50 protein-coding genes, 2 pseudogenes and 1 riboswitch (1 of these 53 only partly in view) are annotated in these 57,671 nt (G+C 65.2%); of the genes and pseudogenes, 28 read left to right on the top strand and 24 right to left on the bottom strand.

Features of this window, described 5'->3' with window-relative positions:
- Window positions 1-104, bottom strand: partial view of a sulfite exporter TauE/SafE family protein gene (locus tag CIK75_RS10755; RefSeq protein WP_086997196.1) — the beginning only. Its footprint begins 646 nt before the window's first position; the window shows 104 of its 750 coding nt (coding positions 1-104); it begins with the start codon at window positions 102-104; its stop codon lies off the left edge, out of view.
- A 155-nt stretch (window positions 105-259) separates the two neighbouring features.
- Here CIK75_RS10755 and CIK75_RS16060 point away from each other — a divergent pair, with 155 nt between their 5' ends.
- The 19 genes and pseudogenes from CIK75_RS16060 (at window position 260) to CIK75_RS10660 (ending at window position 19,537) form a co-directional block, all read left to right on the top strand.
- The gene (locus CIK75_RS16060; protein ID WP_143413330.1) at window positions 260-643 is read left to right on the top strand and encodes a hypothetical protein; all 384 of its coding nucleotides are present in this window, start codon (window positions 260-262) and stop codon (window positions 641-643) included.
- A 144-nt stretch (window positions 644-787) separates the two neighbouring features.
- A complete protein-coding gene (locus CIK75_RS10745; protein WP_241895408.1) occupies window positions 788-1,681 on the top strand; it encodes a F510_1955 family glycosylhydrolase in 894 nt (297 codons plus the stop codon).
- Window positions 1,682-1,732: 51 nt separating this feature from the next.
- Window positions 1,733-3,292, top strand: coding sequence for a multicopper oxidase family protein (locus tag CIK75_RS10740; protein ID WP_096224165.1), 1,560 nt, complete (start codon window positions 1,733-1,735; stop codon window positions 3,290-3,292).
- Between the two features lie 198 nt (window positions 3,293-3,490).
- Window positions 3,491-4,189: pseudogene (locus tag CIK75_RS16555) on the top strand (transposase family protein); the annotation flags it as partial.
- A gap of 130 nt (window positions 4,190-4,319) precedes the next feature.
- Window positions 4,320-4,670: an NADH-quinone oxidoreductase subunit A gene (locus CIK75_RS10730; protein WP_096224161.1), complete on the top strand. Its 351-nt coding sequence runs from the start codon at window positions 4,320-4,322 to the stop codon at window positions 4,668-4,670.
- Window positions 4,661-5,917, top strand: coding sequence for a hypothetical protein (locus CIK75_RS10725; protein ID WP_096224159.1), 1,257 nt, complete (start codon window positions 4,661-4,663; stop codon window positions 5,915-5,917). Before CIK75_RS10730 ends, CIK75_RS10725 begins: the two co-directional genes overlap by 10 nt.
- Window positions 5,910-6,851, top strand: a complete 942-nt coding sequence (locus tag CIK75_RS10720; protein WP_096224158.1) for a complex I subunit 1 family protein — start codon at window positions 5,910-5,912, stop codon at window positions 6,849-6,851. The genes CIK75_RS10725 and CIK75_RS10720 overlap by 8 nt, the downstream gene beginning before the upstream one ends.
- Window positions 6,848-7,429, top strand: a complete 582-nt coding sequence (locus tag CIK75_RS10715) for an NADH-quinone oxidoreductase subunit J (RefSeq protein ID WP_096224156.1) — start codon at window positions 6,848-6,850, stop codon at window positions 7,427-7,429. Before CIK75_RS10720 ends, CIK75_RS10715 begins: the two co-directional genes overlap by 4 nt.
- Entirely contained in the window at window positions 7,426-7,728 is a 303-nt protein-coding gene (locus CIK75_RS10710; RefSeq protein ID WP_096224154.1) for an NADH-quinone oxidoreductase subunit K, read from the top strand. Before CIK75_RS10715 ends, CIK75_RS10710 begins: the two co-directional genes overlap by 4 nt.
- Window positions 7,725-9,650, top strand: a complete 1,926-nt coding sequence (locus CIK75_RS10705; protein ID WP_096224152.1) for a proton-conducting transporter membrane subunit — start codon at window positions 7,725-7,727, stop codon at window positions 9,648-9,650. The genes CIK75_RS10710 and CIK75_RS10705 overlap by 4 nt, the downstream gene beginning before the upstream one ends.
- Before the next feature lie 5 nt (window positions 9,651-9,655).
- Window positions 9,656-11,143 (top strand): NADH-quinone oxidoreductase subunit M, encoded by a 1,488-nt coding sequence (locus CIK75_RS10700; RefSeq protein WP_096224150.1) that lies wholly within the window; start codon window positions 9,656-9,658, stop codon window positions 11,141-11,143.
- The gene (locus CIK75_RS10695; protein WP_096224148.1) at window positions 11,140-12,555 is read left to right on the top strand and encodes an NADH-quinone oxidoreductase subunit N; all 1,416 of its coding nucleotides are present in this window, start codon (window positions 11,140-11,142) and stop codon (window positions 12,553-12,555) included. Before CIK75_RS10700 ends, CIK75_RS10695 begins: the two co-directional genes overlap by 4 nt.
- A gap of 178 nt (window positions 12,556-12,733) precedes the next feature.
- A riboswitch (cyclic di-AMP (ydaO/yuaA leader) is annotated at window positions 12,734-12,900 on the top strand.
- A 6-nt stretch (window positions 12,901-12,906) separates the two neighbouring features.
- Window positions 12,907-13,797, top strand: coding sequence for an NlpC/P60 family protein (locus CIK75_RS10690; RefSeq protein ID WP_158225943.1), 891 nt, complete (start codon window positions 12,907-12,909; stop codon window positions 13,795-13,797).
- 178 nt (window positions 13,798-13,975) lie between these two features.
- On the top strand, window positions 13,976-14,455 hold the full coding sequence (locus CIK75_RS10685) for a DUF6153 family protein (protein ID WP_143413328.1): 480 nt from the start codon (window positions 13,976-13,978) through the stop codon (window positions 14,453-14,455).
- Between the two features lie 762 nt (window positions 14,456-15,217).
- Window positions 15,218-15,967, top strand: coding sequence for a cytochrome c biogenesis protein CcdA (locus CIK75_RS10680; RefSeq protein WP_198962434.1), 750 nt, complete (start codon window positions 15,218-15,220; stop codon window positions 15,965-15,967).
- 47 nt (window positions 15,968-16,014) lie between these two features.
- On the top strand, window positions 16,015-16,629 hold the full coding sequence (locus tag CIK75_RS10675; RefSeq protein WP_096224140.1) for a TlpA disulfide reductase family protein: 615 nt from the start codon (window positions 16,015-16,017) through the stop codon (window positions 16,627-16,629).
- Complete coding sequence (locus CIK75_RS10670) at window positions 16,626-18,257, top strand: cytochrome c biogenesis protein ResB (RefSeq protein ID WP_096224138.1); 1,632 nt, start codon at window positions 16,626-16,628, stop codon at window positions 18,255-18,257. The genes CIK75_RS10675 and CIK75_RS10670 overlap by 4 nt, the downstream gene beginning before the upstream one ends.
- Window positions 18,254-19,270, top strand: a complete 1,017-nt coding sequence (gene ccsB / locus CIK75_RS10665) for a c-type cytochrome biogenesis protein CcsB (RefSeq protein ID WP_096224136.1) — start codon at window positions 18,254-18,256, stop codon at window positions 19,268-19,270. Before CIK75_RS10670 ends, ccsB begins: the two co-directional genes overlap by 4 nt.
- A 72-nt stretch (window positions 19,271-19,342) precedes the next feature.
- Complete coding sequence (locus CIK75_RS10660; RefSeq protein WP_096224134.1) at window positions 19,343-19,537, top strand: hypothetical protein; 195 nt, start codon at window positions 19,343-19,345, stop codon at window positions 19,535-19,537.
- A gap of 264 nt (window positions 19,538-19,801) precedes the next feature.
- Here the strand turns inward: CIK75_RS10660 and CIK75_RS10655 are convergent, their stop codons facing one another.
- From CIK75_RS10655 to CIK75_RS10595, 13 genes are all read right to left on the bottom strand, one after another.
- Window positions 19,802-21,151, bottom strand: coding sequence for an APC family permease (locus CIK75_RS10655; RefSeq protein ID WP_256382356.1), 1,350 nt, complete (start codon window positions 21,149-21,151; stop codon window positions 19,802-19,804).
- 413 nt (window positions 21,152-21,564) lie between these two features.
- Window positions 21,565-21,993, bottom strand: coding sequence for a universal stress protein (locus CIK75_RS10650; RefSeq protein WP_096224131.1), 429 nt, complete (start codon window positions 21,991-21,993; stop codon window positions 21,565-21,567).
- Between the two features lie 410 nt (window positions 21,994-22,403).
- Window positions 22,404-22,664: a hypothetical protein gene (locus tag CIK75_RS10645; RefSeq protein WP_096224422.1), complete on the bottom strand. Its 261-nt coding sequence runs from the start codon at window positions 22,662-22,664 to the stop codon at window positions 22,404-22,406.
- Window positions 22,665-22,699: 35 nt separating this feature from the next.
- On the bottom strand, window positions 22,700-23,779 hold the full coding sequence (locus CIK75_RS10640) for a type II glyceraldehyde-3-phosphate dehydrogenase (protein ID WP_096224129.1): 1,080 nt from the start codon (window positions 23,777-23,779) through the stop codon (window positions 22,700-22,702).
- 108 nt (window positions 23,780-23,887) lie between these two features.
- A complete protein-coding gene (locus tag CIK75_RS10635) occupies window positions 23,888-27,169 on the bottom strand; it encodes a beta-phosphoglucomutase family hydrolase (RefSeq protein ID WP_096224128.1) in 3,282 nt (1,093 codons plus the stop codon).
- The gene (locus CIK75_RS10630) at window positions 27,169-29,622 is read right to left on the bottom strand and encodes a phosphoketolase family protein (protein ID WP_096224126.1); all 2,454 of its coding nucleotides are present in this window, start codon (window positions 29,620-29,622) and stop codon (window positions 27,169-27,171) included. The genes CIK75_RS10635 and CIK75_RS10630 overlap by 1 nt, the downstream gene beginning before the upstream one ends.
- A gap of 318 nt (window positions 29,623-29,940) precedes the next feature.
- Complete coding sequence (locus CIK75_RS10625) at window positions 29,941-30,267, bottom strand: metal-sensitive transcriptional regulator (RefSeq protein ID WP_096224124.1); 327 nt, start codon at window positions 30,265-30,267, stop codon at window positions 29,941-29,943.
- Window positions 30,268-30,322: 55 nt separating this feature from the next.
- Window positions 30,323-32,275 (bottom strand): heavy metal translocating P-type ATPase, encoded by a 1,953-nt coding sequence (locus CIK75_RS10620; RefSeq protein WP_096224421.1) that lies wholly within the window; start codon window positions 32,273-32,275, stop codon window positions 30,323-30,325.
- A gap of 332 nt (window positions 32,276-32,607) precedes the next feature.
- Window positions 32,608-32,871 (bottom strand): YHS domain-containing protein, encoded by a 264-nt coding sequence (locus CIK75_RS10615; RefSeq protein WP_096224122.1) that lies wholly within the window; start codon window positions 32,869-32,871, stop codon window positions 32,608-32,610.
- Window positions 32,872-32,911: 40 nt separating this feature from the next.
- A complete protein-coding gene (locus CIK75_RS10610; RefSeq protein ID WP_241895406.1) occupies window positions 32,912-35,233 on the bottom strand; it encodes a heavy metal translocating P-type ATPase in 2,322 nt (773 codons plus the stop codon).
- The gene (locus CIK75_RS10605; protein ID WP_096224121.1) at window positions 35,230-35,703 is read right to left on the bottom strand and encodes a hypothetical protein; all 474 of its coding nucleotides are present in this window, start codon (window positions 35,701-35,703) and stop codon (window positions 35,230-35,232) included. Before CIK75_RS10605 ends, CIK75_RS10610 begins: the two co-directional genes overlap by 4 nt.
- A 1-nt stretch (window position 35,704) precedes the next feature.
- On the bottom strand, window positions 35,705-35,914 hold the full coding sequence (locus tag CIK75_RS10600; RefSeq protein WP_198962432.1) for a heavy-metal-associated domain-containing protein: 210 nt from the start codon (window positions 35,912-35,914) through the stop codon (window positions 35,705-35,707).
- 60 nt (window positions 35,915-35,974) lie between these two features.
- Window positions 35,975-36,901 carry an MFS transporter gene (locus CIK75_RS10595; RefSeq protein ID WP_343251899.1) on the bottom strand — a complete coding sequence of 309 codons (927 nt, stop codon included), beginning with the start codon at window positions 36,899-36,901 and terminating at the stop codon, window positions 35,975-35,977.
- A gap of 11 nt (window positions 36,902-36,912) precedes the next feature.
- Between CIK75_RS10595 and CIK75_RS16550 the strand changes: the two are divergent.
- A pseudogene (locus tag CIK75_RS16550) lies at window positions 36,913-37,072 on the top strand (IS30 family transposase); the annotation flags it as partial.
- A gap of 192 nt (window positions 37,073-37,264) precedes the next feature.
- On the opposite strand, the gene CIK75_RS16615 reads toward CIK75_RS16550, so the two are convergent.
- Entirely contained in the window at window positions 37,265-37,387 is a 123-nt protein-coding gene (locus tag CIK75_RS16615; RefSeq protein WP_256382361.1) for a hypothetical protein, read from the bottom strand.
- Between the two features lie 193 nt (window positions 37,388-37,580).
- On the opposite strand from CIK75_RS16615, the gene CIK75_RS10590 reads away from it, so the two are divergent.
- Together CIK75_RS10590 and CIK75_RS10585 are read left to right on the top strand one after the other, a co-directional pair.
- Complete coding sequence (locus tag CIK75_RS10590) at window positions 37,581-39,428, top strand: thiamine pyrophosphate-requiring protein (protein ID WP_096224119.1); 1,848 nt, start codon at window positions 37,581-37,583, stop codon at window positions 39,426-39,428.
- Window positions 39,429-39,517: 89 nt separating this feature from the next.
- On the top strand, window positions 39,518-39,943 hold the full coding sequence (locus tag CIK75_RS10585; RefSeq protein WP_096224117.1) for a hypothetical protein: 426 nt from the start codon (window positions 39,518-39,520) through the stop codon (window positions 39,941-39,943).
- On the opposite strand, the gene CIK75_RS10580 is transcribed toward CIK75_RS10585, so the two are convergent.
- The 5 genes from CIK75_RS10580 to CIK75_RS10560 form a co-directional block, all read right to left on the bottom strand.
- Window positions 39,940-40,953, bottom strand: a complete 1,014-nt coding sequence (locus CIK75_RS10580) for an NADP-dependent oxidoreductase (protein WP_096224419.1) — start codon at window positions 40,951-40,953, stop codon at window positions 39,940-39,942. The genes CIK75_RS10585 and CIK75_RS10580 overlap by 4 nt on opposite strands.
- A gap of 96 nt (window positions 40,954-41,049) precedes the next feature.
- Entirely contained in the window at window positions 41,050-41,829 is a 780-nt protein-coding gene (locus CIK75_RS10575; RefSeq protein WP_096224115.1) for a class F sortase, read from the bottom strand.
- 35 nt (window positions 41,830-41,864) lie between these two features.
- Entirely contained in the window at window positions 41,865-42,635 is a 771-nt protein-coding gene (locus CIK75_RS10570) for a hypothetical protein (protein ID WP_086997214.1), read from the bottom strand.
- A 140-nt stretch (window positions 42,636-42,775) separates the two neighbouring features.
- Window positions 42,776-45,469, bottom strand: coding sequence for an ATP-dependent helicase HrpB (gene hrpB / locus CIK75_RS10565; protein ID WP_096224113.1), 2,694 nt, complete (start codon window positions 45,467-45,469; stop codon window positions 42,776-42,778).
- 23 nt (window positions 45,470-45,492) lie between these two features.
- Window positions 45,493-46,431 (bottom strand): NADP-dependent oxidoreductase, encoded by a 939-nt coding sequence (locus tag CIK75_RS10560; RefSeq protein ID WP_096224418.1) that lies wholly within the window; start codon window positions 46,429-46,431, stop codon window positions 45,493-45,495.
- Between the two features lie 132 nt (window positions 46,432-46,563).
- On the opposite strand from CIK75_RS10560, the gene lgt reads away from it, so the two are divergent.
- Together lgt and CIK75_RS10550 are read left to right on the top strand one after the other, a co-directional pair.
- Entirely contained in the window at window positions 46,564-47,577 is a 1,014-nt protein-coding gene (gene lgt, locus CIK75_RS10555; RefSeq protein ID WP_096224111.1) for a prolipoprotein diacylglyceryl transferase, read from the top strand.
- 140 nt (window positions 47,578-47,717) lie between these two features.
- Window positions 47,718-49,088, top strand: a complete 1,371-nt coding sequence (locus tag CIK75_RS10550; RefSeq protein WP_096224109.1) for an HNH endonuclease signature motif containing protein — start codon at window positions 47,718-47,720, stop codon at window positions 49,086-49,088.
- A 20-nt stretch (window positions 49,089-49,108) separates the two neighbouring features.
- On the opposite strand, the gene uvrA is transcribed toward CIK75_RS10550, so the two are convergent.
- On the bottom strand, window positions 49,109-51,619 hold the full coding sequence (gene uvrA / locus CIK75_RS10545; RefSeq protein WP_096224417.1) for an excinuclease ABC subunit UvrA: 2,511 nt from the start codon (window positions 51,617-51,619) through the stop codon (window positions 49,109-49,111).
- Between the two features lie 189 nt (window positions 51,620-51,808).
- Between uvrA and CIK75_RS10540 the strand changes: the two genes are divergently transcribed.
- Window positions 51,809-54,127: an FdhF/YdeP family oxidoreductase gene (locus tag CIK75_RS10540; RefSeq protein WP_241895404.1), complete on the top strand. Its 2,319-nt coding sequence runs from the start codon at window positions 51,809-51,811 to the stop codon at window positions 54,125-54,127.
- On the opposite strand, the gene CIK75_RS10535 is transcribed toward CIK75_RS10540, so the two are convergent.
- Together CIK75_RS10535 and CIK75_RS10530 are read right to left on the bottom strand one after the other, a co-directional pair.
- Complete coding sequence (locus tag CIK75_RS10535) at window positions 54,124-55,104, bottom strand: HNH endonuclease family protein (protein WP_241895403.1); 981 nt, start codon at window positions 55,102-55,104, stop codon at window positions 54,124-54,126. The genes CIK75_RS10540 and CIK75_RS10535 overlap by 4 nt on opposite strands.
- Before the next feature lie 9 nt (window positions 55,105-55,113).
- The gene (locus CIK75_RS10530; RefSeq protein ID WP_096224107.1) at window positions 55,114-55,719 is read right to left on the bottom strand and encodes a hypothetical protein; all 606 of its coding nucleotides are present in this window, start codon (window positions 55,717-55,719) and stop codon (window positions 55,114-55,116) included.
- Window positions 55,720-55,925: 206 nt separating this feature from the next.
- Here CIK75_RS10530 and CIK75_RS10525 point away from each other — a divergent pair, with 206 nt between their 5' ends.
- From CIK75_RS10525 to CIK75_RS10515, 3 genes are all read left to right on the top strand, one after another.
- Window positions 55,926-56,255 carry a DUF4190 domain-containing protein gene (locus CIK75_RS10525; protein ID WP_086993713.1) on the top strand — a complete coding sequence of 110 codons (330 nt, stop codon included), beginning with the start codon at window positions 55,926-55,928 and terminating at the stop codon, window positions 56,253-56,255.
- Window positions 56,252-56,569: a hypothetical protein gene (locus CIK75_RS10520; protein ID WP_086993711.1), complete on the top strand. Its 318-nt coding sequence runs from the start codon at window positions 56,252-56,254 to the stop codon at window positions 56,567-56,569. The genes CIK75_RS10525 and CIK75_RS10520 overlap by 4 nt, the downstream gene beginning before the upstream one ends.
- A gap of 93 nt (window positions 56,570-56,662) precedes the next feature.
- Complete coding sequence (locus tag CIK75_RS10515) at window positions 56,663-57,127, top strand: GatB/YqeY domain-containing protein (protein WP_086993708.1); 465 nt, start codon at window positions 56,663-56,665, stop codon at window positions 57,125-57,127.
- Here the strand turns inward: CIK75_RS10515 and CIK75_RS10510 are convergent.
- Window positions 57,124-57,648 (bottom strand): PGPGW domain-containing protein, encoded by a 525-nt coding sequence (locus tag CIK75_RS10510; protein ID WP_086993705.1) that lies wholly within the window; start codon window positions 57,646-57,648, stop codon window positions 57,124-57,126. The genes CIK75_RS10515 and CIK75_RS10510 overlap by 4 nt on opposite strands.
- Between the last annotated feature and the right edge of the window lie 23 nt (window positions 57,649-57,671).

The following is a 57,671-nucleotide window of genomic DNA, read 5'->3' as shown; positions in this document are numbered from 1 at the left end:
AGGAACGGCGAGGCCAGCATGGCGAATCCCAGCCCGGCGACCCGTTGCGCGACGGCACCGACGAACACGAGGGAGGCGGCCACGGCCAGGAGTTGAAGATCCACTGCTACAGCCTAAGCGGCAACCCCGCGGGCCGACGGGTCGGCTCGTGGGAAAGCCTGGAGGAGCCATCTCCGGGGTGGTTTGAGTCCTCTACCCCCTAGGGGTATATTCGGGGCGGGCGCATGATGCGTCCACGGCCGACCTCCGGAAGGGAACCATGTACGCACACACAGTACGTCGTGTCGCGCCCGCGGTTCCGCGTCTGGGGATCCTCCTCACCCTGTTGGCCGTCCTGATGTGCATGACGGGCGTAGCCCATGCCCATGACGTCAGCACTCCACCAGCTCATGGCTCCGTGTCATCCCAGAACATCCACGAAACGCCGATGCCCCCGGCCGGCGATTCCGTGCATTGCTCGGCCGGGATTGCTTCCGATGGCGGATGTCTCACGGTTTCTTCTGGCCATCTGTTGGCGGCGCCACCACCGCCGTTCATCGGTTGGCTAGCCGACGCCCCCCGTCCCGCGCAGCCATCGCTGCGCCCCACGGCCCACCACCCGCCGTCTCCCACACCGGGAGAGCTTTCCATCAACAGGACGTAGACCGCCGACTCGCCTCCCGTCGGGTGCCCACCCGACGCCACGAGATCATCTGGTGCGTCGCGATCCTGCTCCGGGTCCTTCCCCCGACGCGCCATCAATCTGCGTGGGCCATGCGCCCCTGAGTCCTGAAGGAAATCCCCGATCATGAAGATCCTCCCCTTATCACCTGCCGCCCGGCGAGTCCGCCCGCTGGCCGTCCCCCTCTTCGCTACCGGCCTGCTGCTGGCCGTGACGGGTTGTTCCTCCGCCACGGCACCAACGGAGCCCACCCCGGCAGCCAGCACCAGCAACGGTTTGCCCGGCGGGCATGTCCACGGACTGTCGGCAAGCACCGACAGCGGAGAAATCCTGCTGGCAACCCACGAAGGGCTCTTCGACGTGTCGAAGGATCCGGCCCGGAAGATCGGCCCGGAATTCGACATGATGGGATTTGCTGCGACGAACGACGCGAATGTCTTCTACGCTTCCGGCCACCCCGCTGCCGGGGACCCGGCGCCGAATCCCGTGGGTCTGCTGCGCAGCAGTGATGGAGGTGAAAGCTGGGAGACCCTCTCGAGGGAAGGGGAATCCGATTTCCATGCACTCGCCGGCACCGCTTCGGGGATCGTGGCCTTCGACGGGACGCTACGCACCAGCGAAGACGGGATCAGCTGGAGCAGCGTCGAAGCACCCTTCGCACCGTTCGCCCTGGCCGCCGATCCAACCAGCAACACCGTGCTGGCGACCACGGAAGCAGGGCCCTACCGTTCGACCGACAGTGGAAAGACCTGGAGCCTGCCCGACGGTGCCCCCGTCATCCAATACGCCGCCTTCGCCAGCCAGCAGGACGCCTTCGGCATCAGCCCCGACGGCATGGTCCACTTCTCGGACGATGCCGGGGCCACCTGGGCCAGCGTCGGCCGTGTTGGCGCCAGCGTGGAAGCCATCGCGGCGACCACCGGTCCCGAGGGCAAACCCCTGCTCCATGTGGCCACCGCCGAAGGACTGTTGGTCTCAACCGACACAGGCGCCACCTTCGCGCCGTCCGCAGGTGACTGAACGCCCCGCCGTCGTCCCCGTCTTCGCCATACCCATCATCAAGGATTCACCATGACCCCTTTCATCGACCGCCGCCGATTCCTCACCTTCTCCGTCGCCGGAGCTGCCGCCGCCGCCCTCGCCGCCTGTTCCGGAGGGCCAAACCCCGGTTCCACGTCGAAACGGATCCTGCCCGGAGACCCGGCAGTCGCCCAGCGCGAAGCACGCCGCGCCAGCACGGGAACCACCGTGCGGAAGAATCTCACCACTTCCCCCTTCAAAAGCACCATCGACGGGAAGAAGGTGACCACCTGGGGTTATGACGATGCGATCCACGGCCCCGTGATCCGCACCCAGGCCGGAGACCAGCTCCGTGCCGTGGTGAAGAACCAGTTGCCGGAACCGACCAGCATCCACTGGCACGGCCTGGCCTTGCGCAACGACCAGGACGGGGTCCCTGGCCTGACCCAGGACGCCGTGGCCGCCGGATCCTCCTTCACCTACGACTTCCGGGTGCCGCACCCGGGCACCTATTGGTACCACTCCCATGTCGGCACCCAGCGCGATCGGGGGCTCTTGGGGGCCCTGGTCGTGGAGGATCCCGAGGAGCCGCTGGAGTACACCCGCGACTGGGTCATCGTGCTCGATGACTGGCTCGATGGTCTGGACGGGACGCCCGATCAGACCCTCGAACGCCTGGCCGACGGCATGTCGGGGATGGGCCACGACTCGCAGTCGGGAATGAAGCATGGTTCCATGCCCTCGGAGGGTAAGGGCTCGATGGGCGGGAACATGCCGGGCATGGCGATGGGCTCCGGCAGCGACTACCTGGGCGGGGACGCCGGGGATGTCGACTACCCCGTCCACCTGTTCAACGGGAAGGGCCCCGACGACGCCGAAACGTTGAAGGCCGCGGCCGGCGACGTGATCCGGCTGCGGATCATCAACACCGGCGGGGATACTGCGTTTCGAGTGGGGATCCCCGGGCAGCAGCTCACGCTGACCCACACCGACGGGTTCCCCGTGCGCCATGCCACGGCCGACGCCGTCGTGCTGGGCATGGGCGAGCGGATCGATGCCCTCGTGAAAGTGCAGGCGGGAGCCACCGCCGTCCTGGCGTTGCCCGAAGGCAAATCAGGGCATGCCGTCGGATACATCGACACCGGAGCAGGGAACAAGCCAGCCTCCACGAAGCTGCCGGACACCCTCGAAGGCACAGTGGTCGACGGCGGAAAGCTCAAGGCGGATCCCGCTGTCCTTCTGCCCGAGAAGGCGACGGATCGCACGCACGAGCTGCACCTCACCGGAGGGATGGCGAAATTTGATTGGGGCATCAACGGCCGCCGGTTCGACCTGGCCACACCGTATGAGCAGGCTTTCGAGGTCAAGGTCGACGAACGCGTCGAGGTCGTGTTCATCAACGACACGATGATGTGGCATCCGATGCACCTACATGGGCACAGCTTCCAGATCGGGACCGATGGTGCCCGCAAGGACACCGTGATCGTCCGGCCGGGCGAAACCGTGAGGGTTTTCTTCGACGCAGATAATCCGGGACAGTGGCTCACCCATTGCCATAATGTCTACCATGCAGAGCAGGGGATGATGGGGGTTTTCTCCTACACCAGCTAGGCGGCTCACCGCCCACCAATGAAAGCCAACACCTGCCGATCCTGTTGGAGAAGCGTCCGGGCTCTGCGTGCCAGGATTTTTTGAGGCCAGTGGCCCAGAGCAAGTTGATGTCGTAGTGCGAGAATCAGGAACCCATTTATCCATGTCCAGTTTGTCCTTGACCGCAGTGCGGGAAGATAGCCCCATGAGTGCTCTAGGCCCCGTGCCGGAGACCCGACCCCCAGACGGTCGTTCACCCCCGCGCAGAAACTCGATTACCTCACCACCTACGAGACCGCTTGGGAACGCACCAAAGGCGGCGCCTACCACGGGCTCACCACCGCCGGGATTCTCACCCGGGCCGCTGCCGCCACGGCCGGAGTATCGCGTTTCACCGCGACCAGAACGCGCAGCACTCCGACGCCACTTCAGTCCGAATCCATGGCCCCGGCCAATAAGCTCGCCGATGCCCAACGTACACGGATCCTTGAGACGGTGAACTGCCCGGAGTTCGTGGATCTGGCCCCTCTGCAGGTCTACGCTCGGCTGCTCGACGAGGGCGTCTATCTGGGGTCGGTGTCTACGTTCTACCGGATCCTGGTCCGGAATCGGCAGGTCAACGAGCGGCGCCGGCAGGCTCGGCATCCGGCACGAACCAAACCGGAGTTGGTCGCTACGGGACCGGGCCAGGTCTAGTCGTGGAACACCACCCAGCTTGCTGGCCCCGTGAAGGGCAAGTACTACGACGCCTACGTCATGATCGGTATGTACTCCCGTTACGTTGTCGGTGCCCACGTCCATGCCCATGAGTCCGCGGTGTTGGCCGAGGAGATGATGAAAGAGGTCTTCGGCGTCCAGGGGCTTCCGCAGATCGTGCATGCGGACAGGGGAATGCCGAGGACGTCCATGACCGTCGCGCTGCGGGTGGGCCAAACCCTTGAATTGATACCCCGCAGGGGTATACGTTCGAGTTCGTCAGCCACACAGGAAAACCAAACATCCGTCCGCACCCAGGCCACTGGGAAGGCCCAACCAGGAAAAGTGCTGCATGTCCGTCTACGCGAGCGTATTCATCGTCCTTGCTGTGTGCCTTGGCTCCATCGGCCTCCTGTACCTTCTGGCTCGGATCCTTTCCGGGTCGAAGGAAGCGATCGAGGTACTCCCCTACCAGTCCGGATGGGCCCCGGACGAGCATGCCCTTTCACGGTTTCATGCCCGCTGGTATCCGATGACCCTGGTGTTTTTGGCCTTCGACGTGGAGATGCTCTTCATGTACCCGTGGGCGGTGGTCGTGGCCCAAATGGGCGCGGCAGCGGTCATCGAGATGTTCGTCTTCCTCGGCGTGCTCCTCGTTGGCATCGTCTGGGCTTGGCGGGAAGGAGCCTTCCGATGGGTCTAGGTCAGCTGGTGGACCGTCTGGCCACCACCCGTATCCACATCCTGGTCCTGGAGATCCCCGGCCATCGCCTCCTGCGCATGCATGCCGAGGCCGTGATCACCGTCCGGGGCTGGGTCATCGCCGACGCCCCGGCGGACGCCGATGTCCTGCTCGTCTGCGGCGATCCGACCGAAGTGTTCGGACCCCTTATCGAGGGCCTCTGGAACCAAATCCCTGGTCCCCGCCGATACGCGCAAATCTCCACACTCGAAGCCCTACCCCCGGCATTTGACTCCTTGCCGGCACTACTGGGTGATCGGGCTGCCCAACTCGCCGACGCCCGGCAACGCCCCAAAAACGTAGAAGCCGAAGAGGGCACCCCAGCGGCGTCCGGAACCGAGACGGCGCAACATGATCATCAGGGACATCCGGGCGAACCACCAGCCGAAGGACACCCGGTAGACGGGCACGGAGGGCATCCCGGTCCCGGAGATGACCCCGCGCACCATAACGAGCCCGCCCCGCACGAGACCCCGAGCTCCCACGCGGACATGGACGACAAGAACACTGACATGGACATGGACATGGGTGAGATGGATATGGATCACATGGACATGGATATGTCCGGTCCTGCAGGCATCGCGCTGGCCAGCGGGGACGACGGCGACCGTGACGGTCTCGAAATGGACATCACCCATCTGGCCCTCGGCCCGGTCCTGCCCCATTGGCCTGCCGCGTTGGTCTTACGGTGCACTTTGCACGGCGACGTCGTCGGCGAAGCAACCGCGGAGCTGCTCCCCGGACCCGGAAAAACCGAGCCCGCCATGCCGTTCGGGGACCGGCTGCGGGCTGTGGAACTATGCGATACGGCGGGACATCTGCTGGCCCTCGCGGGATGGGCCCCGGCCGCTGCAGCGGTCCACCGGGCCCGGAACGAACTGCTGAGCGGAACCGCTCCCGGGCCGGTCGCCGCCAGGCTGCGTCGGACGATCCGGCGGATCGCCCGTTCGCGGACACTGCGCTGGTCCCTGGCCGGCATCCCCCATGCCGGCAGGATCGATGCGCGGACCAGACTGCTGGACTGGCTGCAGACCGCCATTGCGTTGCTCGACAACGCGCCTGCCGGCATCGGGGAAGAGCCCTGGCCGCAGACGCTGCAGGAGATTGGCACCGCGGTGATCGGGCAGGAACTGACCACGGTCCGGCTGATCATTGCCTGCATCGAACCTGCCCGGATCCGGGAACTGGCGGTGGCACAAGATGGATAGCGCCACCCTGTCCGCCCTCTGGTCCCTGGTGTTGCCCGTGGGCGTGGCCGCCGCCGCCTTGCTGGCCGCTGCCCTGAACGCCGCCCTGGATCGCCGGACGTGCGGTGTGGGTGCGGCGGCAGGGGTGGCCGCACCACTGCAGGAGGGCGCCCGGTTGCTGCGCCAGCAGCGCCGGACCCTGCCCGGTGCCGACGCACTGCTCTGGCGGATCGGTGGTGCCGGCCTGGCCGTCTCGGCGGTGCTCAAGGTGCTGGTGGTTCCCTTCGGGGACTTCACCTTCGCCGATCTTCCGGTCGGACTCGTCTGGTTCAATGCCATGGACGTGCTGCTCTGGGCTTGCTGGTGGCTGCTGGGATGGGGCGCCAACAGCACCTGGTCACTGGTGGGCGGGTACCGGTTCCTGGCGCAGGCACTGTCCTACGAACTGCCCCTGATGTTCGCGTTGACCGCGCCTGCCGTCGGGGCCGGAAGCCTGCGCCTGCTGGATATCCAGCAGGCCCAGTCCAGCCTCTGGTTCGTTGCCTGGATGCCCGTGGCGTTCGTGGTCTATGCTGCCTCGGTGGTCGCGTTCTCCTCCTGGGGCCCGTTCCAGACGGCAACCGGAACCGACGCCGCCGGCGGCGTGATCGCCGAACTCAGCGGCGTCGACCGGCTCCTGGTCCAGACCGGCCGCTACATGCTCCTCGTCGCCGGTTCGGCCTTCGCCGTCCCGTTGTTCTTCGGCGGCGGCAGCGGACCCTGGCTGCCGGCTGCGGCCTGGGTGGTCATCAAGACCCTGGCCTTGGTGGTCGTTTTCACCACCGTGCGCCGGCTCTTCCCCACGGTGCGGCCCGAGCGTCTCGCCGAGATCGCCTTGGTGCTGGTCATGCCCCTGGTCCTTCTCCAGCTCGCCATTGCCGCCATCGTCGTCGTCCTCAATGGAGGTGCACCATGATCACGGCCATCCTGTTCTGGGTCCTTGCCACCGGCGCCGTGGCCAGTGCCGCCGCCGTGTTCATCGTCGACTCCATGGCCCGTGCCTCCTACGCCCTGGCCGTCTCCTTTATCTGCGTCGGGGCCATCATCGTGCAACTGGACCTGGACTACATCGGGGTGATCACCATCTTGATGATGGTCATGGAAATGGCGATCATGGCCGTGTTCATGGTGATGTACATGGGCATGAACCCGGCGCTGATGCCCATGGACATGACCCACAACAAGCGCCGCTCCGCGGTGATCTCCCTGCTCGTGTTTCTCCTGCTGGCAGCCGGTGCGCTGCTGATCGACTGGCCCGCACGCGCCGGGGTGCCCGCCCAGGACCCCACGGGCGCGCTCGGGCAAGCGCTGATGGGTTCGAAGATGCTCGTCATGCTCACGATCAGCCCCGTGCTGTTCGCCACCATCGTCGCCGCCGGCGTGCTGGCCAACCCGAGGGGCCGCTACGACCGGCGCGGGGACGGGCTGGACCGCCGCGGCGACGACGGACGCACCGAACCCGAGGATCCGATCCGCGGAGGGCTGGGACGATGACCCTGGAACTGGTGCTGCTGGTCGCCGCCGCCCTCTTTTCCATCGGCCTCTACGGGGCCCTGTCCCAGCAGGTGATCGTGATGGTGATGATGGGCATCGAGGTGATGATCAACGGGGTGCTCCTGGCCGCAGGAGCCCTCTGGTTCCATCTGGCACCGACCCCCGACGGGCAGACGCTGCTGCTGGTCATCCTCGCGGCGATGACCGTCGAGATGGCCATGGGATTCGCTGTGGCCACCGTCATCCACCGCTCACGCAACTCGGATATGACCGACGAGGCCACGGAGCTGCACGGATGACCGCCGCACTCGTGCTCGTCATCGGGGCCCCCGGAGCCGCGGGGATCCTCCTGCTGCTGGCCGGCCGCCGTGCCGGACGCGCCGCCCCCGCGCTAGCCATCGTCGTCGCCGGGCTCACCCTCGTAGCCGCGATCGCCGCGGCGCTCGGCAGGCCCGACCTCGCCCTGCCCTTCATCTCCCCCACCGGTGCGTCCCTGGCCGTCGACGGACTCACCGCGGTCCTGCTGCCCACGGTCGCGTCGGTGGCCCTGCTCGTGCTGTGCTTCGCTGCCGCCGAGCACACCGGCCCGCCGGCCCGGTTTCATGGCCTGATGCTCGTCTTCACCGCCGCGGTGATGCTCACCATCACCGCGACCTCGCTCCCCGCCCTGCTCGGGGCCTGGGAGATCATGGGCGCCACGTCCTACGCATTGATCGGCTTCCACTGGGGCCGGCCCGAAACCATGCCGGCGGGCCTGGTTGCCTTCACCGTGACCCGGGCCGCGGACCTGGGCCTCTACGCCGCCGCGGGGGCCGCGGTCCTGGCCGGGAGCGGGTGGCAGTTGAGCGGCCTCTCCGACGCCGAGGGCCCGTGGCTGCACGTCATCGCCGCCGGCGTCCTGGTCGCCGGGTTGGGCAAGGCGGCGCAACTGCCGTTCAGCTTCTGGCTTTCCCGTGCCATGGAGGGGCCGGGGCCGGTCAGCGCGCTGCTGCATTCGGCAGCCATGGTCGCGATGGGCGGCTACCTGCTACTCCGGCTCGAGCCGCTGCTGCTGGCCACGGCCTGGGCCGGGCCCACGGCCGCGTGGATCGGTGCCGCGACGGCGATCGTCCTCGGCCTCGTCGCGCTGGCCCAAACCGACCTCAAGCAGCTGCTCGCCGCCTCCACGGCCGCCCAGCTCGGGTTCGTCATCCTGGCCGCCGGGATCGGGGCCACCGCCGGCGGGACCTCGCAGTTGATCGCCCACGCCGCGACGAAGGCCTTGCTCTTCCTCGTCGCCGGCGCCTGGCTGACCGCCGTGGGTTCGAAACAGCTTTCCGCCCTGTCCGGGGTCGGCAGGCGCTGGCCGGTCATTGGAGCCACGTTCCTGATCGGGGCGTTGTCCCTGGCAGGCCTGCCGCCGTTTTCGCTCTGGCTGGCCAAGGACGCGGTCCTGGCCGTCGCCCTGGAGCACGGCCCCGCACTCTATGCCGCGGGCCTCGTCGGCGCCGCCCTGGCCGCCGCCTATTCGGCGAAGATGATCGCCGTCGTCTGGGCCACACCCGACCGGAGACAACGCCACGCCATCGAAGCCACCCACTGGGACACCGAACGCCACGGCACCCGCCACATCCCCTCCACCGCAGCGGCGCCCCTGCTCGTGCTCGCCGCCGCGGCCGCCGTCCTGGGCGTCACCGCCCTTCCGGGCCTGTCCGGACCATTCCGGGCGCTGCTGAACGCGCAGGCACAGGCACAGGCCACCGCCGGCGAACTCGCGGCTTCGGCCGTGGTTGCCCTCCTCGTGGCGGCCCTCGTCTGGCGCCGGGGCACCCCGCGCATGCACGCCGCGGCCGGCTGGTTCGGCCTCGAGGCGGCCTCCCGAGCCGTGTTCGTGCGTCCCCTGTTCGGCGCCGCCGCGGCGCTCGCCCGGGCCGATGACCGGCTGGAGGAGACGGTGCTGGACTCCCGCCGCCGGCTCGAATCCACGGCCCACCTAGCCGCCCGGGTCGATGACCAGCTGGAGGAGACGGTGCTGGACTCCCGCCGCCGGCTCGAATCCACGGCCCACCTGGCCGCCCGGGTCGATCGTCTCGTGCAGCACGCATTGACCGGCCTCGTCGCCGGGATATCCGCAGGTGGCCGGTGGGCCCGCCGCACCCAAACGGGTGCCATCGCCGACTACTACGCCGGCGCGGCCCTGGTCGCCGTCGCCGCCCTGACCCTACTGATCGTCGTGAGGTAACCGCAGTGCTCAGCTTCGTCATCTTCCTTCCCCTCGTTGTCGCCGCAGCCCTGGCCCTGGCCCGCGGGCTGCCGGCCCGCCTCGCCGGGTGGATCTGGCTGGTGACCACCCTCGTCGACCTGGGGCTGCTCACCGGCCTCACGATCACCGCACGCCCGGGCCCCCACGGGCTCAGGGCCGAGGAACAGGTGGACTGGATGCCACAACTAGGCAGCAGCTACCACCTGGGCGCCGACGGCCTCTCGCTGCCGCTGCTGCTGCTCACCGACGTCATCTGCGTGGCCTGCGCCATCTGGTCCCTGCGCGCATCGGACCGGCCCCGGGCCCAGGCCGCCCTGCTGCTGTTCCTGCAAACGACCTGCCTGGGGCTGTTCGCCTCCCAGGACCTGATCCTGTTCTTCGTCTTCTTCGACCTGTCGATCGTGGGCATGTACTTCCTGATCGCCGGCTGGGGACACGGCCGGCCGCAGCGTTCGGCCCTGGTGTTCTTCATCTACACCTTCTCCGGCTCCCTGGCCCTGCTGCTGGGCTTCATCGGCCTCTACCTCGGCGCCGAACCGCACACCTTCGACATGGTTGAACTCGCCAGGCGAGGTGCCTTCACCGGGACCCCGACCGCAGCAGGCTTCGTGCTCGCGGCGATCGTGCTCGGCCTGGCCATCAAGACCCCGACCTTCCCCTTCCACTCCTGGCTGCCACCGGCGCACACCGACGCCCCGACGATAGGATCCGTCGTGCTGGCCGGTCTGCTGCTGAAGATGGGCACCTACGGTTTCGTGCGAATCGCCATGCCCATGCTCCCCGACGCCTGGCGGTCCTGGGCCTGGGCGATCGTGGCGGTCGGCATCGTCTCGGTCCTCTACGGCAGCCTGGTCGCGCTGGTGCAGACCGACATCAAACGCATGATCGCCTTCACCTCCATCAACCACATGGGATACGTCGTCCTTGCCGTCGGCGCCGCCGGCATCGTGGGGCGGGACCATGCCCAGGCCCAACAGCTGGCCATCGCCGGCGCGGTGACCCAGATGGTCTCCCACGGGCTGATCACCGGGGCACTGTTCCTGCTAGCCGGGGTGTTCCACGACCGAACGGGCAGCTACGACCTGCGCCGGTACGGCGGGCTGGCCCGTTCGGCCCCGCGGTTCGCCGGCTTCTTCGCCGTCGCCGCGTTCGCCTCCCTCGGTTTGCCGGGTTTCAGCGGCTTCATTGCCGAGTTCCAGATCTTCACCGGCAGCATCGGCTCCACCGGCTGGGCTCTGCTGGCCCTGCCCGGCATCCTGATCACCGCCGTCCTGTTCCTGCGCGCCTTCGCCCGGGTGTTCACCGGTGAAACGAAACAACTTTCGCTCGGGTTCGCGGATCTACGCCCGGGCGAGACCACCGCGTTGGCGGTGCTGGGCGTGCTGTTCGTGCTGATCGGCCTCGTTCCCGGTCCGCTGCTGGGGATGATCGAGCCGGCCGCCGAAACCCTGACCGGGATCCTGCACCCATGACATCGACGACGAACGACTACGCGGCGCTGCTGCCCGAGGCCATCCTGCTGGGCGCGGCGGTGCTGGTGCTGCTCGGCGGCAGCTTCCTGCCCCGCAGCCGACAGGTCATCACCCGTTGGTTCGGCCTTGGCGCCCTGACGCTCAGCGCCGCGACCGCATTGGCGGCGGCGGGCCCGTCGACAGCGGTCTTCAGCGGCACCTACGCCATCGACGCTCCGACCACGGTCGTGCGGATCACTGCACCGCTGGCCACCGTGGTGGTGGTCCTGCTGGGCCGGAACGAATTCGTCGGATCGATGCGTGAAAGCGAGACGTACGCGCTCCTGATCCTGGCGACCCTGGGCACCGTCATCATCGGCGGTTCAACCGACCTGCTGGTCCTGGTCGCCGGCTACCTGCTGGCCAGCATCCCGCTGTATGCGTTGATCGGGCTCTCCCGCAGCGCCCGGGCGGCCGAGGCGACCCTGAAGACCTACCTCCTCGGGGCCCTGTTCGGGGTGGTGCTCATGGGCGGGGTGGCCCTGCTGACCGGGCTCGCCGCCACCAGCAGCTACGCGGCCATGGCCGGGCCGCTGCAGCAGGCGCCGTCGACGGGGGTGGCTGCCGGTGCGGTCGCGGTCCTGATCGGCTTGACGTTCAAGGCAGGGGCCGTGCCCGGCCACTTCTGGATCCCCGACGCCAGCCAAGCCTCGTCCATCGCGGTGGCGGCCTTCCTCACGACGGTGCCGAAACTCGGGGCGCTCATCGCCCTGGCCCGCCTGGTCCAGGTCCTGCCCGACACGGTGGACATCCCCCTGCTCGTGGCGGTGCTGGCCGCGATCAGCATGAGCGTCGGCAACCTGGCGGCCCTGGTCCAGCAGAACGTCCGACGGTTGCTGGGCTGGTCGACGGTGAGCCAGGTCGGGTACCTGCTGATGCCGGTCGCGGTCATCACCGGTAGCGACGGCGCCATGGCGGCGTTGCTGGCCTACCTCGCCTTCTACGCGCTGACCAACTTGTCCCTCTTCGCGGTGGTGGCCTGCCAGCCGCGCCGGGAAGTCCTCGGCGACTGGGCCGGGACGGCCCGTTCCCACCCGTGGCTGACCGCTTGCCTCATCGTCGGGGCACTCAGTCTCGCCGGTACCCCACCCACGGCGGTGTTCGTGGGCAAGGTGGCCGTCTTCACGGCGGCCTGGGACGGGTCCATGGCTTGGCTGGTGGTGGTCGCCGCCGTGAACTCCGTGCTGAGCCTGGTCTACTACCTCCGGCTCATACGCCCCGCCTTCCGGCCGGCGCCGGCCGGCGGGCAGCAGCTTGAGGCCCGCCCGCCGGAGGCCTTCAGGACTGTTCGTGGAACCGCCGTCGTGCTGGGTGCCGGCGTCCTGGCCGCCGGGCCCCTCGGTGCCGGGATCTGGTTGGCGCTCGGGACGTAGGCGGTATGGGGCGGGGCCTCAGGGGCCCGAATCATTGGAACCCCAGCCCCCTAAAGTGATCAAAAAGAGATGTCTTCGTGATCCAACCGTGACTTTTACACCTGTTTCATGTAAATTTTGTTGGGTGCCGGGCTTCCCATGAGCTCGGCGCACCCCGGTGGATTGCCGAGCACTGCCACCACTCCGGGGACCGTTCACCAAACAGATGGCAGTGGCGGGGGACCCAATTTCCGGGTCCACCAGGACCCTAGGGGTGAAGCCAACGGCGCCGCATTCCGGCGCGGAAGGCCGAGTGACTCCCGCTCGAACCCGACAGCTCACCCCGCAGGCATCAGGAGAGGTAGCAACACCATGTCGAACCGTCATCCACAGCCCCGCCACCGCGCCGAAACCGTCCGCGGCAACACCATGGGGTCCCTGTCCAAGGCCGTCTCCCCCCGCTTGGGCTCCATCGGCCGCAACACTGCGGTCATCGCTGCCACTTCGGGCCTCATGCTCGGCCTTGCAGCACCCGGCCAGGCCGCCGCCCCGGTGGTGCCCACCCCGGTTTCCGATAGTTCCAAGGTCAGTTCCACGTCCGTGCCTGCGTCGAGCACCTACAAGAACGCCAGCGCCTCCGTCACTTCGACCCCGGCGCCACGGTCGGCCACCTCACGGACCGGGCACTCCCATGCGCCGTCGCCTTCCGGGCACTCCCACACGCCATCCGCTAGTGCCGCCACGAACGGTAGTGCCGACACGACCGGGCACACCCACACCGCCCCGGGAACCGATGTCCAGCCGGCCGCCGGGGCCGTCACCCCCCGGACCACAGGGTCCCCGGAGGCAGACACCACTGGTGCATCCGAAACGAATGCCCAAAAGTCATTGACGCGTAGTGCTTCCAGCGAAAAGCTGGGGAGCATTGCGAGCATGGCCCTGAAGTACGAGGGCGCTCCCTACGTCTGGGGCGGCGACAGCCCGTCCGGGTGGGACTGCTCCGGATTCATCCAGTACATCTACGGCAAGGCCGGCGTCGACCTGCCCCACAACACCACGGCCATCCGCAAAAGCGGGAAGTTCGTGCCCACCAGCAACCCCAAGCCGGGCGATCTGGTCTACCAGAACAACGGCAGCCACGCCGGTATCTACATCGGTGGCGGAAAGATCATCGGTGCCCAGAACCCAACGGTCGATACCGTGATCCGCCCCGCAGACAGCCCCTACGGCCCGCTCATGGGCTACTACACCTTGGCCAGCTAGCAGGACCCCTGACCACTGTGGCCCCCATCCGATTCCCGGGTGGGGGCCACTTGTCTTGGTGCTTGATTCTGTCACACGCACGAATAGCGGCCCTCTCCTTGTGGGTTCATCCATGCAGGTGAAACTCCGATACGCTGGAGGCGATTCGAGAAGGTGCAATGGCAGAAAGGCGGGTGTGATGAAACACGGTATGAAACCGGAAACCACACCGCCTTTCATCATTTCCTTCGTGAAGCTATTCGGGCTGCTCGCCGTGATTGTCGGCATCCTTGGAATGCATACTCTCGGCTTCGAACCGCCTTCCACAGGCTCGGCCCCGGCCGCCTCCGCGGCTTCAGCCGATACCGCGGATACCGCTCTGGTTCAAGAATCCTCTGTCGAATCACAGCAAGTGAACCAGGCGCAGCAAACGGTGACGGATACACCGGGCAGCTCCACTGCGCTGGCTTGCAACGTTGGAAACAACGGCGCGCCCGACCTCATGGTTGCCAGCTGCGGACTGAGCTCGGTCGTGAATGGTGTTTTCCTGCTGTTCGTTCCACATCAAGTCCGCCTCAACAGCGGCACCGTCCTTTGGGGCCCCAAACGTCTCGTCGCCCCCGACGCCCCCCAGCCATCGCCGCCATCGCTGGAACAACTCTCCATCCGCCGCATCTAGGATCCACCCCCCTGGGGCCTGAACGGATACATTCGGACCCGGACGGCTTCTCGCTGCGACTTTGAGCGCCCAGTTGCTGGCCAGGACACTCATCCTCAGTAAAAACGGGGTACCCCTCGCCCGCATCGGGACGGCGCCCCCCTCCCCCGGGACCTAGGCAACCTGGGCATTGCGGACAGGTGGCGGCACGGGCAGGCCCACCCTCCGACTTCCCGACAAGAGCCCCGGCTCGTGTCTGGCACGCTCGCCCGCAAGCGGGCAATCATTCTCTTGCCCGTTTCCCGTTGACCCGTTGACCCGTTGACCCGTTGACCCGTTGACGGCGGATACCCGACCGGAACCCCAACTAATTTCACCCTTGGTATGCACAGCAGTGCAGTGCAGCACCATCCACAGCAGAAGCAGGACCCATGTCGTTTCTTCCTTGTCCCCTCCGCACGTTGTTGCCACCAGCTGTCCCACTACCCAAAGTTCCTACCTTCATGGGCGCCCCCGGGAAATCGGACGATGACCCCGGGAGGGGTAGCAAGATCCATCTCGGGATACGGCCAGTGGGCCCAAAAGACTTGGGGATGATCACCGCCTTGCAACTCACTGTCGTCCCCTACGGCTTGCTCCCTCAAGGGGACACGGGCTTCTTCGCTGAGCGGCATGAACGATGCCTTCAAGCCGGCTACGCAACAGCTCTGGTTGGAATTAGCGGTCGCAATCTGATGGACGGTGCTCAGTGAAGACCCCATTTAGCATGATGGAGGGTCTCCATTGAATATAGGGGAATACTTCGCACAAATGGTCCAGTCCGGGGCGCTGCTGATTGCCCTGCCGTTGGCGATGATCGCCGGAATCGTCTCGTTCATCTCGCCCTGCATCCTGCCCCTGGTCCCCGGGTACCTGGGTTATGTTTCGGGGCTGGCAGACCCTACCCGACCCGAAAACCGCCGGCGTGTCATGGTCGGCGTCGGGTTGTTCATCCTGGGATTCGCCGCGGTGTTCACGTTATACGGCGCGGCCTTCGGAGCGATCGGTGGATGGCTTCTGCGATGGCAGGATCTACTGATCAGGGTCCTTGGCCTGTTTGTCCTGGGCATGGGACTGGTTCTGATCGGAAAATTCTCCGTCATGCAGCGCACCCTGCGCCTTCCGTTCAAACCCAAGAACGGTGTCGCCGGGGCCCCGCTGCTCGGGGTGGTCTTCGGATTGGGGTGGACCCCCTGCATGGGACCTACGCTCAGTGCCGTGCTGGCGCTGAGCACCACGACAGGTGGTGCCTGGCGCGGTGCGTTGCTTGGCTTCGTATACTGCCTGGGTTTGGGAATACCTTTCGTGTTCGTAGCCATGGGCATCAGCTGGGTGACCAACACGTTGTCGTTCATCCGCCGGAACATCCGCGTCTTCAACCTTGCCGGTGGCGGGGTCCTGGCCCTCGTCGGGTTGTTGATGGTCTCCGGTATATGGATGAGCTGGATCTACCAACTCCAGAACCTGGCCGGCACCTTCCTCACCCCCGTGTAGTCACTCCGGCACTCCAACACCAGTTTTTACTCTCAAGAAGGACCACCATGCCTGTGAAATACTTCGCTCGGCGCCCAGCCATCATCGGTGCCGTACTTGCTTCACTGCTCCTATCAGGCTGCGCGGCGGTCGATGAGCCCCTCGTGGATGAAGCCAACTCCCAAAACAGCAACTACGTCGCCGGAGACGGCTCCATCACCGAATACGAGCCAGCCACGCGCGGCGAAAAAGTCAAACTGTCAGGGGAACTCTTTGACGGGACCACCGTCACCGAGAAGGCATGGAGCGGACAGGTCGCCGTCCTCAATGTCTGGTATGCCGCCTGCTCCCCCTGCAGGGTCGAAGCCCCGGACTTAGCCTCCCTCTACAATGAATTCAAATCCAAGGACGTGGAATTCTACGGAATCAACACCCGCGATGAGGCACCCACGGCGAAGGCATTCGCGCGGACCTTCGAGCTTGATTACCCCAGCTTCAAAGACAAAAGCAGCAAGATCGTGCTGGCACTGGCCGGGTATGTCCCGCCCCAAGCAGTACCAACGACCCTGGTCCTTGACAAGGAAGGCCGGGTGGCCGGAAGAATACTCGGCGTCGCCGATAAAAGCACGCTCAAGTCCATGATCAAGGATGCCTTGAGGGGATCCGGACCGGTGAAACCATGACCACCACCCGGCCAGCGCCCCGGAAACCGCAAAAAAAGGATGTTGCCGTCCCGAAACTGGGGGCATTCGGGATGCTCCGATGGGCATGGAAGCAGCTGACCAGCATGAAAACGGCTCTGCAGCTACTACTGCTTCTAGCTGTCGCCGCGGTTCCTGGTTCCTTGTTCCCCCAACGGCAGGCCAACCCGGCCGTGGTGACGAAATACCTTCAAGACAACCCCGATCTGGGCCCCTGGCTGGACAGGGTGCAACTCTTCGATGTCTACTCTTCCGTTTGGTTCTCCGCGATCTATCTGCTCTTGTTCGTTTCCCTGGTCGGCTGTGTCACCCCGCGCGCCATACATCATGCAAAGGCCCTGCGGTCCCGACCGCCGCGCACGCCGCGCCGACTAGCACGAATGCCCCAGCACGGAACGATCGAGTTGGGCCCGGACACGGGCATCACTGCGACCACGGCAGTTGAAGCCGGCGCCAGGATACTCCGGAGGCGCCGATACAGGATTGATCTGCGTGATGCAGACACCGAGACACCGTCGGTGGCCGCCGAACGCGGATATATCAAGGAAACAGGGAACGTCCTCTTCCACACCGCACTGATCGGAGTATTGGTTTCGGTCGCCGTAGGGGGGATGTTCGGGTACCGCGGACAAAAACTGGTTATCGAAGACGAGGGCTTCACCAACACCGAGCTTGGCTACGATTCCTTCTTCCCCGGCACGAGCTTCAGCGCCGACAGCATGATTCCCTTCTCGGTCACGCTGAACGACTTCGATGTGACGTTCGACAGGAATCCGGACAGCTACGGCAACCCGATCGACTTCGCGGCGGATATGACCGTCCAAGACGGACCCTCCGCCAGCAGCAGGGACGAGATCCTGCGAGTCAACGAACCCATCGGTTTCAGCGGAACGAACGTCTACCTGATAGGCAATGGATACGCACCGGTCGTCACGGTGCGCGACGGCGATGGCAACATCGCCTTGCAGGGCCCGATCCCGTCCTTGCCCAATGATGCCACCTACAACTCGACCGTAGTGATCAAAGCCCCTGATGCCCGACCGGACCAGTTGGGGTTCGTGGGATTCTTTCTGCCGACCGCGATGGTGGATGAAAATGGTGCAGCATTCGGTTCCGACCCGGATCCGATGAACCCCCAGCTGAACCTGAATTCCTATTACGGTGACCTGGGACTCGATTCCGGGGTGCCGGTCAACGTCTACGAATTAGACACCGCCGGACTCACCCAGCTAAATGGCCGGAACCTACCCGACGGCGGCATTGTGTTGAGCGCCCGGTCAACGCATGAGCTCCCAGAGGGCAAGGGATCGATTTCCTTCGATGGCCTGAAACGCTACGTCGCCCTCGACGTCGTCTATGACCCGGGCAAGCTGGGCGCACTGGTGTTCACCACAGCGGCCCTACTCGGATTGATCACCACATTAATGGTTTCCAGACGCAGGGCCTGGATCCGCGCCAAGACCCTTCCGGATGGTCGAACCACCGTCGAATACGGGCTACTGGCCCGAGGGGAAGACCACGGTCTGGCCGGGGAAGCCCTGAAAATCGGACGGGCACTGACCGAACAGTTCAGCGATGAAATCGACAGAAGCAGAAAGGCGACATCATGAATCGCATCAACGAGACGCTGGGCCAATACAGCGAACTGCTAATGCTGTTGGCCGCCTTGGCCTATACGGTGTCGTTCCTGGCCTTCGCCATCGACCTCGTCAGGGCACGGAGGATCGCGGTACCGGCGTCGGCGGTCGAGCGGGAACCTGCAAAGGTTGGTGTCCACGGCCAGGAAGCTGTCGAGTGGTCCCACAATCCAGGACAGCGAAACGAAGAACACCACGATGGCCTAGTCGACGACACCATGAGCTACAGGCCATGGCGACGTCCAGCGGGCCGGATCGGCGTGGCCGTCAGCATCCTGGGCCTTGCCATCCACATCGGAGGAGTCCTCACCCGCGGACTCGCGGCCGGACGTGTGCCCTGGGGCAACATGTACGAGTTCACCACCACGGGAGCGATGGTGGTCATGGCCGTCTTCCTCACCACGCTCATATTCCGCGACCTGCGCTTTCTCGGGAGTTTCATCACCGGTCTGGTGCTGATCATGCTCATGGCCGGGGCGGTCGTCTTCCCGACCCCGGTGGCGCAGCTCATCCCTGCATTGCAAAGCTACTGGCTCGTCATCCATGTCTCCGTAGCGGTCCTCTCCGCAGCGATATTCACCGTGACCTTTGCCCTGTCGGTTCTACAACTGGCGAAGTCCGCCCACAAGGACTCCCGGAAGTCCCGCGTATCGCGCCTACTCGGCCTGGTACCCGGCGCGGAAAGCCTCGAACAGCTCGCCTACAGAATGAACGCCATCGGCTTCATTCTGTGGACCTTCACCCTCATGGTCGGGGCGATCTGGGCCGAAGCAGCATGGGGCCGTTACTGGGGCTGGGACACCAAGGAAGTATGGACCTTCGTGATCTGGGTCGTGTACGCCGGATATCTCCATGCCCGCGCCACACGCGGATGGGGTGGAACCCGTGCAGCCTGGCTCTCGATTACCGGATACCTCTGCGTCATCTTCAATTTCGCCATCGTGAATGTCTATTTCTCCGGCCTGCATTCCTACTCGGGCCTCTAGGAGACTCCACAAGACGACCATCACCAAGTCATCCGGCCAAAATTCGTCCGCTCATGAACAGAAGGCAACAAAGTGACATCGAATAATTCCCACAAAGACGAAGCCAGCAGCTACCGGCGTCTTCGGCAGAAGGTCAGGGTTGGCCAAGTGGCCATGGTCCTCGGCGCGCTGGTCGCCGCCTCGCATTGGTTGGCACACCTGCTCATCGTCGAGGGGCCCCCGGCATCCAGGATGTGCTGGCCGGATACCCCACCGCTGCTGTCCTGATTCTCGTTGGCGCATTCATGGCGGGGCAGAGCCAAGAGACCAAACACTAGCTTCGATCTTACATCCCGACAGGCACGCGGACGGAGGAAAGGGTGCAGCCCGCCCTCAGCGGCCCTAGCCGCCCTGTTGCGCAGGATACGCACACCTCGTCAGCAGGCGTATCTGGCTAATTCCAGTGGCCGACGGGCACTGGTCTTTACACCCGTCCACGGTGGCCCTGCCAAGAACCCGATCACTATGCCCTGCAGCGAGGACTCGTCCACCTCACATCTGCATTGACCCGTCGGGGCGGGTGTGGGACCGCATGTACAACCGTTCCCCCAAGATGATGAGGATGACGCCGCCGGCGGCGGCGTAGAGGCTCAGGGCATCCGTGGATGCCTTGACCCAGACGAATGCACCCAACACCGTGATATCAAGAACGATGGCTGACACTACTATGGGTGCTTTGAATGCGACTCGGTTCCGGAGGTGCCGAAGTAGACCCCAATGCACAGCGATATCCATGAGGAGGTAGTAGATCGCCCCGAGCGCGGCAATCCGGCTTAGATCAAAGGCAGCCGTCAGGACCATGGCGAGTACGACCGTGTATACGGTCGTGTGGATGCGGATGGTTCCGGGCATGGCAAAGTGGCTGTGGGGCACCTGCCTCATATGTGTCAGCATGCCCAGCATCCGGGAGGCCGCGAATATGCTGGCCATGACCCCCGATGCCGTTGCCACCACGGCGAGCCCCACGGTGAACCAGACACCACCATCACCAAACGCCGGCCGCGCTGCCTCGGCCAGGGAAAAGTCCTCCGCTGCGATGATTTCGGCAAGCGTAAGGTTCCCGGCGACCGCAGCGGAGATGGCCAGGTAGACCACGCTGCAGATGGCCAGTGAGATCACTATGGCCCGGCCGGTATTTCGATGGGGATCGACGATTTCACCGCCACTGTTGGTGATGGTCGTGAACCCCTTGTAGGCAAGGATGGCCAGGGCGACCGCTGCCAAGAATCCCTCCGGAGAGACCTCAATGCCATCGGAGGTGGTGCCGTTGGTTAGGTTGGCGGCATCGGCGAGTACGAGCCCGGCAATGGCAAAAGCCCCAAGTCCAAGGATCTTGATCACCGCCATGGCCCTTTGGGTGGCCTGGACGGCTTTGTTCCCTGCAACGATCACGGCGAACGCCACCATGAGCAGCCCTACTCCCAGCGCGGGCACCCAGAACGAAGCCGGCTCCAGATCAACGATCTGGAGCAGGTAGGACCCAAAGGTGCGAGCCACCAGACTCTCGTTGATGACCATTGACACATACATCAAGATTGCGAACACCCCGGTGGTTGTACCGGGGCCGTACTGTTCGCGAAGGAACATCGCGACCCCGCCAGAGGAGGGGTAGGCATCGGAGAGCTTGACATATGAGTATGCGCTGAACCCGACGACGAGGGCGGCGACGATGAAGGCAATCGGGAACAGGTCTCCTGCAAGGCGAGCCGTTTGGCCCGTCAGGGCAAAGATTCCGGCACCAATCATGACACCGGTCCCCAGGGAAACCGCGCCGGACAGACTCAGGCTGCCTGGAACGTCTTCGGGCGCTTGGCCGCCCGGAGATGGGGGCTTGTCTACCACCTCAACAGCCCCACCCTGGAATGCGGCCGGACGCTGCGGCCCATCCACCGATCTCGGAGAGGCAAGCAGCCCGGTTGTGGAAGCGTCTTCTCCCTCCCGGACAGACCCACCGGCCTCCACCGCAAACCGGGTCGTCTTGGAAATTAAGGTCTCGATGCTCCATGGTTTTCCACCTCTCATATCGGGCTCCGTTTCGCGAGCAGGCGGCACGCCAGGAAATGCAGCTGCGACGGAGCATCGTCTCTCCCAATGAAATGTCTGCGTCGCTTGGCAAACTCCCTAACTGACGAGTGCCAGCCCGGCATCCACCAGACTCAAAGTCGAAGCAGACGCGCAGCAGCTCTCAGGTGTGGGTGCCCGGATCACTTAGTTGGAGGGTTGCGCTTCCACGTGGAACTCGGGGGCAGGCCTGGTCAGCCACGAACGACCAGCACGGGGCATGGCGCATGCTGGACAATCTGGGACGACACCGAGCCAAGAAGCAAACCCGTGAAACCTCCTCGTCCGCGGGAACCTACAATGACCAGATCTGCCTCCTTGGAGGCATCGAGCAGTGCGGTGGCCGGGGGCCCGTACCGGATTTCAGCTTCGACGATTACCCCGTCGGAATCGACGCTTTCAAGGGCTTCTTCCTGGATCTTCCGTGCGTCTTGCTCGAATTCTTCCAGGTCCCACGTCAGACCGTTCATGCCCAGCCCCGTTGACGGGTATTGCCAACCGGTAACCATCCGTACTCGCCCATGGCGCATACGGGCTTCGTCCACGGCCCACTGGAAAGCGGCCAAGGAAGGGGCTGCCCCATCGAGACCGATCACTATCTGAAACTCGTTGCTGCTGCTCACTGGCAGGATCCTTCCCTCTCAGCTGGCGCTGGCTGCTATTACCTACTGTGCCACAGCGCCCAGACCGAGAATAGGCTGCGGCACCCATCACACGTGGCACTTCGGGCAGGATACCGCTCACGGCGAGCCACTCACATCATCGCTGGGCCGAGTTGGCGGCTGACCGAAGTCTGCCATCAGTGTCACGGTTTGGTTTGGGCCAGGATGTCCGGTTCTCGCCTATACTTTCGCCAGCTTCTGGCCCCTGGTAGAACAGCCATGGCTCCATCGCCCGAGTTCATCAGGCGTTCGACCACCCTTGACAAACATCGCAAAAGCTGGATGTGCTCGGGGCACTCTCCGGGCCGGGTGGTGGCCAAACTGTCCCGACCCAACGACGGCCGGCCCGCGCACATCGATGGCGTGATCCCTCAGAGGCTCGGCTTCTGCTGCAGGACCGCCAGCCGGGCGCTGTATTCGGTCTCATCGATGTCGCCACGTGCAAAGCGTTCGGCCAACAGTTGTTCGGCCGTATGCACCGGAGACAGGGATTCGCGGGCCGGTTCTACCCGGCGGGCGGGCCGCAGCAGCAGCACGATTCCCGTGATCAACGCTCCCCAAAACACGACCATGCCAGCAGCCATGAGAGCCATGCCCCAACCGCTGGGGTCGTTGCCATTCCAGAACATCATTTTCTTCTCCTTCGGATTTTTGGGTGTGGTGGCTTTCACCGGTCTGCGCCGGCTCCTTTCATACCGGCATTCCGGGGCGCTGGCAGGAAATCGTGACGGATACCGAGGGATTCGTCCGTGCGGCGGATGGATTCGGCAGGATCGGTGATGGTTCCGGCCAACGCGCGAATGGCGTCCACGTTCTCGGGAATGACAACCGCTTGGTTATCGACCGTATACGTGTAGAAGAGTTCATTGCCTTCGATGGTGAGGATGTCTTCCCAGAGAGCGACTTCATACATGTCCCCACGGGACCGGCCGATGTCTCGCATGAGTTCGACGGTGCTATTGAGCGCCACGATACCGTCAGCCCTTCGCACCAGGGCGATCCGGGGCATTGCCCGCAACGCGTCAAGGACGTCTTCCCGGTCTGCGTTCCGGGTCAACTGCACGGTCCAGTAATGCATGTGGTTCTGGGTGTGCGATCCCTTCGCTGCCATGGTGATGACGTCCAGCTCCGGGTCCACGCTTTGCGCGTCGGGTCCTTGGTGACTGGGAATGCGACCTTCGGGAACGATAGTGTTCATGATCCCGGAATGGTCGGATTCCCAAGGGTCGGTGGCCCGGCGTATGAGGACCCCGCGCGCCCTGACCAGCAGGCCCGCGTCTTTGAGAGCGGTCAGTGTGCGAACGGTGGCGGTGGTGTTGCAGGAGACCACCCGGGTGGAGTCCCTGCCCATGGCGGTGGCATTGTTCGTGTGGGCGACGAAGGAGTGGCCGGTGAGTTCGTGTTTCTCACCGCCCTGGAAGATTGCCTTGACTCCGTGCTCGCGGTAGTGATCCAGGTTGCCGGCACCGATTCCAGCCGGGGTGCAGTCCACGACGACGTCGATCGAGTCAAGCAGTTGGTGCAACCCGCCGGCGATCGGTAGCCCGGCGGCACTCATCGCCGTTGCTGCTTCCTTGGTCGATGCATAGACGGGGATGCCCAGCGTTACAGCGGTTTTTATCCGGTAGTCCGAGATTACGTCGCTGACACCGACGAGTTCCATATCCGGCTGGGCTCTGACTGCGTCTGCGATGCGTTTGCCGATAACACCGTAACCGTTGATGGCGATTCGTGTTTTTTCCGACATGTCCGTTCCTTCCGTGGATTGTTTATTGGGGATCCGTAGCTGTTGATCTAGCGGTCAAGGCCTTCGGGGACTGCCGGTGGGCTTTCGGCATGCTTTTCCATCACGGTTTCAGTCCTCCTCCAACCGCATGCCATGGCCCGCTGGAGAGTCGGAGCGCGCGTGAGCGTCCACGCGAGGCAGGGCCACCTCCCAAATCTCCCCCGGGCGCAACGTCCTCTCGACCCCTTCGACACAGACGTTGACCGGACTGGTCGAGCAGTGATGCGATTCCAGTCTTGCCCTGTCGGGGGTCAGGAAGATGCTGATCGGTTGACCCCGGTAGCTGAGCCGGAAGGATGCTCCAACCAGTTCGGCGGGAAGGACCGGGTGCAGCCAGAGTGTGTCCTGCCGTGTTTCCACGCCGGCATAACAACGGATCACCATGTCGGCCGTGCCTGCCATGGCCCCGAGGTGGATGCCTTCGCGGGTGGTCCCTCCCTGAGTGTCGGCCAAGTCAGCGTCCAATGCCTGTTCGAACAGTGTCCAGGAACAGCCTCGGTTGGTCCGTGCCAAGACCCAGCTGTGCACCAGTCTGCTCAGGGTCGAGCCGTGGCTGGTGCGGTCCAGGTAGTACCGAACCGTCGCCGGGATGAGCTCCGGTGGCAGCGCATACCCGAGCCGTGTGAAGATTCCACGAAGTTCCTCGGCCGAAAACAGGTAGAACAGCATCAGGACGTCGGCCTGTTTGGAGAGCTTGTACCGGTTGGTGGTGTCACCTTCGGCTTGCAGAATCAGATCCAGTCGACCGATGTTGCCATATTCTGTCCGGTAGGCGTCCCAGTCGAATTCCTCCAGCTGCTCGTAGCCTTCGAACTGGCTGATGACTCCGTCGGCGTGGAACAGTATGCGTAGCCGTCTGCTGATCCGCTCCCAGTGGGCAGGTTCCCCCGGATCCAGACCGAGCCGACGCCGGAGGGCGTCGCAGTCGTGCCCGGCCAGCAGCTCCATCGTCTCCGCGGCACGGGCCAATACCCAGGCGGCCAGGACGTTGGTGTATGCGTTGTTGCGCAGCCCCTGCCCCGGGGCCCCGGGCAGCCCGTCGTGGTATTCGTCCGGGCCCATGACATCGTTGATATCGAAGCGGTCACTGGCCGGGTCGTGGACGGCCAGTGACGAGAACAGCCTGGCCACTTCCACAAGGATCTCTGCCCCGTAGTCGATAAGGAAGCCGGTGTCGGCGGTGGCCTGGTAATACTGCCAGACGCTGTAGGCCACGCCCAGGCCGACATGGCGTTGCCGGTGGGAGTTATCCGGCATCCATGTCCCATTGCGGACGTTGAACAGTTCGTCGGGGGTTTCCTCGCGGCCGTCGCTACCGGACTGCCAGGGGAACATGGCCCCGACCAGGCCTTCCGCCCGTGCCGCGGCCCGTGCCGCGTCAAGCCGGCGGTATCGGTAGAGCAGGAACGCCCGCGTGAGGTCGGGTCTGCGCAGGGTCAGCATCGGATAGACGAACAACTCGTCCCAGAAGACGTGCCCGCGGTAACCTTCCCCGTGCAGGCCCCGGGCGGGCAGGCCGGCATCCAAATCTGGGCCGGCACCAGCGGCAGTCTGCAGCACATGGAAAATGTGTAGGTTCAGAGCCAGTGACTGCCGGAAACCTGCCTGGAGTCCGATACCGAACCTTTCCCACAGTTCCTCCCACACCCGCTCATGGGCGGCCTGCAAGTCCTCGAACCCAGGGGTCCGGCGGATCCTGGTTCCGGCATCCAGGGCCGCAGTGGACATGGCGCGGTCCCGTGAGGTCGCCACGGCCGCGATCTTCTCGACCGTCACAGGTGCCCCGCGTACCAACCCGACGGTGATCTCGTGCCCGGTATGGTCGTTCTGTCTGATCAGTCGGCGACCGGAGGCCCCGCGGTCACCTCCGACATGCGTGCGCAGAGCCGTTGCAATCCTGATTCCGGATTGGCTGGTAACCGCTTCGTGGATGACCGTTTCGTCGTCCAATACCGTGGAGTCGGCAGCTACCAGGTGCTCGTGGGCCAGAGGTAGGTCTGCTACCACGTTGCGGTTGGACACGGCGCCGTTGACGGCCGAGCAGACGGTCGCAGTTCCTGACCAGTCTTCGGCTTCTAGAGTGATTTCCATGGCGGCCAGGTGCGGTTCGACCAGGGACTGGAATTGTCGAGAGGTCACCCGGGTGGTCCGGCCCAAGGCGTCACGGTAGCGGTTGGTGCGGGTTAGTACGCCGCGGCGCAGGTCCAGGTCCTGGTGGTGGCTGAGCATTTCCGGCGTCCCGGGCCGCAGGAATGGGCCGTCGTCTGGTTGGACGGTCAGGAAGGCCCAGTCAGGGGCGTTGACCATATGCTCGGTTTCTACGGTGCGCCCGTTGAGGTCGGTGCTGAGGCGGTTGTAGATCCCTGCCAGGTAGGTCCCCGGGTAGTGGATGCCGTCGGCGGTGCTTCCGGGCACTGCGCCGCGGGTTCCCCAGTATCCGTTGCCCAGGGCGCATAGCGCCTCCCTGGTTCCTTCCTGCGCAGGGTCGAAGCGGTCGTAGACCAGGTTCCAGGCCTCTGGTGCGCCGGCTCTGGCGCCCCCGCACCAGGATGCCGTCCCCATCGGGGCGAGGCCGGAAGGTTCCGGCTGCAAGTCGGTCAGGTCCTGGACCACCACGTGCGCGCCGGCTGCGGCCAGTTGAACACCGGAGTCGGCGCGGTCTACGCCGACCACCAAGCCGAACCGGCCAGCGGAGGCGGCCTGGACCCCGGCGGCGGCGTCCTCGAGCACAACGGTGTCGGCCGGGTCCACTTGGAGGCGGCGAGCGGCCTCGAGGAACATGGCCGGATCCGGTTTGCCCGGAAGCGACATCCGGAGTGCATCCGTCCCATCAACCCGGACCGGGAACCGGCCTGTCAGTCCGGCGGCTTCAAGAATCCCTTCGCTGTTGCGGCTGGAGGTCACCAGCGCGACGGGCACCTGCTCTTCGGCTAGTAAACGCAGCAACACCGTTGCATCGGGGAAGACCTGTACGCCGCCGCGGGCCAGCTCCGCGGTGATGAATCCTTGTTTGCCGGTGGCTAGCCCGTTGACGGTGAGCCGTTCCGGCCCGTCTGCGGGGCTGCTCTCGGGCAGGGTGATCCCGCGAGAGGCCAAAAACGTTCTCACTCCGTCCTCCCGGGTCCGACCGTCAACGAAGGCACGGTAGTCTGCTTCCGCATCAAAGGGCGCCTGTGCATCGCTGATCCGAGGAAGTGACTGGTCGAAAAGTGACTTCCATGCCGCGGCATGGACTCCGGCGGTGTCGGTGACCACACCATCCATGTCGAAAATGACCGCAGCATAGCCAGAGAGCGCGCCATCGGCCGTACCGACGCCACCGCGCTCGGCCCACAGGTGGTCCAGGTGCATCAGGAATCCTCGTCCACTGCCGCACCTGTGCGGGTGTGTGGCCAGGTCCAGTCGGTGATCGACGGATCGTCTTCGCCATGGGCCCGCGTCCAGGCGCGCGCCTGGACGCGTTCGTCGCTCATCCGCTGGCGCAACCCGGCAGCCCGCTCGGCTAGACTCGGAACCCTGTCGATGACGTCCATCACCAGGTGGAACCGGTCCAGGCCGTTGAGCATGACGATGTCGAACGGGGTGGTCGTGGTCCCCTCCTCCCGGAAACCGCGCACATGGAAGTTCATGTGGTTGGTCCTGCTGTAGGTCAAGCGGTGGATCAACGCCGGGTAGCCATGGTAGGCGAAGATCACCGGTCGGCCGGAGGTGAAGACGGCGTCGAATTCTGCCTCCGGGAGCCCGTGCGGGTGTTCGGCGGCCGGTTGCAGGCGCATCAGGTCAACTACGTTGACCACTCTCACGGTCAATTTCGGCAGGTGTCGGCGCAGCAGGTCCACGGCTGCGAGGGTCTCCAGGGTCGGGATGTCCCCGGCGCACGCCATGACCACGTCGGGAAGCGTCTCGGTGGCGTCGGTTTCGGGACCAGTGGCGTCGGTTTCGTTTCCTGCCCATTCCCAGATGCCCAAGCCGCGCTGGCAGTGCAAGGCGGCTTCGTCCATTGTGAGGTAGGACAGGGCCGGTTGTTTGCCGGCGACGATGAGGTTGATGTAGTTGCGGCTGCGCAGGCAGTGATCGGCGACCGAGAGCAGCGTGTTGGCATCCGGTGGGAGGTACACCCGGACGATTTCGGCCTTCTTGTTGACCAGATGGTCAATGAAACCCGGGTCCTGGTGGGAAAATCCGTTGTGGTCCTGACGCCACACGTGGGAAGTCAGCAGGTAGTTCAGCGAAGCTATCGGTTGCCGCCAGGGAATTTCGCCTGCGACCTTGAGCCATTTGGCGTGCTGATTCACCATCGAGTCGACGATATGGATGAATGCCTCGTAGCAGGAGAACATTCCGTGCCGGCCGGTGAGCAGGTAGCCTTCCAGCCAGCCCTGGCACAAGTGCTCGGAGAGGACTTCCATGACCCGACCGGAAGTCGCCAGGTGCTCGTCCGTAGGCAGCCTGTGGCCCTGCCACACACGGTCGGTGGCCTCGAAGACGGCTCCGAGCCGGTTGCTGGCCGTCTCGTCCGGCCCCATCAGGCGGAAGTTGGTCGGATTGTCCCGGATGACATCACGCAGATAGGCGCCTAGAACCCGGGTCGCTTCCGACACTGTGGTGCCCGGTGAATCCAGTGCAACGGCGTAGTCCCTGTAGTCGGGCAGGCGCAGCGGTTCCAGAACCGTGCCCCCGTTGGTGACGGGGTTCGCGCTCATCCGGCGGGTTCCTTCCGGTGCCAGCGCCGAGACCTCAGGTAGCAGCATCCCGTTCTCGTCGAAAAGTTCCTCTGGTCTGTAGGAGCGCAACCATGCTTCGAGTTGGCGCAGGTGTCCGGGATGCTCACGCAGCCCCGCCAGCGGCACCTGGTGGGAACGCCAACTATTTTCGGTCGGCAGCCCATCGACTTCCTTCGGCCCGGTCCACCCCTTGGGAGTGCGCAGCACGATCATCGGCCAGCGTGGGCGCTCCGCGGCGGTCCCGTTCCGGGCTTCGCGCTGGATCCGGTGGATCTCCTCCACCACATCGTCCATGACCGAGGCCAATCGCTGATGCATTGTCTCCGGGTCATCGCCCTCCACCAGGTAGGGCCGGTGTCCGTATCCTTCTAGCAAGGCGGTCAGCTCGGCCTCGGGGATACGGGCCAACACGGTGGGGCTGGCGATCTTGTAGCCGTTCAGGTGCAGGATCGGCAGCACCGCCCCGTCATGGACCGGGTCCAGGAATTTGTTGGAATGCCAACTGGCAGCCAGTGGTCCGGTTTCGGCTTCCCCGTCGCCGATGACGCAGGCCACCAGCAGATCAGGGTTGTCGAACGCCGCCCCGTAGGCATGCACGAGCGAATATCCCAGCTCACCGCCTTCATGAATGGATCCCGGAGTTTCCGGTGCCACGTGGCTGGGAATACCGCCCGGAAAGGAGAACTGGCGGAACAGGTGCTTGATGCCCTCGGTGTCTTGGCCGATCTCCGGATAGACCTCGCCGTATGTTCCGTCCAAATAGGTGTTGGCGACCAGCCCGGGCCCGCCGTGGCCAGGGCCCGTCACGTACATGGCGTTGAGGTCATTGGACTTGATCACCCGGTTCAGGTGCGCATAGACAAGGTTCAACCCGGGGGTGGTTCCCCAGTGCCCCAGCAACCTGGGCTTGATGTGCTCCAGGGTGAGTCTTTCGCGCAACAAGGGGTTATCCAGCAGGTAGATCTGCCCCACGGACAGGTAGTTCGCCGCGCGCCACCACGCATCGATCCGGTCGAGCTCCGGGCGGTCAAGCGGTCCTGCCACTGTTACCGGGGTTGGTGGGGGTTGCTGGGATCTCATTGGTTCCTCCTCGAACTGGGACGGCACGGACGAATCCGCGCCCAGATATGTTTCAGCCACTGACCCGGGATATCCTCCGGACCCAAGAAGCATGGGCGCCGCCAGCGGCCCGGCACCCTCCCGATGGACCCTCGGTCAGCAACACGGTTTGAAGACGCGGACCGTGGCCTCCGCCACCCACCGGGAACCTCCCCCCGGCACCATCGGTTCCAGCTGGCAACGGCACCGCAGTCCACGACTCGGCTACCAGGGCCTTGGCCAAAGGTGCGGCAACTGCTGCCAAGAGAGTGCGTGTGGTGATATCCATGGGTTCTCTCCTCAGGACTTCATGAGGCGGGCAATCGCTTGTGAGGCCTCGACCATTTTTTCCTCGGCCTCGGGCCCACCGGCCTTGGCTGCACCGACGACGCAGTGCCGCAGGTGGTCATCCAAAAGGCCCAATGCGACGTTTTCCAAGGCGGAAGTCAAGGCACTGATCTGGGTGAGGACGTCAATGCAGTACGTATCCTCATCGACCATGCGATGGATGCCGCGGGCTTGGCCTTCGATACGCTTGAGACGGGCGAGATAGCGTGCCTTGTCGTTGATGTATCCATGAACTGCTTCCTCCTCCGGTCCGGTCGATGGCTTTGTCTGGGTGTTCATTGTCTCTGCTCCTGAATTCGCTGAATGAACGATCAATCCTGGGATGGTGGAGGGGTCATTTGGCTTGATGTGCATCGACCATCCTGGCCGTACTATTTTCCGGAGTCAGATCGAGGCGGCGCAGCAACTGCGCATTGAGCGCAACCACGACCGTCGATATGGACATCAGGATAGCTCCGATACTCATGGGCAGTACGAATCCGATCGGTGCCAGCACGCCGGCGGCCAAGGGTACCGAGATCAGGTTGTAGCCGGCGGCCCACCATAGGTTCTGCTTCATCTTCCGGTAGGAGGCGCGGGAAAGGTCGATCACTGACAGAACCGAACGCGGGTCCGAGCTGGCCAGGATGACGCCGGCCGATCCGATGGCGACGTCCGTACCGGCACCGATCGCGATGCCGACATCGGCCCGTGCAAGGGCCGGAGCGTCATTGACACCGTCACCGACCATGGCCACCTTGAGACCCTCGGCTTGGAGTTCGGCGACCTTGGCGGCCTTGTCCTCGGGCCGGACCCCGGCGAAGACCCGGTCGATGCCCAACTCGTCGGCGACGGTGTCGGCGACGGCTTGGGCATCACCGGTGATCATCACGACCTGGACGCCTGCAGCGTGCAAGGCATCGACGGCATCACGGGATTCGGGCCGGATCTCATCGGCCAGCCGCAAAGCACCAATTACGGCACCATCGGTGAGGACATGCAGGATGATCGCCCCCTGGTTGCGCCATTCATCGGCGGCGGACAACTCCTCCAGTCCGTGTTGCTCCAGCAGGTAGGGGCCCCCAACCTCAACCACGACGCCGTCGACGGTGGCCTTGACACCCACGGCGGGGGAAGAGGAGAAATCGGTGGCGTTGGACATGTCCAACTGGCGGGTCCGTGCCGCACCGACGATCGCCTTGGCCAGGGGGTGCTCACTATCGGATTCGGCCGCCGCGGCCAACGCCAATACCGCTTCTTCACTGTGTCCGTCGATGGGCTCAATCGCTGTGATGGTGGGCTTGCCCTTGGTCAGGGTGCCGGTCTTGTCGAACAGGACTGCGTCGACGGTGCGCATGGATTCCAGTGCCAGGCGGTCCTTGATCAGGACGCCGCCACGGGCGGCGCGTTCGGTGGCAATGGAGACCACCAGCGGAATGGCTAGGCCCAGCGCGTGCGGGCAGGCAATCACCAGGACCGTGATGGTTCGCACCACAGCGGCATCCGGAAGACCAATGAATGACCAGACCACGGCGGTGATCGCCGCGGCTCCCAAGGCGAACCAGAACAGCCACGCAGCAGCGGTGTCGGCGATCCGCTGGGCGCGGGAGGAGGAGGCTTGGGCATCGGTGACAAGCTTCTGAATCCCGGCCAGTGCGGTGTCATCCCCGATCGCGGTGACCTCGACCCGCAGGCCCGAGTCGGTGGCCACGGTGCCGGCGACCACATTCGCGCCGACTTCCCGGCGGACCGTTTTGGACTCGCCGGTGACCATGGATTCGTCCATGCTCGCGGAGCCGTCGACGATCCTGCCATCGGCAGGCACCGAGGCGCCGGGCCGGACGATCACCACATCACCGAGTGCCAGCTCCGTCGGCGAGACCGTGACCACGTCGTCGCCGACGATCTTCTCAGCCTCGTCGGGAAGCAGCGCGGCCAATGAATCCAGGGCGGAGGTGGTCTGGGCCAGGGAGCGCATCTCTATCCAGTGGCCCAGCAACATGATGACCACCAGCAGGGCCAGTTCCCACCAGAAGCTCAGTTCCTGGTCGAGCAGTTGCAGACTCGCGCCCAGGGAAGCGATGAACGCCACCGTGATAGCCAACCCGATGAGCAGCATCATTCCCGGCTTGCGCGAGCGCAGCTCCGAAACCGCGCCGGTCAAAAAGGGCGAGCCGCCCCAGAAGTACATGACCGTGCCCAGGATCGGGGAGATCCAGCCAATCCACGCGGCCTCGGGCAACTGATAGCCCACCAGCCCGGCGAACATGTCGCTGAATCCCACCACGGGGAGCGCGAGGACGAGCATGATCCAAAACAGGCGCCGGAACTGCCCGACGTGATCGCCATGGCCAGCATGACCGGAATGGCCATCACCGGCGCCATGGTCCTGGTGGTCGCCGTGGCCGGCATTCCCGCCATGCTCGGCGGTGTGGCCGGCCGTGCCTTCGGGTGCCTCGGCATGCCCGTGCGGGTGATCAGAAACGCCGGCTTCCGGGGCTTGCTGGTGGTCGTGTCGCATACTCACAGCTACTTTCCGATACCCACATCGGGTATCTCCTCCAGAAAAAGTGGGCTCGCTTCCTACCTGATGGCTACCACGGTCGCACGCGAGGCAGGAAGCGGGGCTTCGGTGGGACGCTATGCGACGGCGTATCGGTCGGGGTCGGCATCAAAAAGCGGTCCGCATGAGGCGCAGCACAGCCAATACCGCTGGCCCTGGTAGTCACGGTAGAGGCCCGCCTCTTCGGCATCGGCCTTGACCACCGGGGAGCCGGCCATCACCGGGCACTGTGCCATCTCGACAGCGGGGGCCTGCTCGACGGTGCTCTCTTCCGGTGCGTGGCCGCAGCAGCAACCACTGGAGGAGGTATCGGTCAGGTTCAGGTCTTCGTGTGCAGTCATCGGGTTTTCCTTCTTCATGTTGTTGTGGTGTTACTGATTTTCAGGACTTTGCCGGTTCAGGCACGACTGCCGCACCGGCAGAGGTGGGAGCCTTGACATCGATATCGGCACGGGCCTTGAAGGTGCGAAGACGCAGGCTGTTGGAGACGACGAACACCGAGGAAAGTGCCATTGCTGCCCCGGCGAGCATCGGGTTCAGAAGCCCGAAGGCGGCCAGCGGGATCGCCGCGGCATTGTAGGCGAAGGCCCAGAACAGGTTCATCTTGATCGTGCCCAGCGTTCGGCGTGAGAGCCGGATCGCATCCGCTGCGGCCCGCAGGTCGCCGCGGACCAGGGTGATATCGGCGGCTTCGATGGCCACGTCGGTACCGGTACCCATCGCCAGGCCCAGATCTGCCTGGGCCAGAGCCGGAGCGTCGTTGACGCCGTCACCGACCATCGCCACGATCTTGCCCTCGCCCTGCAGGCGGGTGACGACATCGATCTTGTCCCTGGGCATCACTTCGGCGATGACCTGCTCGATACCGACCTCGGCGGCGACCTGCTCGGCCACGGCCTGGTTGTCACCGGTGAGCAGCACCGGGGTCAGGTCCAGGCCCTTGAACTGCGAGACGGCCTGCGCGCTGGTGGGCTTGATCTGATCCGAAACCACCAACACCCCCCGAGCCTGCCCGTCCCAGCCGACGGCGATCGCGGTCTTGCCCTGGTTCTCGGCAGTCTGCTTCGCGGCGCGCAGCCGCTCATCGAGTTGCTGGGACCACTCGGCCAGCAGCGCCTCGCGCCCGGCGAGCACCGCGTGCCCGTCGACGATGCCCTGCACGCCCTTGCCTTCGACGTTCTCGAAGGATTCCGGGGTGGGCAGGTCTCCGATTTCGGCGGTGGCTCCGGCGGCGATGGCCTGGGCAATGGGGTGCTCGGAGGCATCCTCCAGACTCCCGGCCAGACGCAGGAGCTCGGCCCGATCCACACCGTCCGCGACGAAGACGTCGGTCAACGTCATTTTCCCGGTCGTCACGGTCCCGGTCTTATCCAGCAGGATCGTATCGATGCGTTTGGTGGATTCGAGGACCTCCGGGCCCTTGATCAGCACGCCCATCTGCGCACCACGGCCGGTGCCCACAAGCAGTGCCGTGGGGGTGGCCAAACCCAAGGCGCAGGGGCAGGCGATGATCAGCACCGCCACCGCGGCGGTGAACCCCGCGGACAGCGGGAACCCGGCTCCGATCCACGCTCCCAGGGTGGCCACGGCGATCGCGATCGCGATCGGCACGAACACTCCGGAGACACGGTCGGCGAGGCGCTGGATCTCGGCCTTTCCGGACTGGGCATCCTCGACCAGCGTTGCCATCTGCGCCAATTGGGTATCCGACCCGACCCGGGTGGCGCGCACCACCAGACGGCCACCGGCGTTCACGGTGGCACCGGTGACCGCATCACCTTCACTGACCTCGACGGGCACGGACTCACCGGTGAGCATCGAGGCATCGATCGCCGACTTGCCGGAGGTGATCGTCCCGTCGGTGGCGATCTTCTCCCCCGGGCGGATGACGAATTCGTCCCCGACCGATAGTTCCTCGATCGGCACGCGCTGTTCCTTGCCATCACGCAGGATCGCCACGTCCTTGGCACCGAGCTGCAACAGGGCCCGCAGGGCGGCGCCGGCGGTGCGTTTGGAACGCTTCTCGAAGTAGCGGCCCATGAGAATGAAGGTGATCACCCCTGCGGCGACCTCAAGGTAGATGTTTCCCAGCCCGTCGCTGCGCGAGATCGTCAATTCGAAGGGATGGACCACCCCGGGCTGTCCGGCGGTGCCGAAGAACAGTGCAACGATCGACCACAGCATCGCCGCCGTGGTGCCAACGGAGATGAGGGTGTCCATCGTGGCCGCACCGTGCTTGAGGTTCATCCATGCAGCACGGTGGAAGGGCCACCCGGCCCACACCACCACAGGTGCCGCCAGGACCAAGGAGGCGAAGCCCCAGTAGTCGAACTGGAGCACGGGAATCATCGCCATCGCGATCACCGGGACCGCGAGCGTCGCTGCGCCGATGAGCCGTTGGCGCAGCGAACGCAGTTCAACGTCCTCGGCGGACTCGGACTCCTCCTGTGGATCATCCCCGGAACCCTTCGGCGGGGCGGGCAGGACCGCGGTGTAGCCGGTCTTTTCCACCTCGGCGATCAGGGACTGCGGATCCAAGCCATCCGGTCCGGTGACCTTGGCCTTCTCCGTGGCGTAGTTGACGCTGGCGGTGACCCCGTCGAGCTTATTGAGCTTCTTCTCGATGCGATTCGCACAGGAAGCGCACGTCATCCCGCCGATCTGCAATTCGACGCTGCCCATGGTCCTTTCGTCCGCGGTCATGACTGCCTTCCTTCTTCGTGCTCGCCTTCGTTGGCTTCGCCGGGTTTCCCGCCCCCATCGTTGGGTGAGACGGACTCGAACGCGTTCTCCGGCTCAGCGGCCCCTATTGTTTTCGGCTTGCCCCAGTGGGGGCTGGTGTACGTAGGTGCCAGACCCCCTTCATGCAGGGCGGCGAGGTGTTCAAAAGCTCCCAGATCGGACGCCAGCTCCGTGACTGGCTCCCCCGCACCGGTGTTGGCCAGCTCCGGCTGCGAGGACCTGTCCTCCGTGAGGTCGTCCTCCACGACGTCGAAGCCATCAACCGTGGTCTTGGCTACCGGATCCTCAGGTACCGGATCGAACTCTTCCGTTTCCTGCGTCCAATCCTGAACGGTCTCCTCCGGGACGACCGCGCCCGCCGTGGCGAAAGCCACGACGAACACGACCACGAGGACCAACCCGTACAGGACCAGCCGTACTGGTGCCTTCATATCAGCTCCTGACGGCGGTGTATCCGGCCTCGTCGACCGCGGCGAGCACCGCGGCGTCGTCGACCTCCCTGTCGGAGTTGACGGCCAAGCGGCCGGTGGCTGCGCTGACCTCGATGTCGGTGACGCCGGAGATCTCGGAGAGCTCATTGCGGATCGCGCTCTCGCAGTGTCCGCAGCTCATTCCGGTCACCTGGTATTCGGTCGTGGTCATGATTGACACTCCTTCACTCGTGTACTGGTCACTGAACTTTATACCCCTAGGGGGTATGGGTCAATGGATCGTCGTCTCATCTTCAGCCTGCTGCTCCTCGCCTGTGGGGCGGACATGGCGCAGGCGGATGGCAGCGATGATCGCTGCAACGCCGGCTACGGCGGCCGAAACGATGGCGGCGGTGTTCAGCCCACCGGTGAACGCCTCCTGAGCCGCAGCAACCAACTGTTCACCGAGCGCCCCCGGTAGCTCCGCGGCCGAGACCAGTGCGCCCTCGATGCTGTCGGAGGCCGCGGCCGCGGCGTCGGCGGGCAACCCCTCCGGGAGTGTGCCCGTGATCTGGTTTCGGTAGGCAACCACGCCGACGCTGCCGATCAGCGCGACGCCGAGGGAGATCCCGAGGTCGTTCACCGTGGTCGCCAGGCCCGAAGCACCGCCGGCCTTCTTCGGCGGGACCGAGCTCACCACCAGGTCGGTGGTCAGTGCCATCGCCGGGGCCACGCCTGGGTAGGTGATCACGAAGCTGGCGATCACCAGCGCCAGACCGGTTCCGGCGTCGAGCTGGGTGAACAGGATGTAGCCGACGGCCTGGTTGAGTAGGCCGATGGCGATCACGTTGCCGGGTCGGAACTTCCGGGCGAGTACCGGTGAGAGGGTGGAAACCTCGATCAGTACCGCTGCCGCCGGGAGAATCACGAACCCGGCCTGCAAGGGTGAAAGGCCCTGTACTTGTTGGTGGTACTGCGCAAACAGCTGGTAAACCCCGCCCAGGGCTGCCGCGGAAAGCAGGAACACCGGGAGAGCCCCACTGACGGTGCGGTTGCGGAACAAGCGCACGTCCAGCAGCGGCTGTTTCGCGCGAAGCTGCCGGATCACGAACCACAGGCTGACCGGGGAGCCAATCGCCAGCAACCCACTCGAGGGGCCCGCCGGTTGTTGCGTAGCGAACCGTTTGATGTCGGAGATAGTCGCCAGCAAAGACGCCACCGAGAGCAGTGCAACGAGAAACCAACGAACACCTCAACGGTCTCCTGCGTCAGTACTTCCCCCCAAGGAACCGACCCATCAAGATGGAATGCCAAGGAAGTCCAGGCCATCGCGACCGTGATGAACAACAGGCCCCGCGGAGTCCTCGGATGGAAGAACCCTGCAGAGGCCTCCACAGATCAACTTGCTCATCGAAGCGCTAGCGATACGGGTCCGCAATTAGGAAGAACGCCTGCGACAACGCGAAGGCCAGCAAGACACAATCCAGCGCTGACTCATGAACATAAGCCGGTTGTGGCACGGCCTCATCTTCGATTTGCCGATTGCATTTGCGACAACATCATGGCGGAAGTACTAAATCCGCTATTCACGGTCGAGCAGCTGCGGAACAAGGATCCATAGAGGAATATCAATATCCTCGAGGTAGCTGTCGCCGCGTGGGCCGGATAGTCCAATTTCCGGCGGCTTCACGGCAAGCTCGGCCACGTCCCACCTGCCAAGAATGAACCCCTGAACTCTGCGGTCAACGAGCCGGAACCAGTATCAACTACCAGCTAAGTTGGTCTCCACCAAACCGGCGCCTTGACATATAAATGAGGACTTGTTGTTTCAGGCAGTACCGAGGAAGCTGGAAAGGCCCTACGCGGGCAACGCAAGCAATCTCCAGGAGGTATCTCCCATGGCAAGAACGGTCAGCGATTTCGTGATCGAACGCATCAGGGAATGGGGTGTCAGCCGCGTTTTCGGTTTCCCCGGAGACGGGATCGGCGCCTTTGACGGGGCCCTGGGTAGAGCCGAGCGCGAGGACGACGGGGTGGACTACATCCGGCCGACCCACGAGGAGATCTGCTCGCTGATGGCCACCGCCCACGCCAAGTTCACCGGCGAGGTCGGGGTCTGCGTGGCGACGTCCTCCCCCGGGGTGTTCCACCTGCTCAACGGGCTCTACGACGCCCAGATGGACAACCAGCCGGTCGTCGCCTTCGTCGGTCAGCAGGGCCTGAACGCCCTGGGCACCTTCGGCCAGCAGGTCAGCAACCTGGAACGGACGTTGTCCGATGTCGCGGTCTATGTGCAGACGATCGTCTCCCCCGAACAGGCCCAAGCCGTCGTGGACACCGCCTTCCGCACCGCCCGCGTCAGGCTTGGCCCCGCCGTCGTCATCCTCCCGCACGATGTCCAGGACCAGAAGATGCCCGAACTGAGTCCACAAAGCTGGGTCTCACGCTCCAGCGCCGTCGCCCCCTCCACCGCCGTCGTGCCACCCCACAGCGAGATCCTCAAAGCTGCCGAGATCATCAACGCCGGCTCCAAGGTGACCTTCCTCGTCGGGCACGGCGCCAACGGGGCCACCCAAGAGGTCCTGAAGGCCGCCGAACTCTGTGGTGCCGGGATCATCACGGCGCTACGGGCCAAACAGGTCATCCCCTCCGACGTCCCCCACCACTCCCAACAGCTCGGACTCCTGGGTTCGCGGCCCAGCGTGGATCAGATGGCCGACTGCGACACCCTGGTGTTGCTGGGCACCAACTACCCCTACGCCCAGTTCCTGCCGAAGTCCGGACAGGCCCGGGCGATCCAAGTGGACCTCAAACCCGAACAGATGGGGCTGCGCTACCCCACCGAACTGAACCTCTGGGGCGATGTGAAGGAAACCCTCACCGCCCTGATCCCCCATCTGCAAGCCACCGCGGACCTCTCCTGGCAGGACGGCGTCGTGCAGGGGATGAAGGAGTGGGAGTCGGAGATGGAGGCCGAAGCCATGGTCTCCTACCACGACGGCGTGAACCCGCGCCGGGTCTATCACGAGCTCAACCGGCGCCTTCCCCCGCGCGCCATCGTCACCGCAGACGCGGGATCCACCGCAGACTGGTACGGCCACCACATCCGGCTGCGCGAGGGGATGATGGGCGACCTCTCGGGCCGACTGGCCACCATGTTGGCGGCGATGCCCTATGCCACGGCGGCGAAGTTCGCCTACCCCGAGCGCAGCGTCATCTGCACGATCGGTGATGGTGCCTTCCAGATGCTGGGCATGAACGAGCTCATCACGATCAAGAAATACCTCTCGCGGTGGGATAACCCTCAGTTGATCATCCTGGTGCTGCATAATGACGACCTCAACCAGGTCTCCTGGGAGATGCGCACCGAGGATGGCAACCCGCTCTGGCCGGCCTCCCAGGACGTGGAAACCATGGACTACGCCGGTTACGCGGAGTTGCTGGGTTTCCAGGGGATCCAGGTCAGGACCGACGACGAGGTGGCCGCCGCCTGGGATGCCGCCTTCGCCCACCGGGGTGTCACCCTCATCGATGCCTACACCAGCAAGAGTGTTCCGCCGCTTCCGCCGAAGGTGGCATTCGAGTTCGCCAAGAACACCGGGATGGCCCTGCTCAAGGGGGACCCTGAAGGGCTCGATGTCATGCGCGATACGGCCAAGGCGGTGTTCACCGAAGGCGTGGAGCGCGTCAAGGGCTCCCTGCACCTGGGGCACGAGCAGAAGCCGGAATCCGGGAACGGGCGGTAACGCGCAACCGGGAACGAATAAACCTTGCTGGGGGCAGGGCACCGGCCTACATTGGAAGGAACGTCAGCTCCATTCCCAGGGGAGGAATCATGCGCGTCGTTCTGGTCATCATTCGGCTGCTCTTGCTGGTGACGGCGGTCGTGGCCATCGTGGGTGCTTTCACGGTCGTGGGCAGCGAAGCAGGTCGTGAGTTCTTCCACAGCAACCAAAACATGTGGTCCGGTCTGCTGGGTCTGTTCGTGGCGTTCTCGGCCGGGATTTCCGTCGCCGGCGCCGTGAGCCCACGCTGGATCCTCGCCCACCCCGGCGGCGCCCTCTTCGCCCTGGTGCCCCTGGTGGTCCTCCTGCTCATCAGGTTCTATTCGGCGTTCGATCACCCCGTCACCCTGAACGTGGCCCTGCTGGGTGCCTTATTCGCGCTGCTCGCCCTGCTTCTGCAGCCGGCCGCAGTGCTGGCCCTGCGCAAGGAAAACGCCCGACGCCCCCGCTCGGTGGACCGCGAACGGGCCTTCTAACTGAGTCCGGCCTCATCCATCGAGACGATGACCCGGCCCTCGCTCGTTCCGGCCAGCAGCGATTCGAAGGCCCGCGGCAGACTCTCAATCCCGGTGAATCCGGTGTGGATCCCGCGGACCGTCCCCTCGCGCGCCCAGTGGCCGACCTCGGCCTCGAATTGGGGGCGCAGGTCCTCATGTTCGGTGACGGTGAAGCCACGCATGGTCAGTTCCCCGTAGATCAGCCGGGTGTAGTTCCGTGGCGCCCCAGCACCGGTGCCCTTCGCCACCGCCCCGCAGATCACGACGCGGCCACCATGGCGGAGCATCTCCAGCGCGGCTTCGAGCTGTTCGCCGCCGACGTTGTCGTAGTAGAGATCGATCCCGTCGGGCGCTGCCTGACGCAGGAGGTCCAGTGCCGGGCCGTCATGCCGGTTCACTGCGGCGTCGGCACCCAAGGTCCCGGTGACCAGCTCAACCTTCTCCGCCGAACCGACGCAACCAATCACCCGGGCACCGCGGGCCTTGGCGAACTGCACGGCGCAGCTTCCCACCCCGCCGCCCGCACCGGTGATGTAGACGTCTTCCCCCGCCTGGACCTGGGCCACATGAATCATCCCGGTATAGGCGGTGAAACCCACATGCCCCAAAATCGTCAGATGGTCTTCCCACGCCAGGTCTTCGGTTTCGGCGCCGATCCGGCGGAGGTCCCGGGAGTCGCAGACATCGATACTGCGCCAGTGGACCTTGCCCACGGCCAGGTCCCCGACGGCGTACGCATCGCTGGCCGATTCGATGACCTCGACGACCGCGTCGCTGGCGGGGGTATCCCCCACCCCGATCCCTGGCCCGTAGGCCGTGCCTTCGCTGCCGATCCGCGAGGCCAATCCGGCATTCAAACCGAGCCGACGAACGGCGACGAGCACCTGACCCGGCCGGGGTTCGGGGGCTTCGGCATCGAAGACCCCGAAGTTCGCTGCGGTGACGGAGGAATCGGGTAATGCGGTGAGCTGGATTTCCTGGCTTTTCATGCCCCCACCGTAGACCCGTCCCGTGCCACCCCCCAAGGATTGGCACGGGACGGGAGTCATCGGGTCTTCCACGTCCGCCGGAGCGGATTCCTGGCCCTAGGCCGGATGCGTGGAGACGAGTTTGGCGTGGACGACGATGTTGTCGGCGTGACGCTGCGTGGCCTTATCGAAGGCACCACCGCAGGTGATCACCCGCAACTCGGCATCTTCGGTGTTGGCGTAGGTGCCAGCGCTGGAGAAGGCATCCTTTTTGGTTTGGATGATCTGCGTGACCTTGAAGACCGCTACCTTGCCGTCGGCGCGGGTCACCGAGATCTCATCCTTCTTGCGCAGGTCCCCGAGCTTGAAGAACACTGCCGGTCCTTCGTCTGCCGTGGCGGTCACATGCCCCAACAGCACTGCGGGGCCTTGTTCGCCCGGCGAGGGGCCGCGCTTATACCAACCGGCAGGTGCGTCCGGATCCAACGGGGGAACCCCGATGGACCCATCGGCTTTGAGTCCCACGTTCAGCAGGTCGGTATCGACGCCGATGGACGGGATATCCAGACGGACCGGTTGGGAACGCTTTAGTGGCTTCGGCGCAGCGGCCTGGGTCGGCTTCGGCTTGGGCTTCGGCGCCTTCGACGATGCTTCGGCCTTGGCCTGGGGCTTGGTCGGGGTGGCCGACGGCATGGACGTTGGCGGTGGGGAGGAGGTGGGGCTCACGCTGGGCGTATCAGCGATGGCCTCGGAGGCCGGCGGCGAGGGTGGTGGTGCTTCCCCCCGCGCGCCGACTCCGATCAGGACTGCTCCGACGAGGCCGACCGTTGCGGTCACCGCTATCGCGGTGATGCGACGACCGCGGCCGTTGCGTGGATTCTTCCGTGCGTGCTTCATCGGTTCAGTCCTTCTCTTTTCCGGGTGTGTCTTTCCTAGTTCTGGCCTGCCTGACGACGGCGGACCATGAAGACACCGGCGCCGGCAGCTGCCAGAACCAGGCCGCCACCCAGAGCAATGGTGGAGGCGTCCATGCCTGCGGTGCTGCCACCACCGGTCTCAGGATTGCCCTGCGGCATATCCATCTGCCCGGCAGTCAACGTGCCGCAGAGTGCGGGCGCGGTGGCTGCCAACGGCAGTTCGGGAACCAGCTCGGACTTGGCTGCCTGGGCATCCTTACCCAGGGTGGCCGGATCGAGCCCGTGAACGACGACGGAAGCCTGACCATTCTTGATTCCGTCGATCGTCTTCTGGTTCATTTCGAAGGTGCGCTCGTAGGTGAAGCTGTCACCCATGCCCGCGACCTTCAGGTCGGTGGCCGCCTTGGGGCTGGTGTCGCCCTTGGTGGACAACGTCGTGGCCACCTCGCCGTAGGCGGCACCACCCTCGGGAGTGCTGACCACACCGTCGCCGTTCTTGTCATTGGCGATGGTCGGGCACTTGCCCGTCTCGTTCATGGTCACGTGGGCGTGCTGGACGTGCGGGTACGGGTTGCCATCGAAGGTCTTGGCCAGGCCGCTGACCTTCTCCGACACCGTGGCCATGTTCCCGTCAAGGGTGATGGACACGGAGCCGGAGGCACCGCTGCCGTTTTGTTCGGTCAGCTGAGCCGAGTATGAATCCGCTGCTTGAGCCCCTGCCGCGGAAAACGCGACCATTCCCAGCGCCATTGCCGGGACGGCCAGTAGTTGGAGGTTTCTCTTCATGATCTTTCCTTCCATCGGTGGCCCCCGTCGCGATCGGCGGAAACCGGTGTTCGTGATGCGTTCATGATTCACAACACCTGTGGAGGTGCCGCACAACACATTCGGAACCCTGCACGTTCCCGGATTGGAAGAAGTTGAAGTTATTTTTCTGGCCCGTCCAGACCCCCCTGAGCCAACCGCCGTTTCGTCTTGGCGGTGGCTATGGAAGACCACGGGTCCTCGGGCCACGGATGCTTGGGATATTTCCCCCGCATCTCGGCCCTGACCTGTGCGTAGGGCCCCGACCAGAACGAGGCGAGATCATCGGTCACCGCCAAAGCACTGCCTCGTGGGGAGAGCAGATGGAACAAAACCGGCACCCGGTCATCGACCAGGCGGGGTGTGGCGGCCCAGCCGAAGCATTCCTGGAGTTTTACTGCGACGACGGGGCGGGCCTCGGGATCGTCGATTGCCGGGTAGTCGATGCGCACCTTGGATCCACTGGGGACCTGCAACCGTTCCGGAGCCAGATCGGCGAATCTCGAGCCTTGCGGCCAGGGAAGGAGCCGGCGCAACGGGTCGCTCAGGTCAATCGATGTCACGCTGGCGCCGGCGGCCAGTGCTTGGAGTTCCGGGCCCAACCATTCATCCAACCGGCCCAGCAGGGCCCGCTCGCCGACATCGGGCCACGGGGCGCCCAGCTCACGGTGCAGCAAGGCCATGCGGCGGCGCAATCCATCGGCTCCTGGGGAGAAGCCGATGATTCCCAGCCCCTCGGATTCCAGGGCGGTGGCCACCGCGGCTGCCGCTTCTTCCACCGAGGCGCGCACCGGCGTCGTCCCCAGAACGATGGACCCCAGCCGGCGTTCCCTACGAGCCAACACCTTGCCGGAGGCGAAACGTGCGTGCACCCGATCGGTGAGCAGCTGCCCGGCGGCGGCTTGGGCCGTCTCGGCATCCAGTGGTGCTGCGGAGCGGATGACGGCGCCGGTTCCCGCGGCGGCACGGCCCGCAGCACGGGAAACGTCCGCGACGGCCAGCCACTGCTGCCCGGCCAGCGAGGACCCGGCGGGCAGTCCGGCGCGGGTCCCCGAGGCCAGGAGGTAGCTCTCCCCCACTGCCCCTTCAACCCTCCGGGCGATCCGGTCGGGGTAGGCCAAGGCGACGATCAGTCCCGCTTCCGAAGCGGCGCCGGCCCCCGGAGAGAGGGCAGCGGCAGCCGCGGGAACCTTCGGTGGCCGGCTGCGGGCGAGGATGGCTTCAAGCCGGGTGGTTTCGCGTTTCCAGGCCCTGCTGGAAGGCTCTGAACCGGAGCGCAGGGCTGCGAGCAGCCGGTTCAGGTCGGCTCCGGGGGCGCGGGCATCCCCGGCGACCATGGCCACGATTTCTGCGACGGAACGGGCAGCTGCCTGCTGTTTCGTCCCGGTCCGTCCGCCCCGTGCTGCCGCGCGCTGCCAGGCGGTTCCGTCGATCAGTGCCCGGGCCAGGCGCGGTTCGGCGGGGATCCCCGACAAGGTGCGGCCCAGGTCGGTGGCCAGGCCGTCGCCGTCAATGGCCCCGAGCTCGTCGAGTACGGCCACCGCATCGGCCAGGGTGGCCTGGGGTGGGTCCTGCGGCAGTTTGAGCCCGCGCCCACCCGGTGCACCCCAGCAGGCCAAGGTCAATGCGGCGCCGGTCAGTTCGGCAACGGCGATTTCGGGGGTCGGGTGCGCCGGGGCGGCGCCGAAGCTCTTCTGGTCGTAGCAGCGGACCACGGTGCCCGGTCCCTGCCGGGCGGCACGGCCGGCCCGCTGTTCCGCTGAGGCCCGGGAGGCCGAGACCGTCACCAATCCGGTCATCCCGCGGGTGGCATCGCGACGGGGTTCACGGGCGAGCCCCGAGTCGATGACCAGCCGGACACCGGGAACGGTCAACGAGGATTCGGCCAGCGAGGTGGAGACGACCACGCGGGGCCGGTCTCCCGCGGCCCGACCGCGCACGGCCCGGTCCTGGCTGGCACTGTCGATCTGGCCGTGCAGTTCCAGGACCTCGACGGCAGGGCCGACCTGGCGGCGCAACGATCCGGCCACCTGGGCGACTTCCCACGCCCCGGGGACGAAGACCAGGGCATCGACGGCAGGATCGGCGGCCAGCGCCTCTCGATGGGCCGCCGCAGCCGTGGTCGCCACATACTCCAGGAAACCCCGGGTGACTCCGCGTTCATCCAGCCGGGCCACGGCTGCCGGTTCCCACCGGGTGTCCAACCGGTGCAAGGCCGAGGGGCAGTCGATCACCGGAGCCGGCCCATCGCCGTCGTACGTGGACAATAATGCGGCAAAGCGTGGGGCATCCAGGGTCGCCGACATGGCCAGGAAAGCCAGGTCTCCGCGCAGTTCGTGGACCTCGGCCAGCAGCCCCAGCAACAGATCGGTGTCCAGCGCCCGTTCGTGGACCTCGTCGATGATGACCGCGCCGACGCCCTCCAGCCCGGGATCGGCCAGCAGCCGGCGCAACAGGATGCCGGGGGTCACGAATTCAACCCGGGTGTCGGGCCCGGCATGGTGTTCGCCGCGGACCGTGTATCCCACCCGATCCCCGACCCGGCTGCCGTCGAGGTGTGCCAGACGCCGGGCCGCGGCCCGGGCGGCGACCCGGCGGGGCTGGGTGACGATCACCCGGCCGGACAGATTCGCCACCAGGGGTGGCACCAAGGTGGTCTTGCCGGTCCCCGGTGGTGCCTGCACGACGGCGGTGCCCGCCGGGGCCTTCACGGTCAGGGCGTCTTCGAGCCCGGGCAGCGATGTGGCGAAGACCAGCCCCGCGCCCAGTCTCTCCAGGTCGAAGGGCAGGTCGGCGTCGGGGGTCGGGGAAGTCACCTACCCATTGTGCCCGGTCAGGATCAGTCGAAGACCAACACCAGACGCCCGCGGACTCCGCCGGCCTCCAAACGGGTATGCGCTTCGGCGGCGCGATCGGCCGGCAGGACGTCCGCCACCCGCAGGCTCAGCTGGCCGTCTTCGACCAGTTCGCGCAATTCATCGAGCTTTCCGTCCGAGTGGTAGTCGGCGGGAACGGAGACCTGATGGATGGTGATGCCGCGTTGAGTGGGTCCGCTGAAACCACGCACGGTCGCGAAGCCGCCGCCGTCCTTGACGGCAGGCAAGGCCAACGCGTTCTGCACCGCCGCGTCCAGCAGTCCGTCGACGCCATCGGGGTAGAGCCCTCGGATATGTTGGGCGACATCGTCACCGCGCGGGACCAGATGATCCGCTCCCGTTGCCTCGACGATCTGCCGGTCCTTCTCAGCGACGTCCGCGACGACAGTCAGCCCGGCGTGCTTGGCCAGCTGGATCGCATAGCCACCCATGGTTCCCGCGGCCCCGTTGACCGCCAGGACCTGTCCAGGCTGCAGGTCCAGCAGCCGCAGGGCCTGCATCGCGGTCAGCCCGTTCATCGGCAGCGTGGAGGCCGTCTCGAGATCGGTCCCTGCCGGAATCATGGCCACCGAATCGGCATCGGCCACCAGGTGGGAGACGTAGGCACCTCCGTGTTCGCCGTCGGGCAGGGCCATGGCCATCACCTCGTCGCCGAGGGAGAATCCTGCCCCGTCGCCGACTTCGTCGATGACACCCGCGGCATCCATGCCCGGGACGTACGGGGGTTTCTTGGCCGCGGTGACCGCCGCGTTGGCTCCGGCGCGCACCCCGGTATCCGTAGGACTGACGGCGATGGCGCGGACCTTGATCCGCACCTGCCCCGGGCCGGCATGCGGCTCGGGAACTTCGTGGATGGCGAGGGCTTCGGGCCCTCCGAATTCGGTGACTCCAATAACCTTCATATAGGCGCCAACGGCTGAATCTGCCCGATTATTCCGTGGGGCGCGTCCTCCGGCGAGCACGGCATTCAACCCCCCGGCCCAAAGAATGACATGATCGGACGTGACCACGCCCCCCTGACATGTAGGGTCCCGATGTACCTTCCCGCGAGCTTGCCCAGCCCCGATCCCGTCCTGTCCCAGTTGAACCTGGGACCGTTGACGATCCACACCTATGCCCTGTGCATCCTGGCCGGCATCGCCGCCGCCATCGTGATCACCCAGCGCCGGCTGAAACGACGGGGAGGCAACCCCGAGGTCGTCCTCGACGTCGTGCTGTGGTGTGTGCCATTAGGTCTGGTCGGCGCCCGTTTCTACCATGTGTTCACGCATATCAGCGACTACTTCTACCCCGGCGCCGACCCCTGGGACATCATCAAGATCTGGGATGGCGGCAACGCCCTCTACGGTTCATTGATCGGTGGCGCCCTCGGCGTGTTCATCGGTTGCCGACGGGCCGGGGTCCGTTTCCTGTCCTTCGCCGACGCGGTGGCCCCGGCCATGCTCGTGGCCCAGGCGATCGGCCGGTTGGGTAACTGGTTCAACCATGAACTCTTCGGGCTGCCGACCACGTTGCCCTGGGGACTTCAGATCGAGTCCTCGAACCCGAACTTCCCGGCCGACGCGGCCATCGGCACCCTGTTCCACCCGCTGTTCCTGTACGAGATCATCTGGAACCTCATCGGTGTGGCCGTCATCCTGTGGCTCGAACGCAGGATGCGCGCCCGCTGGGGCCGCGCGCTGGGCCTCTACCTCATCTGGTACGGGCTGGGTCGCAGCTGGCTCGAAGCCATCCGGATCGACCCGACATCTGATGTGTTCCTGGGCATCCCGGCGAACATTTGGACCTCCTTCGCCGCCATCGCCGTGGGCCTGGCGATCGTCATCGTGCAGGGCATCCGCCACCCCGAGACGGAGACCTCGGTCTACCGCGATGGCTTCGAGCCGGTGGCCGAGGCTGACGCCGAGGAGAATACGACGGCGGAGGCAGCTCCCGAGGATTCCTCTGCGGCTCCTGCCGAGCCGGCTCCCACTTCAGCTCCGGCACCGGCTCCCGAGCCGGCTCCCGGCGAGGACGGCCCTAGCCCCTCGAAGTCACCGGACGCCTAGGCGCTTCGCCTTCTAGCTAGTTCCAGCAGTCCTCCAGTGGGTCCCCGGCCAGCAGGCCGGGGACCCACTGATGTCCACTGGCCCCTCACAGGGCTGGTTTTTCGGGGAATCCGTGGGGTGCCTTCGATAGAATCGAAGACATGTTCGAATCAATGAGGCCCCCAGAAACCCCGGCAGCAGTACCTGCCATCGGGGCACTGGCCTCGTTCCTGGACCTGCTGCCCGCTCTGGACACGACCGAACTGGGCGAAGGCGCACTGATCGATGTCCTGGCCGGCGCCGAGGCCACCAAGAATGCCCTCTCCGCCCTTCAAGCCCGGGCTGCAGTGGCCCTTGATACGGTAGTTCGCACCCGCCACGCGGCCGAAGGAATTCCTCGGGAGAAGGCCGGTGCCGGGATCCATACCCAAGTCGCGTTGGCCCGCTCGGAGTCACCTCATATGGGGCACCGGTTGGTGGGCATGGCCAAGGCCGTGGTGAATGAGATGCCCCATACCCACCACGCGTTGGCCACCGGCCGACTCAGTGAATGGCGGGCGACCCTACTGGTGAAAGAAACCGCCTGCCTCAGTGTTGAACAACGCCGCCAGGTCGATGAGCAACTTCTGGCCGACCCGCGGGTGTTGGAGGGCGTCGGGACCCGGGCGCTGGTGGCCCGGGCCAGGAAACTGGCGTACGCAGTCTCCCCCTCGGCGGTGGTGGACCGGGCCCGCCGGGCGGTGAACGACCGCAGGGTCTCCCTGCGGCCGGCCCCGGATACCATGTCGATCCTTTCGGGGTTGTTGCCGGTGGCTCAAGGGGTTTCCGTGCTGAAGGCCCTGACCGGGGAGGCTGACCGGTTGGTGGGTATCGGGGACGGGCGGACCCGGGGGCAGATCATGGCCGATACCCTGGTCGAACGCCTGACCGGTCAGGCCATGGCGGCTGCGGTGCCGGTGGCGATCCAGTTGGTTATGACCGACCGGGCCCTGTTCCACGGTGAGGGTGAACCGGCGTTCCTTCCCGGGTACGGGGTGATCCCGGCCCAGGTCGCCCGGGATCTGATCCGTCGGGCCGGCGGACTCCGTGCCCACGGGACCCGTACCGCAGATTCCCGTGCCCCAGGCTCCGATGCCGGCGGGACTGATGATCTTCCCGCGCCACAGCAGTTGGCGTGGATCCGGCGGTTATATACGGCCCCGGAGACCGGGGACCTGGTCGCCATGGACTCGCGGGCACGGATCTTCCCTGCGGGGTTGGCTCGTTTCATCGAGACTCGTGACCAGTGTTGTCGTAGCCCGTGGTGTGATGCCCCGGTCCGTCATCATGACCACGTGTTGGGGTGGGCTGCCGGTGGCAAGACCACGGCAGCGAATTCGGCGGGCCTGTGTGCTGATTGCAATTACAGCAAGGAAGCGTCCGGTTGGAGGACCGAAACCGTGCCCGGGGACCGGCATACCACGGTGATCACCACCCCGACCGGGCATCATTATCGGTCCCAGGCACCACCCTTGCCCGGTGACACCAGCTGACCTCTTGTGGCCAGCGAGGCCTACAGGTCCAACTGGGCCCTCAGGTAGGGCGCCGTCCGACTCTCTGGCGTCGCCGCTACGTCGGCGGGCGTGCCTTCGGCCATGATCTTCCCGCCCTCGTCACCACCGGAGGGACCCAGATCGATCACCCAGTCGGCGGCGGCCACCACGTCCATCTCGTGTTCGACCACGACCACCGTGTTCCCGGCGTCGACCAGCCGGTTCAGTTGGGCCAACAGCAGTTGGACGTCGGCGGGATGCAGTCCGGTCGTCGGCTCGTCAAGCAGGTAGAGCGTGTGACCGCGGCGGGCCCGCTGCAGTTCGGTGGCCAGTTTGATCCGCTGCGCTTCACCGCCGGAGAGTTCGGTGGCCGGCTGCCCCAGCCGCAGGTAGCCGAGCCCCACCTGCACCAGGGTCTCCAGGCTGCGCGCGGCAACCGGGACGTCGGCCAGGACGTCGGTGGCTTCGTCAACACTGAGCGCGAGGATCTCGGCGATATTCAGGCCGCGATACCTCACCTCAAGCGTTTCGGGGTTGTACCGGGTTCCGTGGCATACCGGGCAAGGCCCATAGCTTCCGGGAAGGAACAACAGTTCGACGGCGATATAACCTTCGCCCAGGCAGTTTTCGCAGCGGCCACCGGTCACATTGAAGGAGAACCGTCCGGCACCATATCCGCGCTGGCGCGCCAGCTCGGTGGCGGCAAAGGTCTTGCGGACGGCATCGAAGAGGCCCGTATAGGTGGCCAGGTTCGATCGTGGCGTCCGGCCGATGGGCTTCTGGTCGACCTTGACCAACCGTCCGATGCATTCTGCCCCGAGGATCGCCTTCACGTGGAGCGTCTCATCGTCGGCAGCAGGGGTCTCGTCTTCCCCGGCGGTATCCGCTGCGGGGGTACGAACCAGCTCACCGACGGCATCGGCAAGCACCCGGCTGACCAACGTCGATTTACCCGAGCCCGAGACACCGGTGACCGCCGTGAGCACCCCCAAGGGGATGCGCACGTCGAGGTCGGACAGGTTGTGCAGGCTCACTCCCTGCAGTTCCAGTTCGCCGTCAGGGATCCTGCCCGCGGTACCCAGGCGGGGTCGGTCCTCCGCGTCGAAGAGGAAGGACCGGGTGATCGAGTCTTTGACCTCTTCCAGCCCGTCGACGGGCCCGGAGTAGAGCACCTCTCCGCCGCCTTCGCCGGCCCGCGGACCGACGTCGACGATCCAGCCGGCCCGGCTGACCACATCCATATTGTGTTCGACGACGAACACCGAGTTTCCGCCGGCCTTCAGTTCCTCGAGCACGGCCAGCAACGGTTCGGCATCGGCGGGGTGCAGCCCGGCGGAGGGCTCGTCCAGAACGTAGACCACCCCGAACAGCCCGGAGCGCAGCTGCGTGGCGATCCGCAGCCGCTGCATCTCCCCCGGAGACAGTGTGGTGGTCCCGCGATACAGGCTCAGGTAGCCAAGCCCGAGGCCGATCAACACGTCGAGCCGCTCAACCAGGTCGGCGGCGATCGTCGCGGCCACCCCACTGTGCTCCCCCGAGGAACCCGAGGACGGCGCCGCCACGGAATCGTAGTCCTCCTCAGTCAGTTTGGCCGTGGGTTGGAGCAGCTGAGCCAGTTCCCCGAGCGGCAGGCGGTTGATCTCGGAGATGGAACGGCCGGCGAAGGTGACGGCGAGCGCGTCGGCGGTCAGACCGGTGCCGGCGCAGGTGCGACACGGCCCGGACACCATGAACCCGAGGACCTTCTCACGCATGGTCGCCGATTTCGATTCGGCCAGGGTGTGCATCACATGGGACTTCGCACTCCAGAAGCGCCCCTTATAGGGCTTGGCGATGCGGTCGCGTTCCGGGGTGACATGGACGACGGGTTGTTCATCGGTGAACAGCAGCCAGTCCCGGTCCTTTTGCGGCAGCGTGCGCCAGGGAGAATCGACGTCGTACCCGAGTTCGGTGGCAACGTCTCGCAGGTTCTTGGCCTGCCAGGCACCGGGCCAGGCGGCGATGGCCCCCTCACGGATGGTCAGGGACGGATCCGGGACCAGGGTGTCTTCGGTGACGGTATGGGAGACGCCCAGCCCATGACACACCGGGCAGGCGCCGACCGCAGTATTGGGCGAGAAGGCGTCGGAGTCCAGCCGGGTGGCCCCTTCCGGGTAGCTGCCGGCCCGAGAGTAGAGCATGCGCATCGAGTTCGAGAGCGTGGTCAGGGTCCCGACGCTGGAACGTGAGCTCGGTGAGCCACGACGCTGCTGCAGAGCGACGGCAGGGGGTAATCCGGTGATGGATTCGACCTTCGGAGTATTGCCTTGCTGGATCAGCCGGCGGGCATAGGGAGCCACCGATTCAAGGAAACGGCGCTGCGCCTCCGCGAAGATCGTGCCGAAGGCCAGCGAGGACTTCCCCGAACCGGAGACCCCGGTGAACGCAACAATGCTGTCTCGCGGAACATCCACGTCCACGTTGAGCAGGTTGTTCTCCCGGGCGCCGCGCACCCTGACGAAACCATCGGAAACACTCCGGCCGGGAACCATCTGCGGCCCGGCAGCCGCCTTGGATTCACTCACCCGTCGAGCCTAACAACCTGGTGCCCAAGATTCGGTAGATGACGACGCCGGATCGGTCTTCACCCCTTGCGAAGCGCGTGTCCCACTGGTAGTCCTGAGGGTGTCAGCCCACGACGGCGGACGCCGTCCCAGGGGTCGCGGAAAGGTGGGTCCATCGTGGCCAAGCATGGCGAGGAAGCACACGAGCCGACGGCATCCGAATTGGAGGTCGGGGACGGGCCGAAGGGATGGGCCGCTGGCATTCCCGGCGTCACGCATTCCATGGGTCCGGCGCTGGCACAAATGGGACCGGCACGGACCGCCAAAACCGTCATGAAGCTGAACCAGAAGGACGGCTTCGACTGCCCCAGTTGCGCGTGGCCGGATCCGCATCATCGCAAGACCTTCGAATTTTGCGAGAACGGGGCCAAAGCCGTCACGTGGGAGGCCACCCCGCTGGTCATCGACTCAGCCTTCTGGGCCGAGCATTCAGTCACTGAGCTGCGTGGACGCACCGAATATTGGTTGGGCCAGCAAGGCCGTCTCACCGAACCCGTCTATAAGCCGGCCGGCGAGGACCACTACCGCCCCATCCCCTGGTCCGAGGCCATCAACGTGCTGGCGACCGAACTGAAGTCCCTGGAATCCCCCGACGAGGCGGTGTTCTACACCAGTGGGCGTACCTCCAACGAGGCGGCCTTCGCCTACCAGCTCTTCGCCCGCGGCTTCGGAACCAACAACCTGCCGGATTGTTCGAATATGTGCCATGAGTCCTCCGGCTGGGCCATGGGCGAAAGCATCGGCGTCGGCAAGGCAACCGTGGCCTTCGAGGACTTCGAACGCGCGGACCTGATCATCATCATGGGTCAGAACCCAGGCACCAACCACCCCCGGATGCTCACCGAATTGGAGAACTGCAAACTCAACGGCGGTCATATCGTGGCCATCAACCCGCTGCCCGAGGCGGGGCTGCGCCGGTATAAGAACCCGCAGAAGGTCCGTGGCATTATTGGCCGGGGCACCGACATTGCCGACCAGTTCCTACAAATCCGCCTCAGCGGGGACATGGCCCTGATGCAGGCGGTCTCCAAACGGGTCCTGGACGCCGAGGCAGCCAACCCCCGCACCGTGCTGGACCACGATTTCCTGGACCACCACTGTCAGGGGCTGGATAAGCTGCGGGAGCATCTGAGCCACCTGGACGAGGCAACGGTGTTGGAAGCCACCGGCCTGGAATCCTCCGAGATCGACGAGCTAGCCAACCGGTACATGGCCGCCGAGAGGGTCATCATCACGTGGGCCATGGGGATCACCCAGCAGAAAAAGGGTGTCGACACGATCAAGGAGATCATGAACCTGCTGCTGCTGCGCGGGAACATCGGTAAGCCCGGGGCCGGGGCCTCCCCCATTCGCGGCCACTCCAACGTCCAAGGAGACCGCACCATGGGCATTTGGGAGCAGATGCCCGAATCGTTCATGGATGCCGTGGGCCGGGAGTTCAGTTTCGATCCTCCCCGTCACCATGGTTTCGACTCGGTCCAGACCTTCGAGGCCATGCAGCAGGGCAAGGTCAAGGTCTTCGTCGCCTTGGGCGGAAACCTCGTCTCGGCGGTTTCGGACACCGGTGTTGCGGAGGCCGGCATGGCCGGCACCGACCTCACCGTGCAGATCTCCACGAAACTCAACCGTTCCCACACCGTCACCGGCGCCGCGGCGCTGATCCTCCCGACCATGGGGCGCACCGAAATCGACATTCAGGAGTCCGGAGAACAGTTCGTTTCCGTCGAGGACACCGTCTGTGCGGTACACCCGTCCTGGGGCAACGTCGAACCGGTTTCTCATCATTTGCTCTCCGAAACGGCGATCGTCAGCCGCATCGCCCATGCGGTTCTGGGGGAGAAGATTGATGCCGATTGGATCGGGTTTGAGAAGAACTACGACCTGATCCGTGAGCATATTGCTCGAGTCATTCCCGGCTGTGAGAACTACAACCAGCGGATCCGGCGCGAAGGAGGGTTCATCCTCGCCCACGGACCGCGCGACACCCGCACCTTCCCTACCCCTACCGGCAAGGCCATGCTCACGGTCAACGAGTTGGAGTACCTGCAGCGCCCCGCCGGCACGCTCATCCTGCAGACGTTGCGTTCCCACGACCAGTTCAACACCACCATCTACTCCAACAACGACCGCTACCGCGGGGTCCACAAGGGCCGCCAGGTGGTCTTCGTCAACGCCGCCGATCTGGCCCAGTTGGGGCTGAAGGACGGGGACTACGCCGATGTTCATGGGGTGCACGACGACGGGGTGTCCCGGGTGATGCGCCGGTGCCGCCTGATCGAGTACCCGACGACTCCGGGCTGCGTGGCTGCCTACTATCCGGAAGCCAATGTGTTGGTGCCGCTCTCCCTGGTGGCCGAAGCCAGCAACACTCCGGTCTCCAAGGCGGTACTGGTCCGGCTGGAGAAGGTCGCAGCACCGGCCCCGGCGAACGCCTAGCGGCGCCAGCGCGCCCGCGTGTCGGTCGTGCTGGTTTTGCAGGTGTAGATCTTGCCATTGGATCTGCCGACGCCCTTCGCCCCGCGCGGTGAGCAGAAGGCCCCCGGGTGGACCCGACGGGTCGCTGTCTTCGCGGACTTCTTCGCGGCCGGTTTCCGGGCCGTGGTCGAAGGCGTTCCGGCCGGCTTAATCGGCGTGACCTTTGCGGCACGCTGTTTCGGGCAGGAACGAAGGACCCGCGACATCCCCGATTTCTCCGCGGAGGTGACCGCCAGCGCGTATTTGTGCTTCACGCTGATCTGGGTGGCGACGTATTGGCAGCGGAATCGTTTATTCGCCGGCAACCATTCGGCGGCATTTCGGTCGCCCTTGGAACGATTGGCAGAGGCCGCCGAAGCCATCAGGTTCAGCGGGTCGTTGGCGAGGGCTTGCCGTTGCTTCGGGGAGAGCTTCCGCCCACCGGAAATCCAGGCGTTCTTCAGCGCAACCACATGGTCGATATCCACGGAGCCGGCCTTGACCTTCCAGTTGATCGCGCGTCCGGTATAGGCGTCGTTCAGCCGGCCGGAAGCCACTTGGCAGTGCTTGCGGTCCTTATATTTCACCCGTGACATATCGCGTTTGAGCGTGTCCTGACGCTCATCGCATTTATTGTGGTTGAAATCCTTGAACCCGTTGCCGAATTTCACATTGCGTTGATATCCGGTCGCTGGCGCCTTGCCCTTGACCGGCAGCGCTTTCAGCACCCTGGTCGCCGCTGGCCCGGTGAGCTTGGCACCGGGTGTGACCTTCGTGCGGCCGGTCCATGCCGGAAGTACCAGAGCTGCGCGTTGGGATGTGAGGTCCTCAGGCGAGGCATGGCTTCCCCTCAAATCCTGTGCCGGGACCGTACCTTCGAAGAATGCCGTGCCGATCAGGATCGCAGTCAGCCCCAAGGCCACCAGCCAGGCGGTCAGGCGGTGTCGGGTGTTCTTCACGGTCGGGTCCTACCGCTTGGAGGCGCGGTAACCGGCCTTGCTGGCCGCCGAAGTGGTCTTGAAGCACTCCTCGGGCTTGGTCCTGCTGTAGAACTGCCCACCCTTAACGTGATACTTCCATTCCTTCTTGCTGCCGGTGCGGTTTCCCTTCACCGGGTAGCCCGCCGGACAGGAATATCCCTTGTAGACCCGTTTGCTGGAAGCGGAGGCCTTCTTCTTCACCACCAGCGACTGGGTCTTGCTGGTGGTGCGCTGCTTGGCTTTACCGACCTTGTACTTCACGGTCGTCGTGACCCGGTAGGATCCCGCTTTGAGAGAGATGGCTGAAGCACTGCGGGTGAGGGTCTTGCGACCGTGGACGACCTTGAGTCGTTTCGAAACGACTTTCGTCCCCTTCTTCGCGGTCACGAGGGGTTTGACCTTCGCCTTCGCGGAGCCCTTGACCGTCTTATTGGGGATCTTGCGAATGGCCACCGCTGGGGTTGCCTTCTTCGCCGCAACCGAGACAGCAGCCGAGGCAGGAACGGCCTGCGTCACGGCAGCAATCTGAACTCCGGAGAAAACCAATGAAACGGCCGCGGCGAGAGCGGCGAACCCGCTCAGGAACTTCTTCAATTTTCCCCCTGGAATGAGCCCTGGCCCGATGGCCTGGCAGTGCGTCCATTCGCACTTCTGGCCAAATCATATACGAGCTTGACGCAGAATCGTGCAGCTCCGGTTTATCCACCGGATTCCTGCGCGAGTCTCCGCGCTTGGCGCCGTTCAGACACCTCGCCTACCGTGGAGAGCATCACGTCCGCAGTCAGCTTTGATGGAGCGTCATGACCCACCCGGGGAACTACCCTCAGCAGCAGTATCCGCAGCAGCCCTACATCCAGTACGGCGCTCCCCCACCGCGCGGGATGAGCATCGCCTCCATGGTGCTCGGCCTCGTCTCGATCCTGGCCGGCTTCACCGGCATCGTGCCCATCGTCGGGCTGGTGTTGGGGATCATTGGGCTCCGGCGCGAGCCCGCAGGCAGGGGCATGGCCATCGCCGGGATCATCATCAACTCCCTGACCCTGCTGGGATGGCTGCTGTTGATCATCTTCGTCGTCGCCATCGGCGGCATGTTCGCCACCATGGACTACTCCTCGGCCGTCGGCGCATGACCCGGCGTCCGCGCCGTTCCGCACCCTGGCTGGTCGGCGGTCTACTCTCGGCCCTCGTCGTCGGCCCCTTGGCGGTACTGGCCGGCGCCGTGGTGGCGGCCTCGTCCATGGCCGCGAGTTTCTACGGGATCGCCAACGGACCTGGTTCGGGTTCGTTGGTGTTGATCTTTCTGGGCGCCGTGCTGATCCTGGCGGGATGGGTCGCGGCGATCATCGGTCTGTACCGTCTGGCCAGTACGGTCGACGCCCTCGGTGTGGAGCGCTTCGCGCAGTCGATGCCGCCGCCGGCCAATGCCGGACACCGAACCTTCTAAGGCCAGCTGTCCGCCGCGTGCAACGGCAGGTTCCCGGGTGGGCGATAATGGTGGGAGCATCCGCTTCGGCAATCCGCCACGAAAGGCCGCCCCATGAGCACGCTGAAGGAACAACTCCGCCTCGATATGACCGCCCATATGAAGGCCGGTGACAAGTCCGAACTGATGACGTTGCGCAACGTCCTGGGCGAGATCAGCACCCGCGAAAAGGGTGGCAAGACACCGATGGAAATGGACGACCACCAGGTCACCGCACTCCTGCAGAAGGAAGCGTCTCGGCGACGCGAGACCGCCCAAACCTATGCTGAGGCCGGCCAATCCGAGCGGGCCGAGCAGGAAATTGCCGAAGCAGCCTTCATCGAGTCCTACCTGCCGGCACCACTGACCCGGGACGACGTCGTCGCCATCGTGGACCGGGCCATTGCCGACCAGACCATAGACGGGGTGAAGCCGGGGATGCGCCAGATGGGCCAGGTCATGAAGACGGTCACCGCCGAAGTCGCCGGGCGCTTCGATGGCAAAACCACCAGCGCCCTCGTCAAGGAACGGCTGGCCTAGGAGTCCCTCCGGTCGGTTTCCCGGCGGCTCGGATGGTGTCGACGGCGTCTAGCCATGCGGTCCTTGGCAATGCGGCGGGCCTTCATCGGCAACCCGAACCGCCGGTGGGTGTAGATGATCAGTCCGAGCGCGAAACCTGCGGAGGCCATGATCGACAGGGCGGTCCCCCAGCCACCGATCAGCCACCAGTCCTGGGGCCACCGCCACCACTCCGGGGCCGGTGGGCGCAGTCCCCAGACCACGCCGATCGCTAGTAACAGGCACGCACCGGTGGAGCTCCAGAAGATCCGCCAGCGGGTTTTCACGCTTTCGGCGGCCAGCCGGTAGGCCCGCGCCTTGACCGGGTGCATCAGCTTTTCGGCCCACCAATACCGGGTGGACAGCACCGCCAGACCCGCCACGATGCACAACAGCCCGGGGCCGGGAAGGACGAGGGCCAGCAGTCCGACCACAAGAAGCAGCCACCCGGCGATGTTGACGGCCAGGGGCTTGAGCCAAACGTGCACGAAGGTGGAAGCCATTTCCTGCAGTTTACCGGACAGTT

It is taken from the genome of Glutamicibacter sp. BW78, from assembly GCF_002332245.1.
GTDB classification, from domain to species: domain Bacteria; phylum Actinomycetota; class Actinomycetes; order Actinomycetales; family Micrococcaceae; genus Arthrobacter_H; species Arthrobacter_H rhombi_A.
The sequence above is the reverse complement of the archived record's forward strand: the minus strand, read 5'-3'. Positions and strand labels throughout refer to the sequence as shown.

Bases quoted from the DNA above. Each gene is read 5' to 3' on its own strand.
- CIK75_RS10625 (WP_096224124.1), bottom strand. From the start codon at position 30,267: ATGAACACCCAGACAAAGCCATCGACCGGACCGGAGGAGGAAGCAGTT.
- CIK75_RS10525 (WP_086993713.1), top strand. From the start codon at position 55,926: ATGACCCACCCGGGGAACTACCCTCAGCAGCAGTATCCGCAGCAGCCC.
- CIK75_RS10635 (WP_096224128.1), bottom strand. From the start codon at position 27,169: ATGCACCTGGACCACCTGTGGGCCGAGCGCGGTGGCGTCGGTACGGCC.
- CIK75_RS10745 (WP_241895408.1), top strand. From the start codon at position 788: ATGAAGATCCTCCCCTTATCACCTGCCGCCCGGCGAGTCCGCCCGCTG.
- CIK75_RS10670 (WP_096224138.1), top strand. From the start codon at position 16,626: ATGACCACCACCCGGCCAGCGCCCCGGAAACCGCAAAAAAAGGATGTT.
- CIK75_RS10645 (WP_096224422.1), bottom strand. From the start codon at position 22,664: ATGATGTTCTGGAATGGCAACGACCCCAGCGGTTGGGGCATGGCTCTC.
- CIK75_RS10600 (WP_198962432.1), bottom strand. From the start codon at position 35,914: ATGACCACGACCGAATACCAGGTGACCGGAATGAGCTGCGGACACTGC.
- CIK75_RS10520 (WP_086993711.1), top strand. From the start codon at position 56,252: ATGACCCGGCGTCCGCGCCGTTCCGCACCCTGGCTGGTCGGCGGTCTA.
- CIK75_RS10550 (WP_096224109.1), top strand. From the start codon at position 47,718: ATGTTCGAATCAATGAGGCCCCCAGAAACCCCGGCAGCAGTACCTGCC.
- CIK75_RS10705 (WP_096224152.1), top strand. From the start codon at position 7,725: ATGACCGCCGCACTCGTGCTCGTCATCGGGGCCCCCGGAGCCGCGGGG.
- CIK75_RS10590 (WP_096224119.1), top strand. From the start codon at position 37,581: ATGGCAAGAACGGTCAGCGATTTCGTGATCGAACGCATCAGGGAATGG.
- CIK75_RS10570 (WP_086997214.1), bottom strand. From the start codon at position 42,635: ATGAAGAGAAACCTCCAACTACTGGCCGTCCCGGCAATGGCGCTGGGA.
- CIK75_RS10710 (WP_096224154.1), top strand. From the start codon at position 7,426: ATGACCCTGGAACTGGTGCTGCTGGTCGCCGCCGCCCTCTTTTCCATC.
- uvrA (WP_096224417.1), bottom strand. From the start codon at position 51,619: ATGGTTCCCGGCCGGAGTGTTTCCGATGGTTTCGTCAGGGTGCGCGGC.
- CIK75_RS10695 (WP_096224148.1), top strand. From the start codon at position 11,140: ATGACATCGACGACGAACGACTACGCGGCGCTGCTGCCCGAGGCCATC.
- CIK75_RS10605 (WP_096224121.1), bottom strand. From the start codon at position 35,703: ATGAAGGCACCAGTACGGCTGGTCCTGTACGGGTTGGTCCTCGTGGTC.
- CIK75_RS10675 (WP_096224140.1), top strand. From the start codon at position 16,015: ATGCCTGTGAAATACTTCGCTCGGCGCCCAGCCATCATCGGTGCCGTA.
- CIK75_RS10560 (WP_096224418.1), bottom strand. From the start codon at position 46,431: ATGAAGGTTATTGGAGTCACCGAATTCGGAGGGCCCGAAGCCCTCGCC.
- CIK75_RS10740 (WP_096224165.1), top strand. From the start codon at position 1,733: ATGACCCCTTTCATCGACCGCCGCCGATTCCTCACCTTCTCCGTCGCC.
- CIK75_RS10585 (WP_096224117.1), top strand. From the start codon at position 39,518: ATGCGCGTCGTTCTGGTCATCATTCGGCTGCTCTTGCTGGTGACGGCG.
- CIK75_RS10630 (WP_096224126.1), bottom strand. From the start codon at position 29,622: ATGAGATCCCAGCAACCCCCACCAACCCCGGTAACAGTGGCAGGACCG.
- lgt (WP_096224111.1), top strand. From the start codon at position 46,564: ATGTACCTTCCCGCGAGCTTGCCCAGCCCCGATCCCGTCCTGTCCCAG.
- CIK75_RS10510 (WP_086993705.1), bottom strand. From the start codon at position 57,648: ATGGCTTCCACCTTCGTGCACGTTTGGCTCAAGCCCCTGGCCGTCAAC.
- CIK75_RS10575 (WP_096224115.1), bottom strand. From the start codon at position 41,829: ATGAAGCACGCACGGAAGAATCCACGCAACGGCCGCGGTCGTCGCATC.
- CIK75_RS10620 (WP_096224421.1), bottom strand. From the start codon at position 32,275: ATGCTCGTCCTCGCGCTCCCCGTGGTGGGATTCAGCGACATGTTCGCC.
- CIK75_RS10685 (WP_143413328.1), top strand. From the start codon at position 13,976: ATGAAACACGGTATGAAACCGGAAACCACACCGCCTTTCATCATTTCC.
- CIK75_RS10580 (WP_096224419.1), bottom strand. From the start codon at position 40,953: ATGAAAAGCCAGGAAATCCAGCTCACCGCATTACCCGATTCCTCCGTC.
- CIK75_RS10715 (WP_096224156.1), top strand. From the start codon at position 6,848: ATGATCACGGCCATCCTGTTCTGGGTCCTTGCCACCGGCGCCGTGGCC.
- CIK75_RS10515 (WP_086993708.1), top strand. From the start codon at position 56,663: ATGAGCACGCTGAAGGAACAACTCCGCCTCGATATGACCGCCCATATG.
- CIK75_RS10615 (WP_096224122.1), bottom strand. From the start codon at position 32,871: ATGACTGCACACGAAGACCTGAACCTGACCGATACCTCCTCCAGTGGT.
- ccsB (WP_096224136.1), top strand. From the start codon at position 18,254: ATGAATCGCATCAACGAGACGCTGGGCCAATACAGCGAACTGCTAATG.
- CIK75_RS10730 (WP_096224161.1), top strand. From the start codon at position 4,320: ATGTCCGTCTACGCGAGCGTATTCATCGTCCTTGCTGTGTGCCTTGGC.
- CIK75_RS10640 (WP_096224129.1), bottom strand. From the start codon at position 23,779: ATGTCGGAAAAAACACGAATCGCCATCAACGGTTACGGTGTTATCGGC.
- CIK75_RS10720 (WP_096224158.1), top strand. From the start codon at position 5,910: ATGGATAGCGCCACCCTGTCCGCCCTCTGGTCCCTGGTGTTGCCCGTG.
- CIK75_RS10690 (WP_158225943.1), top strand. From the start codon at position 12,907: ATGTCGAACCGTCATCCACAGCCCCGCCACCGCGCCGAAACCGTCCGC.
- CIK75_RS16060 (WP_143413330.1), top strand. From the start codon at position 260: ATGTACGCACACACAGTACGTCGTGTCGCGCCCGCGGTTCCGCGTCTG.
- CIK75_RS10725 (WP_096224159.1), top strand. From the start codon at position 4,661: ATGGGTCTAGGTCAGCTGGTGGACCGTCTGGCCACCACCCGTATCCAC.
- CIK75_RS10610 (WP_241895406.1), bottom strand. From the start codon at position 35,233: ATGACCGCGGACGAAAGGACCATGGGCAGCGTCGAATTGCAGATCGGC.